At 67.9% G+C, this 57,671-nt stretch carries 49 protein-coding genes and 3 pseudogenes (2 of these 52 running past the window's edge); 43 read left to right on the top strand and 9 right to left on the bottom strand.

Going from position 1 to position 57,671, the window contains the following annotated elements; genetic code table 11:
• From B7G54_RS16260 to B7G54_RS16250, 3 genes are all read left to right on the top strand, one after another.
• A protein-coding gene (locus tag B7G54_RS16260) for a YadA family autotransporter adhesin (protein WP_085039973.1) crosses the window boundary here: on the top strand, positions 1-130 show its 3' end. It extends 3,485 nt beyond the left edge of the window; 130 of the gene's 3,615 nt are visible here — the last part of the coding sequence; the start codon falls outside the window, past its left edge; its stop codon occupies positions 128-130.
• A gap of 433 nt (positions 131-563) precedes the next feature.
• Complete coding sequence (locus tag B7G54_RS16255; RefSeq protein ID WP_175130466.1) at positions 564-971, top strand: VOC family protein; 408 nt, start codon at positions 564-566, stop codon at positions 969-971.
• A gap of 152 nt (positions 972-1,123) precedes the next feature.
• Positions 1,124-1,873, top strand: coding sequence for an SDR family oxidoreductase (locus B7G54_RS16250; protein WP_085039971.1), 750 nt, complete (start codon positions 1,124-1,126; stop codon positions 1,871-1,873).
• A gap of 34 nt (positions 1,874-1,907) precedes the next feature.
• Here B7G54_RS16250 and B7G54_RS16245 read toward each other — a convergent pair whose 3' ends face one another.
• A complete protein-coding gene (locus tag B7G54_RS16245) occupies positions 1,908-2,438 on the bottom strand; it encodes a P-loop NTPase family protein (protein ID WP_085039970.1) in 531 nt (176 codons plus the stop codon).
• A gap of 57 nt (positions 2,439-2,495) precedes the next feature.
• On the opposite strand from B7G54_RS16245, the gene B7G54_RS38605 reads away from it, so the two are divergent.
• Both B7G54_RS38605 and B7G54_RS16240 read left to right on the top strand, forming a co-directional pair.
• A complete protein-coding gene (locus tag B7G54_RS38605) occupies positions 2,496-2,900 on the top strand; it encodes a hypothetical protein (RefSeq protein ID WP_133059171.1) in 405 nt (134 codons plus the stop codon).
• 380 nt (positions 2,901-3,280) lie between these two features.
• Positions 3,281-4,978, top strand: a complete 1,698-nt coding sequence (locus B7G54_RS16240; RefSeq protein WP_085039969.1) for a M4 family metallopeptidase — start codon at positions 3,281-3,283, stop codon at positions 4,976-4,978.
• Between the two features lie 165 nt (positions 4,979-5,143).
• On the opposite strand, the gene B7G54_RS39055 is transcribed toward B7G54_RS16240, so the two are convergent.
• Positions 5,144-5,314: a hypothetical protein gene (locus B7G54_RS39055; RefSeq protein ID WP_165765581.1), complete on the bottom strand. Its 171-nt coding sequence runs from the start codon at positions 5,312-5,314 to the stop codon at positions 5,144-5,146.
• 80 nt (positions 5,315-5,394) lie between these two features.
• Here B7G54_RS39055 and B7G54_RS16235 point away from each other — a divergent pair, with 80 nt between their 5' ends.
• The 3 genes from B7G54_RS16235 (at position 5,395) to B7G54_RS16220 (ending at position 10,462) form a co-directional block, all read left to right on the top strand.
• Positions 5,395-7,455, top strand: coding sequence for a putative bifunctional diguanylate cyclase/phosphodiesterase (locus B7G54_RS16235; RefSeq protein WP_244289346.1), 2,061 nt, complete (start codon positions 5,395-5,397; stop codon positions 7,453-7,455).
• Between the two features lie 53 nt (positions 7,456-7,508).
• Positions 7,509-9,839 (top strand): putative bifunctional diguanylate cyclase/phosphodiesterase, encoded by a 2,331-nt coding sequence (locus B7G54_RS16230; protein ID WP_106408975.1) that lies wholly within the window; start codon positions 7,509-7,511, stop codon positions 9,837-9,839.
• Positions 9,840-10,273: 434 nt separating this feature from the next.
• Entirely contained in the window at positions 10,274-10,462 is a 189-nt protein-coding gene (locus B7G54_RS16220) for a hypothetical protein (protein WP_085039965.1), read from the top strand.
• 460 nt (positions 10,463-10,922) lie between these two features.
• Here the strand turns inward: B7G54_RS16220 and B7G54_RS16215 are convergent, their stop codons facing one another.
• On the bottom strand, positions 10,923-12,515 hold the full coding sequence (locus B7G54_RS16215) for a PAS domain-containing hybrid sensor histidine kinase/response regulator (protein ID WP_085039964.1): 1,593 nt from the start codon (positions 12,513-12,515) through the stop codon (positions 10,923-10,925).
• 276 nt (positions 12,516-12,791) lie between these two features.
• On the opposite strand from B7G54_RS16215, the gene B7G54_RS39050 reads away from it, so the two are divergent.
• The 8 genes and pseudogenes from B7G54_RS39050 to B7G54_RS16175 all read left to right on the top strand — a co-directional run bounded on the left by B7G54_RS39050 (position 12,792) and on the right by B7G54_RS16175 (position 17,386).
• On the top strand, positions 12,792-13,160 hold the full coding sequence (locus B7G54_RS39050; protein WP_085039963.1) for a chemotaxis protein: 369 nt from the start codon (positions 12,792-12,794) through the stop codon (positions 13,158-13,160).
• A gap of 162 nt (positions 13,161-13,322) precedes the next feature.
• Positions 13,323-13,727 carry a BON domain-containing protein gene (locus B7G54_RS16205; RefSeq protein WP_085039962.1) on the top strand — a complete coding sequence of 135 codons (405 nt, stop codon included), beginning with the start codon at positions 13,323-13,325 and terminating at the stop codon, positions 13,725-13,727.
• A 30-nt stretch (positions 13,728-13,757) separates the two neighbouring features.
• On the top strand, positions 13,758-14,786 hold the full coding sequence (locus tag B7G54_RS16200; RefSeq protein ID WP_085039961.1) for an SDR family oxidoreductase: 1,029 nt from the start codon (positions 13,758-13,760) through the stop codon (positions 14,784-14,786).
• A gap of 27 nt (positions 14,787-14,813) precedes the next feature.
• On the top strand, positions 14,814-15,113 hold the full coding sequence (locus B7G54_RS16195) for a DUF2795 domain-containing protein (RefSeq protein ID WP_085039960.1): 300 nt from the start codon (positions 14,814-14,816) through the stop codon (positions 15,111-15,113).
• A gap of 66 nt (positions 15,114-15,179) precedes the next feature.
• Complete coding sequence (locus B7G54_RS16190) at positions 15,180-15,749, top strand: hypothetical protein (RefSeq protein WP_085039959.1); 570 nt, start codon at positions 15,180-15,182, stop codon at positions 15,747-15,749.
• A gap of 102 nt (positions 15,750-15,851) precedes the next feature.
• Positions 15,852-16,071 (top strand): annotated as a pseudogene (locus B7G54_RS39685) (NAD(P)-dependent oxidoreductase); the annotation flags it as partial.
• 43 nt (positions 16,072-16,114) lie between these two features.
• Complete coding sequence (locus B7G54_RS16180; protein WP_085039958.1) at positions 16,115-16,720, top strand: DUF4142 domain-containing protein; 606 nt, start codon at positions 16,115-16,117, stop codon at positions 16,718-16,720.
• Positions 16,721-16,777: 57 nt separating this feature from the next.
• Positions 16,778-17,386 (top strand): DUF892 family protein, encoded by a 609-nt coding sequence (locus tag B7G54_RS16175; RefSeq protein ID WP_085039957.1) that lies wholly within the window; start codon positions 16,778-16,780, stop codon positions 17,384-17,386.
• Between the two features lie 23 nt (positions 17,387-17,409).
• Here B7G54_RS16175 and B7G54_RS16170 read toward each other — a convergent pair whose 3' ends face one another.
• Together B7G54_RS16170 and B7G54_RS16165 are read right to left on the bottom strand one after the other, a co-directional pair.
• Positions 17,410-18,609, bottom strand: a complete 1,200-nt coding sequence (locus tag B7G54_RS16170; RefSeq protein WP_085039956.1) for an MFS transporter — start codon at positions 18,607-18,609, stop codon at positions 17,410-17,412.
• 50 nt (positions 18,610-18,659) lie between these two features.
• Positions 18,660-18,920, bottom strand: a complete 261-nt coding sequence (locus B7G54_RS16165; RefSeq protein ID WP_085039955.1) for a DUF4148 domain-containing protein — start codon at positions 18,918-18,920, stop codon at positions 18,660-18,662.
• Positions 18,921-19,116: 196 nt separating this feature from the next.
• Here B7G54_RS16165 and B7G54_RS16160 point away from each other — a divergent pair, with 196 nt between their 5' ends.
• Entirely contained in the window at positions 19,117-20,010 is an 894-nt protein-coding gene (locus B7G54_RS16160; protein WP_085039954.1) for a LysR family transcriptional regulator, read from the top strand.
• A 111-nt stretch (positions 20,011-20,121) separates the two neighbouring features.
• Here the strand turns inward: B7G54_RS16160 and B7G54_RS16155 are convergent, their stop codons facing one another.
• From B7G54_RS16155 to B7G54_RS16145, 3 genes are all read right to left on the bottom strand, one after another.
• Positions 20,122-20,604, bottom strand: a complete 483-nt coding sequence (locus B7G54_RS16155; RefSeq protein ID WP_085039953.1) for a PRC-barrel domain-containing protein — start codon at positions 20,602-20,604, stop codon at positions 20,122-20,124.
• A 91-nt stretch (positions 20,605-20,695) separates the two neighbouring features.
• Positions 20,696-21,127, bottom strand: a complete 432-nt coding sequence (locus tag B7G54_RS16150) for a CBS domain-containing protein (RefSeq protein ID WP_085039952.1) — start codon at positions 21,125-21,127, stop codon at positions 20,696-20,698.
• An 80-nt stretch (positions 21,128-21,207) separates the two neighbouring features.
• Positions 21,208-21,462: a hypothetical protein gene (locus B7G54_RS16145; RefSeq protein WP_085039951.1), complete on the bottom strand. Its 255-nt coding sequence runs from the start codon at positions 21,460-21,462 to the stop codon at positions 21,208-21,210.
• Between the two features lie 178 nt (positions 21,463-21,640).
• Here B7G54_RS16145 and B7G54_RS16140 point away from each other — a divergent pair, with 178 nt between their 5' ends.
• The 15 genes and pseudogenes from B7G54_RS16140 to B7G54_RS16065 all read left to right on the top strand — a co-directional run bounded on the left by B7G54_RS16140 (position 21,641) and on the right by B7G54_RS16065 (position 31,846).
• Positions 21,641-21,949 carry a hypothetical protein gene (locus B7G54_RS16140; protein ID WP_085039950.1) on the top strand — a complete coding sequence of 103 codons (309 nt, stop codon included), beginning with the start codon at positions 21,641-21,643 and terminating at the stop codon, positions 21,947-21,949.
• A 187-nt stretch (positions 21,950-22,136) separates the two neighbouring features.
• Positions 22,137-22,379 carry a hypothetical protein gene (locus tag B7G54_RS16135; RefSeq protein ID WP_085039949.1) on the top strand — a complete coding sequence of 81 codons (243 nt, stop codon included), beginning with the start codon at positions 22,137-22,139 and terminating at the stop codon, positions 22,377-22,379.
• Entirely contained in the window at positions 22,376-22,687 is a 312-nt protein-coding gene (locus B7G54_RS16130; RefSeq protein WP_085039948.1) for a hypothetical protein, read from the top strand. Before B7G54_RS16135 ends, B7G54_RS16130 begins: the two co-directional genes overlap by 4 nt.
• A 28-nt stretch (positions 22,688-22,715) precedes the next feature.
• Entirely contained in the window at positions 22,716-23,021 is a 306-nt protein-coding gene (locus B7G54_RS16125; RefSeq protein WP_085040086.1) for a hypothetical protein, read from the top strand.
• A gap of 113 nt (positions 23,022-23,134) precedes the next feature.
• Positions 23,135-23,644, top strand: coding sequence for a ferritin-like domain-containing protein (locus tag B7G54_RS16120; RefSeq protein ID WP_085039947.1), 510 nt, complete (start codon positions 23,135-23,137; stop codon positions 23,642-23,644).
• Positions 23,645-23,799: 155 nt separating this feature from the next.
• Positions 23,800-24,054: pseudogene (locus B7G54_RS40225) on the top strand (RNA polymerase factor sigma-54); the annotation flags it as partial.
• A 118-nt stretch (positions 24,055-24,172) separates the two neighbouring features.
• Positions 24,173-24,361 carry a DUF3008 family protein gene (locus B7G54_RS16110; protein ID WP_085039946.1) on the top strand — a complete coding sequence of 63 codons (189 nt, stop codon included), beginning with the start codon at positions 24,173-24,175 and terminating at the stop codon, positions 24,359-24,361.
• 46 nt (positions 24,362-24,407) lie between these two features.
• Entirely contained in the window at positions 24,408-24,569 is a 162-nt protein-coding gene (locus B7G54_RS16105) for a DUF1328 family protein (RefSeq protein ID WP_027792525.1), read from the top strand.
• 59 nt (positions 24,570-24,628) lie between these two features.
• A pseudogene (locus B7G54_RS16100) lies at positions 24,629-24,793 on the top strand (catalase); the annotation flags it as partial.
• A gap of 108 nt (positions 24,794-24,901) precedes the next feature.
• Positions 24,902-25,405: a DUF421 domain-containing protein gene (locus B7G54_RS16095; protein WP_085039945.1), complete on the top strand. Its 504-nt coding sequence runs from the start codon at positions 24,902-24,904 to the stop codon at positions 25,403-25,405.
• Positions 25,406-25,444: 39 nt separating this feature from the next.
• A complete protein-coding gene (ku, locus tag B7G54_RS16090; RefSeq protein WP_085039944.1) occupies positions 25,445-26,437 on the top strand; it encodes a non-homologous end joining protein Ku in 993 nt (330 codons plus the stop codon).
• A gap of 24 nt (positions 26,438-26,461) precedes the next feature.
• Entirely contained in the window at positions 26,462-29,200 is a 2,739-nt protein-coding gene (ligD, locus tag B7G54_RS16085) for a DNA ligase D (RefSeq protein ID WP_085039943.1), read from the top strand.
• Between the two features lie 90 nt (positions 29,201-29,290).
• Positions 29,291-29,839, top strand: a complete 549-nt coding sequence (locus B7G54_RS16080; protein ID WP_085040085.1) for a type 1 glutamine amidotransferase domain-containing protein — start codon at positions 29,291-29,293, stop codon at positions 29,837-29,839.
• A gap of 721 nt (positions 29,840-30,560) precedes the next feature.
• The gene (locus tag B7G54_RS16070; RefSeq protein WP_085039941.1) at positions 30,561-31,073 is read left to right on the top strand and encodes a low affinity iron permease family protein; all 513 of its coding nucleotides are present in this window, start codon (positions 30,561-30,563) and stop codon (positions 31,071-31,073) included.
• A gap of 626 nt (positions 31,074-31,699) precedes the next feature.
• Entirely contained in the window at positions 31,700-31,846 is a 147-nt protein-coding gene (locus B7G54_RS16065) for a DUF3096 domain-containing protein (protein WP_085039940.1), read from the top strand.
• Positions 31,847-31,990: 144 nt separating this feature from the next.
• Here B7G54_RS16065 and B7G54_RS16060 read toward each other — a convergent pair whose 3' ends face one another.
• A complete protein-coding gene (locus B7G54_RS16060; protein WP_085039939.1) occupies positions 31,991-33,793 on the bottom strand; it encodes an alkaline phosphatase D family protein in 1,803 nt (600 codons plus the stop codon).
• A 398-nt stretch (positions 33,794-34,191) separates the two neighbouring features.
• Here B7G54_RS16060 and B7G54_RS16055 point away from each other — a divergent pair, with 398 nt between their 5' ends.
• The 11 genes from B7G54_RS16055 to B7G54_RS16005 all read left to right on the top strand — a co-directional run.
• Positions 34,192-36,678 (top strand): AsmA family protein, encoded by a 2,487-nt coding sequence (locus B7G54_RS16055; protein ID WP_085039938.1) that lies wholly within the window; start codon positions 34,192-34,194, stop codon positions 36,676-36,678.
• Positions 36,679-37,412: 734 nt separating this feature from the next.
• Entirely contained in the window at positions 37,413-37,655 is a 243-nt protein-coding gene (locus B7G54_RS16050; protein WP_034190058.1) for a hypothetical protein, read from the top strand.
• Between the two features lie 164 nt (positions 37,656-37,819).
• Positions 37,820-39,091 carry an HlyD family secretion protein gene (locus tag B7G54_RS16045; RefSeq protein ID WP_085039937.1) on the top strand — a complete coding sequence of 424 codons (1,272 nt, stop codon included), beginning with the start codon at positions 37,820-37,822 and terminating at the stop codon, positions 39,089-39,091.
• Between the two features lie 11 nt (positions 39,092-39,102).
• Positions 39,103-41,325, top strand: a complete 2,223-nt coding sequence (locus B7G54_RS16040) for a peptidase domain-containing ABC transporter (protein ID WP_085039936.1) — start codon at positions 39,103-39,105, stop codon at positions 41,323-41,325.
• A 3-nt stretch (positions 41,326-41,328) separates the two neighbouring features.
• Positions 41,329-42,753 carry a TolC family protein gene (locus B7G54_RS16035; protein WP_425266493.1) on the top strand — a complete coding sequence of 475 codons (1,425 nt, stop codon included), beginning with the start codon at positions 41,329-41,331 and terminating at the stop codon, positions 42,751-42,753.
• On the top strand, positions 42,735-44,342 hold the full coding sequence (locus B7G54_RS16030; RefSeq protein WP_085039934.1) for an acyltransferase domain-containing protein: 1,608 nt from the start codon (positions 42,735-42,737) through the stop codon (positions 44,340-44,342). Before B7G54_RS16035 ends, B7G54_RS16030 begins: the two co-directional genes overlap by 19 nt.
• 74 nt (positions 44,343-44,416) lie before the next feature.
• Positions 44,417-50,368, top strand: a complete 5,952-nt coding sequence (locus B7G54_RS16025) for an SDR family oxidoreductase (RefSeq protein ID WP_085039933.1) — start codon at positions 44,417-44,419, stop codon at positions 50,366-50,368.
• Positions 50,365-54,366 carry a cytochrome P450 gene (locus tag B7G54_RS16020; RefSeq protein ID WP_085039932.1) on the top strand — a complete coding sequence of 1,334 codons (4,002 nt, stop codon included), beginning with the start codon at positions 50,365-50,367 and terminating at the stop codon, positions 54,364-54,366. Before B7G54_RS16025 ends, B7G54_RS16020 begins: the two co-directional genes overlap by 4 nt.
• Positions 54,367-54,386: 20 nt before the next feature.
• Positions 54,387-55,769 (top strand): flavin-containing monooxygenase, encoded by a 1,383-nt coding sequence (locus tag B7G54_RS16015; RefSeq protein ID WP_085039931.1) that lies wholly within the window; start codon positions 54,387-54,389, stop codon positions 55,767-55,769.
• The gene (locus B7G54_RS16010; protein ID WP_085039930.1) at positions 55,766-56,482 is read left to right on the top strand and encodes an ABC transporter ATP-binding protein; all 717 of its coding nucleotides are present in this window, start codon (positions 55,766-55,768) and stop codon (positions 56,480-56,482) included. The genes B7G54_RS16015 and B7G54_RS16010 overlap by 4 nt, the downstream gene beginning before the upstream one ends.
• Positions 56,482-57,671, top strand: the 5' portion of a protein-coding gene (locus tag B7G54_RS16005; RefSeq protein WP_106408980.1) for an ABC transporter permease. It continues 217 nt past the right edge of the window; only the first 1,190 of its 1,407 coding nucleotides appear in the window; its start codon is at positions 56,482-56,484; its stop codon lies beyond the right edge, outside the window. The genes B7G54_RS16010 and B7G54_RS16005 overlap by 1 nt, the downstream gene beginning before the upstream one ends.

Here is a 57,671-nt window from a genome sequence, read left to right as displayed (position 1 = left end):
CGGCCAGCAGGGCTTCGCCGCCGGCTACTCGTACGTGACGGAAAGCAACCGCTGGGTCGTCAAGGCGTCGGTGACGGGCAACACGCGTTCGGACTTCGGCGCGGTGGTGGGCGCGGGTTACCAGTTCTGACGTCGTTCGCGCAGCATCGATGGACCGGTCGTGCCGGGCAGCGGTTGTGATGCCCGGCACCGGCGGGACTTCCGCGGCCCGGGGTGCGCCTGTCGCCCCCGGGCCATCGACGCTTGATGCGTTGCGTTATGAAGATCGACGGGGTTGCGCCGGGCGTAGCCGGCGCGTCGCGTCCCGGGCGCTTCGGGGCACCGGCTCGTTTGCGCATGCATCGGGCGGACGACTGACGTCGGCGGCGCGCGGCCCGAATGCGAGTAGCGCGATCCGCGGCGCTCGGCACCCGCGCGTTGGCCGACGGTTTCATGCGGATTCGCGCGTTTCCGAAACGTGCGTCCAATGCGAGTTGTCGAATGTGAGCCTCGGCTCGTATTCTGAATTCGTCGGGCGGAACGGCATGGGGCCTCCGCCGATCCACGCATGACAGAGACTCGCAATGACTGCCATTACGCAAACCATGAAGCTCAACCACCTGAGCTTCCCCTCGGCCGACACACTGGCGACGGCCCGATTCTTCGAGCGATACCTCGGCTTCACGATCGCCGGCAGCTGGGACAAATCCTGGATCCTCAAGCGCCCGGGCTTCGACGTCGTGATCGATCACGTCGGCGACGACGTGCCGGCATGGCCGACGAGTTTCCACGTCGGGTTCGAACTGCCGAGCCTCGATGCCGTCCGCGCGTTGTTCGAGCGCTTCAGGGAAGAGGGCGTCGAGATGGTGACGGACATCTTCAACAACGGGCGCGGTTCGCGCTTCTTCTGCCGCGCACCGGGCGGGGTGATGTTCGAACTGAACACGCGCGCGGATGCCGCGCCGGAATATCGCGGCACGTTCGACGACTGACGCAGGTACGCGTCGCGCGGCGAACCGCACCAACCTCAACCCTACACGCCGTTTGCCGTTGCGCAAGACTTCAAGAGCAAGAAACGGAGTGTCTGCCTGCGTACGGTCACATACATTGCCGTGACGAACCTAACTCACGGGATGTAAAAAAAATGACCGTACTCGAAGGGAAAGTAGCTATCGTCACCGGCGCCTCGACCGGAATCGGCCGGGCGATCGCATTGATGTTCGCGGCGCAGGGCGCATCGATCGTCCTGGGCGCGCGAAGCGAAGCCACGCTGAATCAGGTTGCCGACGAGATTCGTCGTCAGGGCGGGCAGGCGTGTGCATGCGCCGGCGACGTCTGTCACGTCGATACGCATCGAAGGCTCGTCGCGACGGCCCTGCACGAGTTCGGCGGCCTCGACATCGCGATCAACAACGCGGGGGCGGTCGGGCCGCTCAAGCCACTCGCCGACATCTCGCTCGACGATTGGCAGCAAACGCTGTCGACCAACCTGACGGCGGCCTTCCTGGGAGCAAGCAACCAGATTCCCGTGATGCTCGAACGCGGAGGCGGTTCGATCGTTTTCACGTCCAGCTTCGTCGGAACGAGCGTCGGGCTTCCCGGCATGGCCGCGTATGGCGCGTCCAAGGCCGGCCTGATGGGATTGGTGAAGGGAATCACTGCGGACTATGCGGCACGGGGGATTCGGGCAAACGCCCTATTGCCGGGCGGTGTGGACACTGCGATGGGTGGAGACCGCGAGCAGAAGGAATGGGCGGCCGGGCTCCACGCGATGAAGCGCATCGCCCGCCCCGACGAGATCGCATCGGCAGCGTTGTTCCTGGCGAGCCCGATGGCCAGTTTCGTTACCGGCTCGGCCCTGTTCGCCGACGGAGGCAATGCTGCCGTGAAGTAATCTCCTGTTGGCGCGAAGGCGTGTCGCGCTGCGCTCAACCGCTGGCACGGGCCAGCATGTCGATGACCGCGCGGGTGCGCGAAGGCCGGGTGATTTCCGTCCAGTGCAGATGCGCGTATTTCGGGTCGTCACGCAGGGCGGCAAACTTGACGCGATTCTTTGCGAACGTGGTGTATGACCACAGCAGCACCGACTCGCGGGAGAATGCCATCCGCAGCGACTCGCGGTTGCCGTGCGAAAGCTCGGTGCGCATGAGCCCGCGGCTCAACGTGCGCCAGAGCACCCGGGAGAACACCGTCCGCCTCCCGAAGTTGAGCCAGATCACGTGCGTGGCGCGCGACCAGAGCACGTCGCGCACCGCGCTGTAGTTCCCGTCGGCGACCCATCGGTCGCCGGCCGTCGCGGCCAGCACGGCGTGCTCGAACTGTTCCGGCGGCACAGCTGTCCAGTCGGGGCCCCAGTAGAGTCGATCCAGCTCGACGTACGGGCAGCCTGCCGCGGCCGCCAGCTGGCTGGAAAAGGTGGATTTCCCCGCACCGCTGGTTCCAACGACGACGAAGCGCATGTGTTTGGCCGCGGTTGATTCTTGAAGCCGCCTATTGTGCCTCATGCCCCCGAAACGATGCTGCGATCTTCGATCGGTGTCAGGCAGCCGGCCGTGTTGCGCGCCATCCCCGCTTCATGCATGGCTGGCGCGATAGGCGATCGGCAACGCGTGCAAGCGTTGACCGGGCGTGGGCACGTCTTCGGCGGAGCGAGCGCGCTGTTCGTCGCTGCGGGGATCCCCTCGGATCCAGATCGGTCAACTCCGGCAAACCGCATCGAAATCAACCACGCCCTGTTTGCGCGGATCTTCCGATGCAAGCGCAAGTGTGACGCGCACACGCTATCAGTTGCGCCGCGTCGCCCGAAAGAAAGATTCGTAGAAAGCATTAATCCTGTGCGTCGCTCGCCAGCCGTTTACTACGAATTCAAAGGCGCCGCCATCCAAAGCCTGAATCGCAGCGTCATTGGGAAATTGCAATGACGCGCCGGGAAAGGCAACAATCAAAATCAATATTTAATAAAGCAAATAGTAGCTGCCGCTTTCCCCCGGCTTCACATCGCCGGTCCTGCTCGACCCACGCCACACAATGGCATAGCCGAGCAAAACCGGGCTCGCCACGCACATTCCGCCGACGCAACGTTGCCGATAACGCCATCGCGGCCGACGAGATCATTTCAAATTCCTCACCAAACCATGACTCGATTAACACCGCCGACAGAAAAAATTAACCTGTTAGAAAATATCTTGTAATTATAAAAATGACCTTCTAGCATCCCTCTGCGGTTCGTGACATGTCTTACATCAAAGTCTGTACTTGATGCATTCCTCTAACGTCACCCACACATAACCTGGGGGATTACATGAAGAAACTGTCTCGTCTGCTGTCCATCACTGCGATTACCGTCGCGAGTCTCAGTGCTTTTGCCCAGGCCGCCGACCAGTCGGCCACGGTCGACAAGGCCCTGCAACTGATCCAGCAGAACCCGTCCGCCTTCAGTCTCGCAGCCGGCGGCGCAGCACGCACGTTGAAGTTCGCGGGGCCGCAAGCGAGCGCGCCGACGGATGGCGATCAGTTCCAGGTACGCGACGTGATCGTCGATCCCGACGGCACCGAGCACGTGCGCTTCGACCGCTTCTACGCGGGGCTGCCCGTGATCGGCGGTGACGTTGTCGTTCATTCGAGCAAGGGGCAGTTGAAGCAGGCGAGCGTGACCCAGCTCGCACCGATCAGCCTCGCCGGCACGATCGGCAAGGTCGGAGACCGCTCCGTGGTCCGCAACGCACCCGACATCGGCGCCGCCCGGGTCAAGCGCATCGCAGCCGCGCGTTTCAACTCGGACGTGCGCCGCGTGGACGACGCGGAACTCGTCGTGTTCGCACGCGACGTCGCACCGACGCTGGCCTACGCGGTGCGCGTATACGGCAAGGCGACCGATGCGCATGGCGATGCCGTGCTGTACTACGTCGATGCGCGCAACGGCACCGTGCTCGACGCACAGGACCTGATCAAGACCGCCGCCGCGACCGGCACCGGCCGCTCGTTGTACTACGGCAACCTGACGCTCACCACGGACCAGACCGGCACGAACGCGTACCGGATGCTCGATCCGGGCCGCGGCTCAGGCTCGGTCTACGACGGCCGCGGCCTGACCTCGGACGACGTCGAGCAGGCGACTGACCTGCCGATCTTCACGAGCAGCACGAACGTGTGGGGCAACAATACGACCACCGACCGGCAGACCGTCGCCGCAGACATCGATTATGGTCTCGCGTTAACTTGGGACTACTACAAGACCACGCACAACCGCAATGGCATTTTCAACGACGGTCGCGGCGTGAAGAGCTACGCTCACGTCGTATTCAATACGGGCAGCGGCACGACCGGCGCGAATGCGGCATGGCTCTCGTCGCATGTGATGGTGTACGGTGACGGCCAGCCCGGCACCAGTCTGCCGAAACCGGTCGTTTCGGTCGACGTCGCCGGACACGAGATGAGCCACGGCGTGACCGAGGCCACGGCCAACCTGAACTATTCGGGCGACGCGGGTGGCCTGAACGAATCGACGTCCGACATATTCGGCACGCTCGTGAAGTACTACGCCAACAACCCGAACGATCCCGGCAACTACGTGATCGGTGCGCGCGTGGTGAGCGGCGGCCTGCGCAAGATGTACAAGCAGGATCTCGACGGCCGGTCGTTCAGCTGTTATCCGTCCGGTGGATTCTCGTGGTCGAATCCGCGCCATGATCCGCATTACACGTCGGGCGTCGGCAACCGCCTGTTCTACCTGCTGGCCGAAGGCCCGACGGTGCCGTCGACCGATACCTCGCTGACGAAGGGGCAACTGGTCTGCAACGGCGACACGACATTCAGCGGCCTCGGTCGCGAGAAGGCCGGCAAGATCTGGTACCGGACGCTGACCGTGTACCTGAACGCCAACTCCAGCTACCCGAACGCACGACGTGCATCGATCCAGGCGGCGAACGACCTGTACGGCGCGAATTCGGCCGAAAGCGCCACGGTCGCACGTGCCTGGAGCGCGGTCGGGGTGAATTGATGGCGCCTGTGCCAGTGCGTTGAACGCCCTGAGATCGCGTGGCGGTACCTTCGCTTCGGGGAAGTGCGAACCGATCGAGGCCACGCGACGCTCAGGGGAATGACGCACAGATGTCGATCAGCCGCCTGCGATTGCAGGCGGTTGATCTTTTGGAGCCGGCTTTCATCAGGTTCGCCACGCCTGCCTCGTTCCGGCACTTTTCCCCAAAAAAATTTCTTCCAGGCAATCGTTTGCGCCCAGCCGCGCGGCGTTCAGTTTGTTCATCGCATGCCGATATCTTGAAGGCGCGCCTGATCGAAGCGGCATCGCCCCCGCCGAGTCGATCAGGAACGGCATCAGCCCATGCGACGGATAGGGGAAGAAAGGTTTTGGCGACAGTTTTCGGGTGCATCGTTCATCGGCACAATCACTGGCTGGTGTTGCTTGCCGCACTGTTGTGCGGGGGCGGCTCGTGGGTCACCGCGCGCCTGTTCCAGCGCACGGTCAACACCGCCGGCACGCAGCGGCTCGGCTGGCAGGTGCTGACGGCCATTTCGGCCGGTGTGGCGATCTGGTGCACGCACTTCATCGCGATGCTCGGCTTCGAAGCCGGCGCGCCCGTGCACTTCAACCTGCCGCTCACGCTCGTGTCGCTGCTCATCGCGGTCGGCGGCAGCACGATCGGCTTCGCGCTGACGACCTGCCGCACCGTCAGGGCCGCGCCCGCGCTCGGCGGCGCGACTGTCGGCGTGGCGATCGTGCTGATGCACTACACCGGCATGCTCGCGTGGCGGGTCGAAGGTATCGTGTCGTGGGACGTCGGCTACCTGATCGCGTCGGTGTTCCTGTCGATCACCCTCGCGGCGCTCGCGCTGCACCTCGCGCTGCGGCCGTCGCCGCACGCGGTCAACCAGATGGCCGGCGTGCTGTCGCTCGCGATCCTCGCCCTGCATTTCACCGGGATGTCCGCGCTACGCATCACGCCGCTGACGCTCGACGGCGCGTGGACCGACGCGAGCACGCTGCGCCCGCTGGCGCTGGCGCTGGCGGTCGCGGGTACGTCGCTCGTGATCGTCTGCACAGGGCTCGTGAGCTACCTGATCGACAGCAACGTGCGGGCCGAATCGCTCGAGCACCTGCGCCGGCTGGCGCTGAGCGACATGCTGACCGGCCTGCCGAACCGGGCCAGCTTCAACGAGCGGCTGGACCTCGAAATCGCGCTCGCGCAAGAACGCGGCACGAAGCTCGCGCTGGTCGGCATCGACCTGAACCGCTTCAAGGAAATCAACGACCTGCGCGGCCACCACGCCGGCGACGAGGTGCTGCGCATCCTCGCACGGCGCATGGCGAACCTGCTGCGCGAAGGCGAATTCGTCGCCCGCATCGGCGGCGACGAATTCGCGGCGCTCTGCCGGATGAACGACGACACACGCCTGATGGATCTGCTCGAGCGGCTCGAGTCGGCACTCTACAAGCCGGTCAGGCTGGACGACTACGAGGTCGTGCCGGGCGCGAGCTTCGGTGTCGCCATCTACCCGGACGACGCCACCAACAAGGCTATCCTCATCAACAACGCGGACCTCGCGATGTATCGCGCGAAGGGCAGCCTCTCGCAATCGATCTGCTTCTACGAGCCGGCGATGGACCTGATCGTCCGCGCGCGCCGCAGCCTCGCGGCCGACCTGCGCCGCGCGGTGGCCGACAACCAGCTGAGCATCCACTACCAGGTGCAGACTTCGCTCGCGACCGGCGAGATCCGCGGCTACGAGGCGCTGCTGCGCTGGCAGCATGCGACGCTCGGCACGATTCCGCCCGCCGAGTTCATTCCGCTCGCCGAGGAAAACGGCGTGATCCTGGACATCGGCGCATGGGTGCTGCGCGAGGCATGCGCGCGGGCGGCCACGTGGGAGCCGCCCTATGCCGTCGCGGTGAACGTTTCGGCCGTGCAGTTCATGCACGCGGACTTGACGGCGCTGGTGGCGGACGTGCTCGAAGCAACCCGCCTGCCGGCGTCGCGCCTGCAACTGGAACTGACCGAATCGACGATCTTCGCCGGCCGCGAGCGCGCGCTGGACACGCTGCGGCAGATCAAGGCGCTGGGCGTGAGCATCGCGCTCGACGATTTCGGTACCGGCTATTCGTCGCTCGACACGCTGCGCTCGTTCCCGTTCGATCGCATCAAGCTCGACCAGTCGTTCGTCGCGGACGCGGAAGCGAAACCGCAGGATCGCGCGATCATCCGCGCCGTGCTTGCGCTCGGCAAGAGCCTGGGCATTCCGATCCTGGCCGAAGGCATCGAGACGCGCGACCAGCTTGCGCTGCTGACCGACGAGGGCTGCGACGAAGCGCAGGGCTTCCTGCTCGGCAGGCCCGCACCACTCAACGAGATCGTCGGCAGCGGGCAGATCGCGCTGACCGGCGGCAACCGCGCCGGCGCGCCGGTTCTCGCGTCCGAATCGGCTGTCGAGGCCGACAGGGACGCGGGCCCGCGCGGGTAACCGGCGTCGTCGGACACGGCAACCCGAACCCGGGGTGCAGCATGCAGGCTCACATGAAAACCCACTACGCACGGATGGCAAGACTGGCAAGCCTCGCGGCGCCGGTCCGGAACCCGGACCTGCTCGCGGCGCAGTACCGGGTATTCGCCGGCCAGTTCCCGGTGATGTACCTGATCCTCATCTCGAGCACCTGGAGCCTCGCCGTCACGCACCTGGGCAGCACGCCGTGGTGGCTGTCGGTCGCGATGCCGGCCGCGATGACGCTCGTGTCGCTCGCGCGGCTGCTGCACTGGCGCCGCGCCCGGCTGCTGGAGCCGACGCCGGACGCCATGCTGCGCGCGCTCACGGTCACGAACTGGCTGGTGATCCCGATCGCGGCGACGTTCACCACCTGGGCGCTGCTGCTGTTCCCGTACGGCGATGCGTGGCAAAAGGCCCAGGTGGCGTTCTACATGGCGATCACCGTGATCGGCTGCATCTTCAGCCTGATGTACCTGCGCGCGGCCGCGCTGAGCGTGGCCGCGATCGTCAACGTCGCGTTCATCGGGTTCTTCCTCTCGACGCGCGAGCCGACGCTCGTCGCCACCGCGGTCAACATGGCCTTCGTGTCGGCGGCGCTGATCGCCGTCATCTCGGTCAACTACCGGGGCTTCCAGCGCACCGTCGATGCCCAGGCCGAATCGCGGATACGCGAGCAGGCGCAGACACGGCTGATGCGGATGATCGACGACATGCCGGTGGCCGTGATGACGGTCGACCCGGAGACGTTCCGCATCAACTACCTGAACGCGGCGTCGCGAAACCTGCTGCGCTCGATCGAGCACCTGCTGCCGATCCGCGCGGACGATGCGCTCGGCGCGCCGATCGACTTCTTCCACCCGCACCCGCAGCACCAGCGCCGCCTGCTCGCCGATCCGGCGAACCTGCCGCATCGCGCCCGCATCCGGCTCGGGCCGGAAGTGCTCGACATCCAGGTCTCGGCCGTGCGCGATACCCAGGGGCGCTACCTCGGCCCGATGCTGTCGTGGTCGATCGTCACGCAGCAGGCCGAGGCGGAGGCGCGCATCCACCAGCTCGCGCATCACGATTCGCTCACCGGCCTGCCGAACCGCGCGACCTTCCTTGACGAATTCGACGCGAGCCTGCGACGCTCGGACAAGGTGCTCGGGCTGCTCTTCATCGACCTCGACGGCTTCAAGCTGATCAACGACGCGTGCGGGCATTCGGCGGGCGACGCGGTGCTGCGCCAGGTCGCGGAACGCCTGCGCGGGCAGTGCCCCGAGCCGGCGATGATGCTCGGGCGCATCGGCGGCGACGAATTCGCGGTGCTGCTGCGCGACACCGACGCGGACGGTGCGATGGGCGCAGCCGCGCGGCTCGTCGACACGCTCGCCGCCCCCTATGCGCCGTCGCCCGACCGGCAGTTCCGCATCGGCGCGTCGATCGGCTGCGTGCTGGCGCCGCATCACGGCAACGACGCCGGCGTGCTGCTGTCACGCGCGGACATGGCGCTCTATGCGGCCAAGCAAGCCGGCAAGGGCACCTACCGGATGTTCTCGCCGGACATGGAAACGAGCGCGCAGGAGCGGGTCGCGCTCGAATCGAAGCTGCGCGTGGCGCTGGACGAGAAACAGGGGCTGTACGTGTTCTACCAGCCGATCGTCGACGTCCGGACCCGCCAGATCACGACGCGCGAGGCGCTGCTGCGCTGGCATCACCCGCGCTCCGGCTGGATTTCGCCGGGCCGCTTCATTCCGGTGGCCGAGCGCGGCGGCCTGATCGACCGGCTCGGCCGCTTCGTGCTCGACCAGGCATGCCGGGAGGCGGCGCGCTGGCCGGACGGCGTGCGCGTCGCGGTCAACGTGTCGGCGGGGCAGCTCGGCCACGGCACGATCGTGCCGGCCTTCGCGGCGGCACTGGCCGGCTCGGGCCTCACGCCCGACCGGCTGGAAATCGAGGTGACGGAAACCGCGCTGCTGCACGACGAGGGCAAGGCCATCGCCGACCTGCGCGCGCTGCGTTCGATGGGCGTGCGCGTCGCCCTCGATGACTTCGGCACGGGCTTCTCGTCGCTCGCGCATCTGCGCGCATTCCCGTTCGACAAGATCAAGATCGACGGCAGCTTCGTGCGCGATGCGGTTACGCGCCCGGACTGTGCGGCCGTCGTGTGCGCGGTGGCCGATCTCGGCAAGCGTCTCGGCGTGACGACCGTCGCGGAAGGCGTCGAGACGGAGGAGCAGCTGGCGTGCATCACGGATGCCGGCTGCCGCGAGGTGCAGGGCTTCCTGATCGGCAAGCCCGCGCCGGGCGAGCACGATGCGCCGGCCGTCCGCTGGATCGAGCGGGCCGCGCAGGCGGCTCAGGCCACGACCAGGCGGGCGTAAGCGCCGACGAGACGAGCGATTTCGTCGCCGCATCAGCCGCTGCGGCGAAGCGGTCGATCGACGGCTGCTGCATCGCGGCGCGGTGCGGTGCACTTTCGACGACCCGCCGACGGCAAGCAACGCCAGGAGCAGCACAAGGGCGACGGGGGCAGAAAGCGGTGACTCGCGGGTCTTGACGGACGCTGAGCGCACTGAACTCGACGCGTTGTTTCTTGTCCATGATGAGTGGCTTGCTGCAGTGCCAGTCCATCGCTACCTCGAGGCGCTGGAGCAAGCGGGCCGGCATGGCGCCGAGCGCTGAGCTGCCTGCCGCGCAGCCATGTGATCGCGGGGGATTCGCGTCGCACCCCGCGTCATCGCAGCGACATCTTTCTCACGTACATCTATGGCACTTCGCCAGTCGGCGGAGTCCCGTTTTTCAAGGAATACCGATCATGGCGGCAAAACGCCTTCGCATCAACATGATGACCCGTCGCCAGTCGACGTTCGACGGCCGGCATATCGACACCGAGGCGGTACGCCGCTTCGACGCGCACGCGCAGGACGCGACTCCCGCGTATCTGAAAGGCACGCAGGGCGCCGAGGCCGAATGGCTGCCGCGCGTGAAGGTCAGCGAGCGGTAATCCGGTTACGCGGATCTCGCCGTCCGGCCGCTCTCCCTGATTCGATCCATGTGAAACGCACCCGCCGGACGGCGGGCGCATGACGGCGCGCGACGAGCGCGTCGCTTCGCCGGCGCATGACTTGCCGGTGGCCCGTTCCGTTTCGGGAACCTTCACGACGGGCGGCAAACCGGCGCACGAGCGCGCGCGGCTTGAGAAGTCTCGATTTCATGGTGACGAAAATCACCGCATGCAGCGATTGGACGATCGACGACTACAAAACAAACGAACCTATCGATGCGTCCCACTCGATTCACGATCGCATGCTTCGTCGCGGCGAAGCCGAACGCTCTCCGGCGTCGTCAATACGAACGATGACGCATCGCGGTTGGGTCGGCTGGCGGAACCCGGGGGCGCACGCTGCGCGCTCGCGTGTGACGCATGCGCGGCGATGTGCCGCGCGGTGGCCTGAGCACGGCGGCTACGATGTATGTCGAACCCGGCGCGCAACGCGCTGCAGCAACGCATCGAGCACGGTCATTTCGACGGGTTTCACGAGGTGCTCGTCGAAGCCTGCGCGTTCGGTGCGGGCGAGGTCGGCCGCGCCGGCATGACCGGACAGCGCGACGCAGGTCGCGTCGCGCAGCGCGTCGATCGCGCGCAGTTCGCGCAGCAACATGAAGCCGTCGATGTCGGGCATCGTCAGGTCGAGGATCATCAGCTGCGGTGCGTAGTCGCGAGCGAGCGCCAGTGCGTCGTTCGCGTTGTATGCGACGCGCGGCGCGTGTCCTTTCACCTGCAGCAGCATGGCGAGCGTGTCGGCCGAATCGCGGTTGTCGTCGACGATGACGATACGTAGCGACGTGGTGCCAGTCTGCGCAGACGTGACCGGCCCGCGCACGTCGCCGCGTGCCGCGCGCGCTATCCGGTCGATCGGCAACCGCACCGTAAACGTCGCACCGTGACCGGGCCCGGCGCTTTCGGCTGAAATTCGCCCGCCATGCAGTTCGACGAACGTCCGGCAGATCGCAAGACCCAGCCCGAAGCCCTCGGACGGCCGCCGGCCCGCCCCGCCTTCCTGCTCGAACAGATCGAAGATGGTTTCGAGCGCGCCGCGCACGATGCCGACGCCACGGTCGGTCACGCGGATCGCGACGACTGGCCCCTCGATCCGGGCGCCGACGTCGATTCGTCCGCCAAGCGGCGAAAACTTCGACGCGTTGTCGAGCAGGTTATGCAGCACCTGGACGAGCCGCGCATCGTCGCCTTGCAGCGGCACGGGATCGGATGGCAGATCGACGTGGATGTGCTGCCCGCGCGCGGCAAGCTTCGGCTGGGTGCTTTCGACGCCGCGGCACACGATGTCGCGCACGGTAATGGGCCGGTCGTCCAGCTCGACCTTGCCTGCCGTGATGCGCCCGACGTCGAGCAGGTCGTCGACCAGCCGCGTCAGTTGCGTGACCTGACGATGCACGGCGTCGCGGCACTGCGCGAGCGCGGGCGCCGGATCGGCCAGGCTCTGCAGTACGCCGACCGAATGGCGCAATGGCGCGAGATGGTTGCGCAGCTCGTGCGCGAGCATCGCGATGAACACGCTGAGCCGGTGCGTCGACGCTTCGAGCTCCTCGAGCCGCTTGCGTTCGGTCATGTCGCGCGTGATCTTGATGTAGCCGCAGAGCTGGTTCGTGTGATCGTGCACGGGCGTGATCGTCACGTTCGCCCAAAACTGCGAGCCGTCCTTGCGCACGCGCCAGCCTTCGTCTTCGAAGTGGCCGTTTCGGGCCGCTTCGTCGAGCCCGCGCGACGGCCGGCCGGCCGCGATCGCGTCGGGCGGATAGAAACGCGAGAAGTGGTGGCCGACGATCTCCGCCGCACGATAGCCCTTGATGCGTTCAGCACCCGCGTTCCATGTCGCGACATTGCCGTGCGGATCGAGCATGAACACCGCGTAGTCGGTGATCGATTCGACCACCGTCTGGAACCGGAACTCGGCAAAGCGGTGCAGCAGGTCGCGCGCGTCGGACTGCCCGAGCGAGGGGGGATGCGAGCGAGGATCGGTATCGTCTTTCGTCATCGGAGCGGCGAGTCGAAGGCGGGCGGACAAGGGCCACCCGGCCGCCGTCGGGCGTGCCGGCGGCGGCAATACGAATCGAATTGGCACCCGGGAAGCATAAGCGAACTCAATTCGGCTGATCAATGGGCGCGCATCGGTTGTGCCGATCTTCGTGCGGGCAGCGAGCAACCGGTTCCGGCGCGCGTCGCGGCATGACGATTGCACGGGCCGCCGGTTCGCGTGCCGTGCCGCGGCTGCCCTGCCGCAAGCGGCCGCGAGACTCGCAAGGAGAGCCACATGAACAGCACGCTGAACCCCGACAACGAACCGGCCGACCCGGACGACGGCAACGCCCGTCGCGGCCGAGACGGGCGCGCACTCGGGCCGAGCGACTCGTCCGACAGCGGCAGCGACACGGCAGGCGCGCGGCGTCATCCGTTCGACATCGATTCGCCCCTCGACGATCACGCGCTCGAACGCGGCGATGCATCGCTCGACAGCGATACGGACCGCGCGGGTACGGGCGAGCGCGCGTCGGCGGACGGCGATTCGACACTCGACGAAGGCGCGGACATCACGCCGGATCGCACCGAGCGGCTGAGCGGGCCGGATCGCACGGAGGAACTGAATGACCGGGGCGAATCGGCCGATGACGGCGCGCCGTGACGCCCGACACGCAAAAACTGCAATCGCATTGCAGATTGGCGCATCCGCTAGCTGATCGGCGTCGCGATGCGCGTCTGTCGCGTATCGGCAACGACATCGGCACGCGATTTGCGCTCGGCCGTTCACCCGCTGGCCACGCCGGCTCGACGAAAGGAGGTCACGATGAAGGCATTTCCGTTGCAAGCCCGCTCCCTGCGGTTCCGTCGTCGCATGGCGACGCGCACCGGCATGGCGATCGCGATTGCCGCAACCACCGCGTGCGCGGCGATCGTGCCGAACGCGTTCGCCGCCGGCGACGACAGCGCCGCGTCGATGTCGGCGTCCGCTTCGCATTCGGCGACCGGCATGAAGATCCGCGATGCGACGATCACGACCAAGGCGAAGGCCGAACTCGTCGGTGCGAACGGCCTGTCGTCGGGCGACATCCACGTGAAGACGCGGCACGGCATCGTGACGCTCACCGGCAGCGTGCCCGAGGAGCAGCAGCGCACGCAGGCCGTCAGCGTCGTGAAGCAGATCGACGGCGTACGGGACGTACGCGACCAGTTGACGATCCGGGCCAAGTGACCGCGGCGGCGCCGCACAAGGAGTTCAGCCATGAACTGCATGCTCAAACCGGTCGGCGAGCAGACGATCGTGATTACCGGCGCGACGAGCGGCATCGGCCTCGTCACCGCGCGCAAGGCTGCGCGCCGCGGCGCGAAGCTGGTGCTGTTCGCGCGTAACGAGGCGGCGCTCAACACGTTGTGCGACGAGATTCGCCAGCATGGCGACCTCGCGGTGGCGGTGGCGGGCGACGTGGGCAACCTCGAAGACCTGCAGCGCGCGGCCGCGCAGGCCGTCGAGACCTACGGCGGCTTCGATACGTGGATCAACAACGCAGGGGTGTCGATCTTCGGCCCGGCCGCCGCGGTGCCGCTCGACGACCAGCGCAGGCTGTTCGACACCAACTATTGGGGTGTCGTGCACGGATCGCTCGTCGCGTCCGACCACTTCCGGCGCAAAAGCGACTTCCACGGCGGCGCAATCATCAACATCGGCAGCGAGGCGTCCGACGTGCCCGTGCCGTTGCAGAGCGCGTATGCAGCGTCGAAGCATGCGGTGAAGGGCTTTACCGATTCGCTGCGGCTCGAAATGGAGGGCGACCATCTGCCGGTGTCCGTCACGTTGATCAAGCCGGCTGCGATCGACACGATGTTCGTGATGCACGCAAAAAACTACATGAACGTCGAGGCGAAGCTGCCGCCGCCGATCTACGACCCGGAACTGGTGGCCGACGCGATCCTGTTCGCGGCCGCGCATCCGCGCCGCACGCTGTTCGTGGGCGGTGCGGCGAAGTTCACGTCGGCGAGCGCGTACCACGCGCCGCGGCTGTTCGATCGCGTCGCGGCCCGGCTTTTCTGGCGCAGCCAGCGCACGGATCGCCCCGCCCGCCCGCGCGACGACAACGCACTCTACGCGCCGCGCCATGCGTTGCACGAGCGCGAAGGCATGGACGGGCCCGTGTTGCGCGGTTGCGCATACAACACGGTGGTTCAGCGGCCGAGGGTGGCGGGTGCGGTCGCACTCGGCGCGGCGGCGCTGGTGGTGGCCGCACTTGTGCGATCGCGCCATGCGTCGTCGTGATTTCGTTCGTCTTCCAGGGAGACTGCCATGACGTCCCGGCAACATACGGGCCACGAATACAGCCACGCACGCGCACACGAAGGCGAGCGCGTGCAGCAAGACCATGACAAGGGCGGCCATCAGGGCGGGCACGGCAAGGCGCCGGGCCCGGTCGACGTGCAGAAGGCACTGAAGGGCATCGCCTATCCGGCCAGCAAGTCGGAGGTCATCGAGTGCGCCGAGCGCTCGCAGGCGGGCCGTGACCTGATCGACCTGCTCCGCCGCATTCCCGATCGCGAGTACGGCACGCCGGCGTCGGTGTCGAAGGAACTCGGGCGGTTGATGTAAGCGCCGCCCCCGTTGCGCCGCGGGCGATCCGCGCGCGGTGCAGCCACCGTCACGAGGAGCACGACCATGACGATGATCGTCGCAGGCCGCTTTACGACGTTCGACGCAGCGGAAGGTGGGGCGCGTCACCTTTACGAGCGCGCATTCGGTTCGGATGACGTATCGATCTTCTTCCTGAATCCGGGCGGACAGCACGCGCGCTTTCCGATCGGCGGCGATGTCTATGCCGATACGGCGGCGAAGCCGGGCGGTCGCGGCGCGATGATCGGCGCGATGCGCGGGTTGCTGATCGGCGTCGTCGCGGGGCTGCTCGTCTACGCGATCGGCATGCGCTACTGGTTCGTGCCGGCCGCCGGCGCCCTGGCCGGCGCGTATCTCGGCGCATTCGGCGGCGCGCTCGGCCGGATGCGCGGCGAGCGGGCCGAAGGCAAGGGCGCGCTCGCGCAAAGCGAAACCGGTGTGATCCTCGCCGTGCGCGTGGTGCCCGATACCGCGACTACCGCAGAGGACGTGCTGCGCGCGACCGGCGCGACGTCGATCGAGCGCGTCGAGGGAGACTGGCGGGACGGTGAGTGGAGCGACTTCGATCCGGTGCGCCGGCCCGACGAGGCTGCGTCGGGCGTCGGCAAGCGCTGAATTTTCACGCCGGCTTGCCGCAACGCAAGCATAAGGGCCTTGCCGTGCACGGCACGCCGCTTGCGACGTATCGACGACACCGTTCTGGGAGGAATCGAACCCGTGACTACCGCACAAACCCCGCCGCCTCGGAAACAGGACCATCGGCCGGGCACCGGGCGCGACATGCATCTGCCGCCGCGCGACGATGCGGCCGATTATGTCGGGAGCGGCAAGCTCGCCGGCAAGGTCGCGCACGTGACGGGCGGCGACAGCGGGATCGGCCACGCGGTCGCAACGGGTTTCGGGTGTCGCGAAGGAGGGGGCGGGCGTCGCGAGCGTCGGCGGCGGACGGCCGCCTCACGCCACATGCAAGGAGGAAGCACATGAAACGACCCAACTGGACGATCGCGGCATTCGCCGCGGGCGTGCTCGCCACTGCGGGGCTCGCCCACGCGCAGATGCCGGGCGAGCCGCCCGCATCGAGTGGACATGTGCCGGGCGGCATGATCAATCCGTCGTCGGGCGCGGGCGACGCGCGAATCGCCAAGGCGCCGCAAGGCGGCGACGCGGAATTTGTCGACAAGGCCGCGATTGCCGGCAAGGCCGAGGTGCAGGCAAGCCAGCTCGCGCTGAAGCAGGCGCAGTCGCCGGACGTGCGCGCGTTCGCGCAGCGCATGGTGGCCGATCACGGCAAGGCGAACGCGCAATTGAACGAGATCGCCGCGCGCAAGGGCATGAAGCCGCAGGTCGAACAGATCCTGGATCCCGACGTCGAGGCGCTGCGCGGCAAGAGCGGGCACGACTTCGACGTCGCGTATGTCGCGGCGGTCGGGCCGGACGCGCACCGCAAGGCCGTCGCGCTGTTCGAAGGCGAGGCGCGCGAAGGCAGGGATCCTCAGTTACGCGCGTTTGCGAATGCCGCGCTGCCGACGCTGCGGCATCACCTGAGCCTGGCGCAGGCGCTCGAGCGCAAGGTGGGCGCGCAGTAACGCGTGCCCGTTCAACCCCGGGCCGCGCGTGCGGCCCGTCTTTTTGGAGAGTCAGTCATGGCCCATCGGCAACCGAAGCACGAAGGCATCCGCGAATTGCTTTGCCAGGCGTACGAAACCGAGCTTGGCGGCGCGAAGATCTACGAGGCCGCGCTGCAATGCGCGACCGACGAGGATCTGCATCAGGAATGGGAGAAGTACCATCGCGAGACGTTGCATCACCAGGCGGTGCTGCGCAAGGTGTTCGAGACGTTCGGCATGGACGCCGACGCGCAGACGCCCGGCCGCAGCGCGGTGGCGGCCATCGGGAAGGCGCTCGTCCATGCGATCGAGCAGGCACGGAAGCAGGCCGATCCGGCCGCCGCGCAGATCGTCGCGGCGGAGTGCGTGGTGCTCGCCGAGACCAAGGACCACCTGAACTGGGAACTGATCGGCTATGCGGCCGACCAGTTGTCGGGTGACGCCGCGAAGACGCTGAAGGACGCGCACGACGAGGTCGAGGCCGACGAAGACCATCACCTGTATCACACGCGCGGCTGGGCGCGCGAGATGTGGATCGGGTCGATGGGCTTCAAGGCCGTGCTGCCGCCGCCAGAGGAAGTGAAGAAGGTCGAATCGGCGGCCGACGCAGCGCGCGCCGAACGTTCGCGCGGCAAGATGATGTGAGCCGGGTGAGCCGGGTGCGGGCGTCAACCGCCGGCGCGCCCGGCTGACCGGCCCGCGACGACGGCCAGCCCGCCGGCGAGCGCGAGCAGTGCCGCGCTCATCGCGAAGGTCGCGCGGTAGCCGTGCAGGTCGAACAGCATGCCGCCGATCGTCGCGCCGAGTCCGATCGCGAGTTGCACGACCGCGACCATCAACCCGCCGCCGGCCTCCGCATCGTGCGGCAGTGTGCGCGCGAGCCACGTCCACCAGCCGACCGGGGCCGCGGTGCCGAGCAGGCCCCATGCGCCGAGCAGGCAGGTGGTTGCCGCCGTGGATCCACCGAAGAACATCAGCGCCACCGCGATCGCGGCCATCAGTGCGGGCGTGACCACGAGGGTCCGGTAGAGCCCGCGCTCCAGGACACCGCCGATCAGGACCGTTCCCGCGAAACCCGCGATGCCGATGACGAGCAATATCAGCGACAGCGTGACGGTGGCCGCATGCGTGACGGTTTCGAGGAACGGACGCAGGTAGGTGAACAGCGTGAACTGGCCCATGAAGAACACGCTGACCGCGGCCATGCCGAGCGCGACCGGCGGCCGGGCCAGCAGCCCGAGCGCGTGGGTGGACGTGCCGCGCGGCGTGGACTGCATCGGCGGCAGGCTGACGAGCTTCCAGCCGAACGCGACCGCGGCGACCGGTACGACACTGAAGAACGCCCAGCGCCACCCGACGATCCCGCCCAGAAAGCTGCCGAGCGGGGCCGCGACGACGGTCGCCAGCGCATTGCCGCCATTCACGATCGCCAGCGCGCGCGGCACGTGCTGCGCCGGCACGAGACGCATCGCGGTAGCGGCCGACATCGACCAGAAGCCGCCGATCGCCACGCCGATCAGCGCGCGGCCGGCGATGAACGCGCCGTAGTTCGGCGCGGATGCGACGAGCGCTCCGGACACGATCGTCAGCAGCGTCAGCAACAGCAGCAACGGCTTGCGGTCGCGCCGGCCGGCGAGCGAGGCGATGAACAGGCTGGTGACCAGCGCGAAAGCGCCCGATACGGAGATGGCCTGGCCGGCCTGGCCTTCGCTGACGTGCAGATCGCCCGCGATCGGTGTGAGCAGGCTGACCGGCATGAACTCGGACGCGACCAGCGCGAACGCGCCGAGCGACATCGCGAGGACGGCGCCCCACGCGGCAGCGCCATCCGCTGCCGTGCCGCGATCGGGTGGTGAGACGGATTGCATATCGGGAACGGGAACAAGAACAGGATCGGAAAGGAGGGGCGGTTGCGCGCTCAATCGCAACGTGTCGCCGTGCCGCGCCCGGCCAGATGTGTGCGCGCATCGTCGTCGCGCCCGGCCTGCACCCTGGCCGCGGCGGACTGTGCGTCGTCGACCCAGGTGCGCGGGTTCATGCGTGCGGGATTGAAGCCGGCGGCCTCGTAGCGAAGCATGTCCTGGCGGACCTGCTCGCGCGTCAGGCCCGGTGCGGATTGCGCGAACAGCGGGCCGTAGGCGACAAGTGCGGCGATGGCGGCAAGAAGGCGGATATTCATGAGGTGCGGCTCCGGAAAGCGGGTAGTCGGTGCGTCCGGGCTGTGCCGCGACGCGTCGGTCGATGGCTTCGCAGTCTAGCGAGCCATGCCGGAATGATTAAGTAGCACGGCGCACTTGGACTTATTAGCCAATCCGATGAATCGCCGCCGGCGGTGCTACGATTGGCGTCCGTCCCCGCAGGAGTAGCTTTTCGACATGGCGCGTGAAAATTTGAACGACCTGCTCGTCTTTCTCGCGGTGGCCCGCGAGCGCAGTTTCACGCGCGCGGCCACGCGGCTCGGCGTGTCGCAGTCGGCGCTGAGCCAGACCGTCCGCGACCTCGAAGCGCGGGTTGGCGTGCGGCTGCTGACGCGTACGACGCGCAGCGTGTCGACGACCGACGCCGGCGAAGCGCTGTTCCAGGCGGTAGCGCCGCGCATCGACGAGATCTCGGCACAACTGGCCGCGCTGTCGGATTTCAGGGACAAGCCGGCCGGCGTGGTGCGCATCACGGCCACCGAGCATCCGATCGATACGATCATCTGGCCGAAACTCAGGAAGATCCTGCCCGACTACCCGGATATCCGCGTCGAGCTGTCGGTCGATTACGGGCTGTCGAACATCGTCGAGGAGCGCTACGACATCGGCGTGCGGTACGGCGATCAGGTGGCGAAGGACATGATCGCCGTGCGGATCAGCCCGGATGTCCGGATGGCAATGGTCGCGGCGCCTTCGTATCTCGACGGCCGCAAGCCGCCGAGGAAGCCGCAGGACCTGCTCGATCACGATTGCGTCACGTTGCGGCTCGCGACGGCGAAGGGCATCTATGCGTGGGAGTTGAAGAAGGGCAAGAACGACGTCCTGGCGCGCGTGAACGGCCGGATCACCTGCAACACGCAGCCGCATCTGGTTCAGGCCGCGCTCGACGGGTTCGGCATCGCGTTCGTGACCGAGGACGTCGTGCTGGAGCATGTCCGCAACGGCAACCTGCAGATCGTGATGCCCGACTGGTGTCCGGTCTTTCCCGGCTACCACGCGTACTATCCGAGCCGTCGCCCGGCGTCGCGTGCATTCACCGTCGTGATCGACGCGTTGCGGCATCGCGCGTAGCGCCCCGCGCATCGCGCGTCCCGTCTGCCATCGGGAGGCAAAAAAACGCCCCGCGCGGGCGGGGCGTTCAAAACGGATGCGCCGGCGAACCGGCACCGAGTTGTGGTGCGATCAGTGACGGTCGCGTGCGCGCGGATCGTTCAGTTCCTCGGTCGGGTCGGTCAGCCCGAGTTCGTCTCCGGCGCTCCAGTACGGCGCGCTGCCGTAGAACTCGTGCAGCGGCTCGGCCCATTGCGGATCGGCCATCGCCGGCCAATGGTCCTTGTCGAATCCCGGCGCATTGCGGATCCGCTCCGACGACACCGACAACAGGAAGCACTTGCGTTCGGTGTCGAGCGTCAGCGCGCTCCACGGAATCGCGTGCAGCTTGTCGCCGATGCCGAGGATGCCGCCGCTCGACAGCACCGCATATGCGACGCGGCCGGAGCGCACGTCGAGCATGATCTCCTTGATCTTGCCGACATCGTCGCCGTCGGTCGTATAGACCTTGTCGCCTTCCAGTGTATTGGCCGCCATCACGTCCGGGCCGGGGCCGGCCGCCGTTGCGGCGCCCTTGCCGATGATGCGGGTCTGACCTTGATGGGAAGTCTGCATGGTTTCCTCCAGGCTGCGTAGGGCGCGACGGTGCCCGGGGCGGGCCCTGCGGGTCGCGCGGGGTTGTCGTGACGGGGCGAAGGTCGCACCGTCACGTCTGCTTCGGTTGCGACACGCCTTCGAGCGTGTTCGCGACGTCGTCGCGTTCGGGGCCGGCCGAGCGCGTCGCGATGTCCGCGAGCGACAGCATGCCGACCAGCCGCTTGTCGTGATCGACGACGGGCAGGCGGCGCAACTGCGCGTCGGCCATGTAGTGCTGGATCTCGTCCAGCGAATCGTCGTCGAAGCACCATTCGATCGGGCCCGACGCGACTTCGTGAATTCGCGTTTCCGGCGGCTTGCCGGCCGAGATCGCGCGCACCGCGAGGTCGCGATCCGTCACCATCCCGACCAGCCGGTTGTTCTCGCACACGGGAAGCGCGCCGATGTCGTAGCGCTCCATCAGTTGCGCAGCATGACGGATCGAGTCGGTCGGCGCGATGCGCACGACGTCCTGCGACATGATTTCGTTGACGCGATGCATTGAAATTCTCCTTGCGCGTTGAGTGGGGCAGTGGATAGGCACGTGCGCGTCCGGTTCAGCAAGCCGCGTGCCGTGGGCGGTCATGCGTCGCCGCGTTCGCGCTTGTCCTGCCACGGCCCTTCGTCGTGCGTGCCGGGCGGCGTGTCCGGTTCGATGCGCGTGACGCCGCCGGTCGCTGGCGGGTCGCTCGCGGGAAACGTGTCCTCGAGCTGCTTGTCGATATGACGCTCCGAATGGCGCGTGTGCGCGCGGTCGCGGTGCTTGAGCGGCGGCGACGGATCGGGTTGCCGCTCGTGTGCCGGCGCGTCGTGGCCGGACCGGGTCGAATCCTTCATCGCGAGCCTCCGTGTCGATGGCGATGGCGTGTCCCCTCCGCAACGGCCGTGCCCGGTGCGCGACGGGTTCGCGCCGGACATGGGCGGCACGCGACTTGCCGCAAAGACGATGACCGACGATGACGGCGGCGCGTGGCGCAACAGGGACCCGCCCCGCACACTTCGAGCGGGAGGCACGATGGCGATTCCGAAACGACGGCCCGGCGTGCGCTACGAGGTCAACGTATGCGGCGGCGGATTCGATTCGTTGAAGAGCTATTTCAACGAATGGAAGAAGCATGAACCGCTGATCTACCGGCCCGAGCGCCGGATGTTCGAAGGCAAGGCCGATGTGCGGCCAATCGGCCACGAGACGTTCGGCTCGACCGAGCCCGCGCGGTTCGCGCTGCCGCGTGCGTGCGAGCCAGCCGACCCGTATGCGCTCGCCGCGCATGTGCGCGACGACGGCCGCGAACGGTGGCTCGTGATGGCCGCTTACGACGTGTAGCAACCCGCTTGCAAGATTTGCAGCGGACGGTGTAGCGAAGACACGGCATGTCGCGCAGCGCTGTTCGCATGCGCGTCACGGCGGACAGGCGGGCGACGTGCCCGGGCGGCATGCGCCTTGCGGGCGATCGGTATGCGACCGTCGCGTCCGCTATCGACTCGCCGGCCATCGCAACGATGGAGCACCGATGACACACGACACCACGCAGCGATTGCAGCGCCCCGAACCGCCGTTACCCGACATCGAGCCGGACCCCGAGCCGCCGGCTCCCGACGACGTGCCGCCCGGCACGCCCGAGCCGTACCGGCAGCCCGAGGGCGACCCGCCGGGGCAGGTGCCGCCCGAGCGCGAACCGCCGTCGCACGAGCCGCCCGTGCGTGCGCCGCCGGCAGGCGCGGCCGTGCGAATGCGCAAGGAGGGGCTGCGATGAGCATCCGTGTGAAACCCGGCATGTTGCGCGACATCGCCGAGACGCTCGGCCGTCATTTCGAGGCGCGTGCGATGCCGTTTCATGTCGAGGAAGGGCCGGCCGGCGCGTTGCATATCGGCTTTCGCGTCGACGGTCATCCGGCATCGCTGACCGTGACGTTCGACGCCGGCGCGTTCGCCGCGCTCGAGCAGGCCGCTATCGAATCGCAACGCCGCGCGCTCACGCGCGTCGCCGTGGAATTCGACGAGATGATGGCGCGCCGCGCCCCGACCGCCTACGCAGGCGATTTCCATTTCAACCGGCTATGAGCCTTCGATGGGAGGGAGGAAGATGTCGATGAAGCCGATCCAGACGATACGCGTGGGCATCCATGCGTTCGCCGCCGCGTGCGTGCTGGGCGCCTGCACGCAACCGGCGAACGGTCCCTACGGCACGCGTGCGGCGCCGCCCGACGGCCGCGGGGCCCAGTCGACCACGACGATGCCCGACGCGAATACGCGCTACGGCACGCGTCCGCCGCCGGGCAACATGATGCCGCAGGGTGCCGCCGGCGGCGAACCGGCCGACGGGACGCCACCGGGTTCGAACGATGCGCAGGGCGACCGGCCGCTGCCGGGCACGCCGCCGCTGATGCAATACTGACCTGACGCCGGGCACATCACCCACGGTATGCGCGCGGAATCGCGTGCGCCGTGCAGCGCGCCGCCCATTGCGGCGCATGGCATGCCGCACCGCGATGCGGCCGGAGGAAAGCGATGGCGAATCCGCGCGAACATCTGGAAGACTGGCTGCGCGATGCCTATGCGATGGAGCGGCAGGCCGAGACGCTGCTCGCCGCGCAACTGAAACGGCTCGATCACTATCCGCAGTTGCAGGATCGGCTGCGCCTGCATCTCGACGACACGGTCGGCCAGCAGGCGCTCGTCGAAGCGTGCCTGATGCGGCTTGGCACGACGCCGTCCGCGATCAAGGACCTGGCCGCGCGAATTGCCGCGTACGGCCAGATCGCGAGCGGCATGCTGTCAGCCGACGAAGTGGTGAAGGGGGCGCTGGCCGGATACGGGTTCGCGCAGGTCGAGATCGCCGCGTATACCTCGCTCGTCGCAGCGGCGCAGGCGGCTGGCGAAGCGGAGATTCGCGCGTGCTGCGAACGGATCCTGCAACAGGAGCGCAGCATGGCCGCATGGCTGCTGCGCCATCTGCCGGCGCTGACGACCGCCTTTCTCGACCGTTCGGCCGTCGACCGCATCGATGCGAAGCGATGATGGCTGGCGACCAGGCACGCTGCCCGGCGCGCGGAATGCGTGCCCCAAACTTGCCGCTGCGTTGTAAATAAGCGGCCCCGGCCTGCGGCGACGCCAGGTACACGCTCGCGACAGCCGCGACGCGACGCGCTTCGTCGAGTTGGCACGATAGCTGCATTACTCTGGAGACGATCGGCTGGCAACCGAACGGTCGGGCGGCTTTCGATGCCGTTCTCGCTTGTGCGGCAGATCCGCCAGCATCAGGCGCTTGCGCCGCCGCTTCGGCGGCCGCCGCGCCCGCGAAGGTGCCGGTCCGCAACAGGATGGCGGCCGAGCGGCATGCCGATTCGCTGTCCGATGTCACGTTCGCGGCGGATCTCGCGGGCCGGGGCATCGTTCTTGCGCGTCGCACGGTGACGAAGTGCCGCCAGGCGATGACGATTCGCCGGCTGCCGTGCGGCACCGCGACGACGCGCGACCGCCAGGTGATTCACCCGTGCGCGTGTCACCGCTCGCGTCGATGCGCACGTCAACCAGAGGAGCACAGCCATGCCAGCAAAATCCCAGGCCCAGCAACGCGCCGCGGGGGCGGCATTGTCGGCCAAGCGCGGCGAAACGAAAATGAAGGACCTCAAACCACCTTCGAAGTCGATGGCCAAATCGATGAGCGAGAAGGAGCTCGAGAAAATGGCCTCCACGCCGGCCCGCGGCAAACCGAAACACAAGCACGACGCCTGATCGACGCCGACGTGTGTTGGCGGCCGCTGTCATCCAGGAGGGCCCCATGCTTCGATACGCCATCATCTTCTTCATCATCGCGATCGTCGCGGCCGTGTTCGGTTTCGGCGGGATTGCGGCCGGCGCGGCGGAGATTGCGAAGATCCTGTTCTATATCTTCGTCGTGATCTTCCTCGTCACGCTGCTGCTGGGCGTCGTGCGACGATGAGCCGCGCGCCCGACCGGTCGCAGCGCATCGCGGAACTCGAGCACGCGCGCGCGATCTCGAACGATCCGCTGCTGCAGGGGCGCCTGTTCTTGTACACGGACACGCAGTTGAGCCGGCTCGGCGGGCCGAACTTCCGCGAAGTCCCGATCAACCGGCCGGTGTGCCCGTTCGCGAAAAACCCGCGCGATGCGATGCACCGGCAGGCGATCAACGTCGGGCAGGCCGTCGATCTCGACGCAGTCCTGAATGTGCTGTCCGGCCACATCGGCCGCCATCGCGTAGGGGCACGCGAGCAGCAGGCCGCCGCGTTGCCGGCGTAGCGCCGCGCGATCATGGACATCGTCGTCGCGCTGTTCGGACAAGGCCGGATGCTCGGCCCCGGGCAGATGGTGCTGCGGGCGATCGTCGTGTTCGTGGTCGCGCTGGTGTTGATCCGCATCGCCGGGCGGCGCGCGTTCGGCCAGCGCTCGCCGTTCGACTACGTGGTCGGGATCCTGCTCGGCGCGATCCTGAGCCGCGCGGTGGTCGGTGCGTCGCCGTTCGTGGCGACGGTAGCCGCGTCGCTCGCGATCGCGCTGCTGCATCGCATGATCGGCTGGGCCTGCGTGCGCTCGGGCCGACTCGAGCGGCTGCTGGTCGGCGCGGAGCGCGAGGTGTATCGCAACGGCCGCTTCGACGACGCGCAGATGCGCGCGGCCCTGATCACGCCGACGGACATACGCGAAAGCGTGCGTCAGGCGCTCGGCGCGAACGACCTGTCCGACGTCGACGCGGCGATCCTGGAGCGCAACGGTCACGTCAGCATCGTGCGGCGCAGCCGTTGCCGGAAGCCCTGACGGTCGCATACGGCGACGGACGCCGCAAGGAGGACCTCGATGACACGCATGATCTGGAAAGGCGCGATCAGCTTCGGGCTCGTTCACGTGCCCGTGCAGCTGTTCCCGGCCACGCGCACCGTGAAGCCGTCGTTCCGGCTGCTCGACAAGCGCTCGATGGATCCGGTCGGCTACCGGCAGGTCAACAAGCGCACCGGCAAGGAAGTCACGCGCGAGGACATCGTGCGCGGCTACGAGTACGAAAAGGAGCGCTATGTCGTGCTGACCGACGACGAGATCCGCGCGGCGAACCCCGAATCGACGCAGACCGTCGATATCGTGACGTTCGTCGACGAGGACGCCGTGTCGTTCCTGTATCTCGACACGCCGTACTACCTCGTGCCGGACCGCAAGGGCGAGAAGGTCTATGCGCTGCTGCGCGACGCGCTGAAGGATAGCGGCAAGATCGGCATCGCACACGTCGTGATGCGCGACCGCCAGCATCTCGGCGCGCTGATTCCGGTCGGGCCGCTGCTCGCGCTCGATACGCTGCGCTGGCAGGAGGAGTTGCGCCCGCTCGACGAGCTGTCGGTGCCGGCCGACGACGCGAAGCGCGCGGGCGTCAGTGCGCGCGAACTCGCGATGGCGAAGAAGCTGATCGACGACATGTCGGGATCGTGGACGCCCGACGAGTATCACGACACGTTCCGCGACGACATCCTCGAGCTGGTCGATCGCAAGGTGCGCGCGGGCCGGATCGAGGAAATCGAGGACCGGCCCGCGCAGACAGCGCGCACGGCGACCAACGTGGTCGACCTGACCGAGCTGCTCAAGCGCAGCCTGAAGGGCGGCGGTGCGCGTGCTGCACGCGCGGACGACGACGAGGATGCACGGACGCCTTCGCCTGCCACGGGCGCGCGGCGCAAGCCGGCGGCGAAGACGTCCGCGAAAGGCGCGGCAAAGACACCGGCGAAGCGCGCGGCGGCGAAGCATGGCGCGACCGGCACGCAGGCGGCGAAGAAGACCGCCGCGCGCCGCAAGCACGCCGCGTGACGGCGCGCGATGGAGGGTGACACGATGGCCGGCAAGCTCGAACCTTATCGCAGCAAGCGCCGCTTCGATGCGACGCCGGAACCCGCAGGTACGCACGGGCGCCGCCGCGCGCACGCCGATGCGAACGAGGAGAGGGCACCCAAGGCGCGACCGTCCGCGCGCACGGCCCGGCCGCTGCGCTTCGTGATCCAGGAACATCATGCACGGCGGCTGCACTACGACTTCCGCCTCGAGCTCGACGGCACGCTGAAATCGTGGGCCGTGCCGAAGGGGCCGAGCGTCGATCCGTCGGTGAAACGGCTGGCCGTGCATGTCGAGGATCATCCGCTCGAATATGCGTCGTTCGAAGGCGAGATCCCGGCCGGACATTACGGCGCGGGCTCGGTCACCGTGTGGGACGAGGGCACGTGGACGCCCGACGGTGGCATTGCCCGGGCACGCGACGGCTATCGCGCGGGCAAGCTGACGTTCCGGCTCGACGGCACGAAGCTGCATGGCGGCTGGGCGCTGGTGCGTAGCGGGCGGCGGCAGGAGCGCCAGGAGCAATGGCTGCTGATCAAGGAACGCGACGACAATGCGCGCGATGCGGAAAGCTTCGATGTCGTCGCGCAGCAGCCGGGCAGCGTGCATCGCGATCGAGCGCGCTCCACGCGCGCGAAGCCTGCCCACAGGCCGCAGGACGACCCGGCCGTCGCTGTGCCGGCCGACCCGTCTCGCGTGGAAGGCGCCGTGCGTAGTGCGTTGCCCGACCGCGTTACGCCGCAACTCGCGACACTCGTCGATGCGCCGCCTGCACACGAAGACTGGCGCTACGAAGTGAAATTCGACGGTTACCGGATCCTTGCCCGCATCGCGGGCCGTGGTGCGCGGCGGCACGTCACGCTGATGACGCGGGAAGGTCGCGACTGGACCGCGAAACTGCGCGTGCAGCGCGATGCGCTCGCGGCGCTCGATATCGACAACGCGTGGCTCGACGGCGAGGCCGTCGTCCTGGGCGCGAACGGACTGCCCGATTTCCAGGCACTGCAGATCGCGCTCGGCGCGGGCCGCTCGGACGCGGTGACGCTGTTCGTGTTCGATCTGCCCTTTCTCGACGGATACGACCTGCGCGATGCGCCGCTCGCCGCGCGTCGCGCGCTGCTCGAACCGTTGCTCGCCGGCAGCGATCCCGCACGGCTGCGCTACTCGCCCGATCTCGGCGACGACGTTGCGTCGCTGATCACGCACGCGTGCGACACGGGGCTCGAAGGGTTGATCGGCAAGCGCGCGGATTCACGCTATCGGGGCGGCCGCTCGTCCGCATGGATCAAGCTGAAATGCCGGCGGCGGCAGGAGTTCGTGATCGGCGGCTACACCGAGCCGTCGGGCAGCCGGCATGGCTTCGGCGCGCTGCTGCTCGGTGTGTACGAGCCGGCCACGAGCGCGGGCGGCAAGCGGCCACGCGGCGCGCCGCCGTTGCGCTATGTCGGCCGCGTCGGTACCGGGTTCGATACGCGTCTGCTCGACCGGCTCGCGGCGACGCTGCGCAAGCACGAACGCAGCACGACGCCGTTCGATCCACCGCCGCGCGAACGGTCCCGCACGCGTGTCCACTGGGTCGAGCCGACGCTCGTCGCCGAATGCGAATTCGCGGAATGGACGGGCGGCGGAATCGTGCGGCAGGCGGCATTCGTCGCGTTGCGCGAAGACAAGCCGGCGCGGCGGATCGTCCGCGAGGTGCCGCAGCAAACCGAAACGGAGGCGACGATGAACGAACCCCGCGCAGCGCACGACCAACCCTCGCACGCACCGCATACCGATACGGCGCCTGGCCGCAAGCGCAGCGCGCGGTCGTCCGCGTCCTCCGGCAAGACGCGCGGCGCGGCCGCCGCCGATCATGTCGGCCGCGTGCGCATCACGCATCCCGATCGTGTGCTCGATCCGCAGAGCGGCACGCGCAAGATCGACCTCGCGCATTACTGGCAATGGGTCGCGCCGTGGCTGCTGCCGGACCTGAAGGGGCGACCCGTGTCGCTCGTGCGCGCACCGGGCGACATCGCCGGCGAACTGTTCTTCCAGAAGCACGCAGAGCGCCGCGAGATCCCGTTCGTCACGCAGCACGAAGGGCTCGACCCCGGCCACGGGCCGCTTCTGTCGATCGACAGCGTCGATGCGCTGCTCGGTGCCGCGCAGATGGGCACGATCGAGCTGCACACGTGGAACGCGCACGCGTCGAACATCGAGCGGCCGGACCGCATCGTGTTCGACCTCGATCCGGATCCGTCGCTGCCGTGGCGCGCGATGATCGACGCTGCGCAGCTCGTGCGCGGCCTGCTCGACGAGCTGGGGCTCGTCTCGTTCTGCAAGACGAGCGGCGGCAAGGGGCTGCACGTCGTCGTGCCGCTCACGCGGCATGCGGGCTGGGACGACGTGAAGGATTTCTCGCGCGCGATTGCGCAGCACGTCGCGGGTGCGCTGCCCGACCGTTTCACCGCGACGATGGGGCCGCGTCATCGGCGCGGCAAGATCTTCGTCGACTACCTGCGCAACGGGCGCGGCGCGAGCACGATCGCCGCGTATTCGGTACGCGCGCGGCCCGGCATGGGCGTATCGGTGCCGCTCGACTGGGACGAGGTGCCCGACACGACGGGCGGCGCACAGTGGACGATCGATACGCTCCATGAGCGCCTCGACACGTTGACGCGCGATCCGTGGGACGGCTATGCGCAGGCGCGTCAGCGCATCACCGCGTCGATGCGTGCGCGGCTGGGTGCAGAAACGTGAATGCGCCATCGTCGCCCGCATGCAGCGGCACGCCGCTTGCTGCGACACCGGCGCGGCACGTCCCGTGCCGCGTCACTGACGGAGGGCCTCATGAGCGGAAGGCTGGTTCATTGCAAGGTGGCAATCCTCGCGGTCGACGGCTTCGAGGAAGCGGAGCTCGTCGAACCGCAGCGCGCACTCGCAGCCGAAGGCGCGCAGGTCGACGTGATTTCGCAGAAGCGCGGCGAGATCCAGGGCTTCAGGCACGTCGAGAAGGGCAAGCGCGTGCAGGTCGACCGCACGTTCGACGATGCGCGCGAGGGCGATTACGACGCGGTCGTGCTGCCTGGCGGCGTCGTGAACGGCGACGCGATCCGGATGGTGCCGGCCGCGCGCGAGTTCGTGACGGCGGCCGTCGGTGCGGGCAAGCCGATCGCGGCGATCTGCCACGGTGGCTGGCTGCTCGTGTCCTCCGGTCTCGTGGAAGGCCGCACGATGACGAGCTGGCCGAGCCTTCAGGACGACATCCGTCATGCGGGCGGCAAGTGGGTCGACCAGGAAGTCGTACGTGACGGCCCTTTCATCACCAGTCGCAAGCCGGACGACCTGCCCGCCTTCAACGGCGCGCTGATCGACTCGCTGGCGCAACCGGGGGCGTGAACCGTGCCGGCCGCCATCCGTCATGTCATGCCGCTTGCCCGGGGAAGGCATCGATCTTGCGGATCGACTGCTGTTTCATTCATACCGGAGAAGATCATGAGCGTGGCTTCGACTGGACGGCCGACGACGGAGGCCGAATCGATCGGCGACGGGCGTGGTGGCGCGCAGCACACTGTGACGCCTACGCGGACGCGCAAGGCAAGGGCGACGTCGCGCGGCACACGGCCGGCTCGGGAGCGGGAAACGAGGAGCGGGCCGGTGACCGCAGGCAGCGGCGGCGAGACGGGCCAGCCGTTGTGGGAGGACGACGGTGGGTCGTTGCCGCCTGAAGAGTGGTCGTGAAACGCAAACGCGGCTCGTCTGCGCCATGTGATGGCACGAGCCGGCGCGACGGCGGTGAATGCATCGTGTGTTCGTCATCGGCAGCGCACGTATGCGTCGTGACCCAGGATCCGTGCCGGCGAGCCTGCCTGCCCGCACGGGGCGCGCTCGACGTCGAGCTGGGCGTGCGCTTCGGCTACGGTCGCGCCCGTTCGGCCGCCACGCGCCGCTCGACGTGGGGCGGCGCTGGGCCGACGCGGTCCGCGCGGGCGTGCCGTGCGGCGCGCGTAAGGTCACCGGGCACGCAAGCTGCTCGTTAGTCGGCGGCGCCCGCACGCGGGATCGAACCCCGTGCCATTGCGCGTGCGCCGAAATCGACATCCGTCTCCTGGAGGCGCCCATGCGTGAAGCGAACCATCCATCCCGCGTCCGGTCGGGCGCGCACGACCGACCCCCGGCCGATCCGCGGGCGGTCACGGTACGGCATCCGGTCACGCGCGCGTTCGAACGGTTCGCGTCGCACGTGACCGTGTGGGCCGGTTCGCCAATCGCGTTCGGCAGCGCCGTGGCCGTCACGGCGCTGTGGCTCGTCACGGGGCCGGTTTTCCACTATTCGGATACGTGGCAGCTCGTCATCAATACCGGGACGACGATCATCACGTTCCTGATGGTGTTCCTGCTGCAGCGCAACCAGAATCGCGACAGCGTCGCGATGCACCTGAAGCTCGACGAACTCGTCGCCGTCACGCACGCGGCAAGCGACCGGCTGATCGGGATCGAGGACGCGTCGGAGGAAGAACTGCGCGCGATGGCGCAGACCTACCTCGACTTGGCGAAGCGGGTGGCCGCCCGGGAGGAAAAACAGGGTGCCGATCGCGATCGCAAGCGGGCCGGTCATTCGCCTGAATCCTGACGGGCGGCAGCGCGACTGCGGAACGGCCGGTACGGGATCCGCGGACGATTTTTCAAGTGCTTGTCATTTCTGTCCCGGCGTCGCCGCGTGAACGGGGGGCTGGGCGACACGTTCGTCGGCGCGCTCGGCAAGCCGCCGTGCCGAGCGCGCCGAATCTTGCGGTGTGGCCGATGGCGCTGTTGCGCATTTCGCCGGAGCAGTTCGGCGTTTGCCGGTAGTCCGGCCCGTATTGCGCAGGCCGCCAATTCGAAGAATCGACGCAGCGCGCGTTGAGCCAGGTACGGAAATCGCTCCGATCCGCAATTGAACGCTGCACGACGAATCTCCGTCGTTCACCTCGCCTGTGTCGGCAAACAATCTTCCGTATGGGCGGGGAATCGCGTGCAGCGTTGAAAGCGAGCAGCCAAGAAGCACAAGTTGGTGCAGTACGGTCCGCGGCCGCCGGCGGCGTGTTTGCCCGGTACCCGGAGATCCGTTGTCGGCATGCTCCGGGTCAAGCGCTTGTCTCGGCCAGGTAGCCGGATGTCAATGGACAGCGCATGCACTTCCAGGCGGCATTGTTTCCGGTGTTTAAGGAGAGGCGCTCCACTCGGCGATGTCGCGATCTATTGTCAAGGGGCAATGCCATGCACGTATTCGCGAACTTGAGTCCATTGGTCTCGCTGATCGCCGGAATTCTGATTCTGGTGGTACCGCGCCTGCTGAATTACATCGTCGCAATCTACCTGATCGTCATAGGATTGCTCGGACTTTTCGGAGGACATTTCCACTGACGAGCGGCCTGGAATGGCCCGGTGCACGACCGGACCGGGTCACTCACGCGAATGTGCGGGAAGGCACGATACGCGTCGACAGGCGGGAATGAGGAAAAGCGGCGGCTATACGGTCTTCGGCAACGAGCTCGGGCGCGTCGGCATCTAGATGTGTTCGACCCGTACCTCGACCGAATCCTTGGGCACGGTCAATCGCGTGCGTCCAAGCAGCGCATCCGCGGGCGCGGTTCCGTCCGGGTTCAGCGGCTTCACTTTGTTGAACGTGACGGAAAAACGGTCCGGCGTGACGGTGGCCGATGCGTAACCCTGTGCGTCGTGGTCGGCGTGGCACAGATCGGGGTTGTTCGCCATCAGGAAGCTGTCCAGCCGGGCTGGGGTGGCCACCATCGACGCGAGCGGCGTACCTTTCCATGCGGTTTTCAGGTACGAATAGAAGGATGCGCTGCTGATGCCGGCACAGACGAAATCGACGATCACCGGTATCCCCGTCGCAGGATCGGGATCGTCCCGCACGACGCCGCACTGAAATGCATGCAGATCCCCGGTGATCGCGACGACGTTGTGGATTTCGTGGTCCTTCAAGTAGGCGAGCAGTTCGTGCTTGTGCGCGGGATAGCCGTCCCAGGCGTCGCAATCGGCCACGAGGCGGGCTGCCGGTGTCTTGGGTGCGCCAGGCATCAGCAACCACAGGCGGTTCAACATCACCTCGTTGCCCCACACCTTCCAGGTTGCCGGCGAGCCCTTCATCATGTCTTTCCACCATCGTGTCTGTTCCGGGCCGAGCATCGACGGCGGGCGACCAAGCTGCTCCGTATCGCGCGCCTCGTCACGTTGCAGCACGTCCTGCTTGACGAAGTAGCGCGAGCCGGCTGCGTCGTCTCCATGCACCGGGTCGTGCCCACGCGCGCGCGCGACAGCGGCCTCGCTCACGACGTGGTCGTCGCGATACAGCCGCTCGTCCGTCATCACCAGATGCATCAGCATGCCGAAACGAAAATCACGGTAGATGCGGATGTTCGTGTAAGACGGATGGTCCGGCTCGAAGCGCACATCGCCCCAATCCACCGGCATGTACTCCGCCCACGCGCGACTGGCGCTGCGTCGCCGCCGGGTTTCCTGCCGCTCCTCGTTGGTATAGACCTGATGGTCCTGCCAGCAGTCGTCGGAAAATTCGTGGTCGTCCCAGATCGCGATCATCGGCAGGCGCTGGTGCAGCGTCTGCAGGCGCGGATCGGTACGATAGGTGCGATAGAGCGTCCGGTAGTCTTCGAGCGAATCGGCATACGCGCGACCGTCCGCGAGCAGCTTGCCGTCGGGCAAGCGCAGCGGCGAATGCGCGGGCTCGGCACGGCCGGGGGGAGTGGTTCCGACCGCTTCATAGATGTAATCGCCCACGTGCACGACGAAATCGAGATCGCGTTCATCAGCCAGCAGCGTCATCGCCTGCCAGTGGTTGACGCTCCAGTCCTGGCAGGTGAGCCACGCGAAGCGAACCTGCTCGTTGGCCTCGTTTGCCTCCGGCGCCGTGCGCGCGACGCCCGTCATGCTGACGTCGTCGCCGGCGACGAACCTGTAGTGATAGGTCGTCTTCGGCAAGCACGCCGTCACCTTCGCGCGCACGGTGAAGTCGTAGGTGGCCAGCGCCGTCAGCGGGACGCTGGCGACGAGCGTCGAGAAATCCGGCAGCGTCGACACTTCCAGTCGTAGTGGTACCGCGCGCACGGCGCCTTTTGCATGATGCCGAGCATCCGGCGATACCGGTACGCATCGCGTCCAGAACACGATGGAGCGATCGCGCGGATCACCGCTCGCGACACCTTGCGGGAATCGATAGCGGTTCTCGCGCATGGCGCTGACCGCCAGGCCCGCCCGCGGCGCGCAGTGAGCGGCGGTGGCAGCCGCAATGGTAAAAAAGGCCGACGACTTGAGGAAATGGCGACGATCCATCGATCCTCCCGATCGACATCTCGTGGATGCGGGAAGCACGGCCGCAGGCGTTTGCTTCTCTCGTTCACAAGCGTGCCACTGCCACACTGCGCGGGCAGGTAGAGCAGTCGATCCGGAACATTACTGCGAAGATCGACACCTGAAAAGTCGTGAGAACCCCATTTCGAGTTCACGCACGCAACCCCTGGCGGAGTGCGCCTTTTCTGCAATCCCTCGAAGTCCCTGCTCATGTCGCGGATCGTCCGGCAACCTGGCGTCGCGGCACCCGTTCATGGCTCGCGCAAGCGTTCGACAAGTCGACCGCGATTGCGCGTCGATATCGTCAGACCCGCCCATTCGAAGCGTAATCAGGAACACGAATTGCTCGATACGGTGCAGCAAACTCGGGGGAGTGAGAAATGCACATCGGCCACACCGTCGGCAAGGCGGCCGCGTGGCTTGCCGTTATCGTCACGCTGGCGCTTGCAGCGCTGGTTGTCTTCATGGTGACGTTCGACTGGAATCGAGCCCGGCCTTGGGTAGATGACAAGGTATCCGACGCGATCGGACGGCAGTTCGCCATCAACGGCGACCTCCGTATCGGGTGGCGTCGGCCCGTGAGCGAGCAGGGCTGGCGTGCATGGGTGCCATGGCCGCGATTCAGCGCACGCAATGTCACGATCGCCAACCCGGATTGGGCGCGCACGAAGCATTTCGTCACGCTGGACGAGATCAGCTTCGAAGTCGAGGCGCTGCCGCTGATGGCACGCCGAATCGTGATTCCGGCCATCGATCTGGTCAATCCGTCCGTCGACCTCGAACGCCTCAGGGACGGGCGAGTCAACTGGACGATCAAGCTCAAGGAGCCCGCGCATCGCGGCCGATGGACGCTCGACCTGCATGAGATCGCGTTTGCCCAAGGCAATCTCGGCTACTACGACCAGCAAAAGCAATTCGATCTGAGCGCCGTGATCGACACGCTCGGCCGGCCGATTCCGTTCGGCGCGGTGGTGAAACAGCAGGAGGCGTCGGCGCGCCACGAATCGGCACAGGCCGTCGGGCCGGCAGGTCAAAAAAAGCTCGCGGCCCAGGCGCACGCCGGTTCGACGCAACCGGTGGTGCCTGCGTCGGGTGCCGAAGCGGCGTCCCGCGCATCGGCAGCGGCCTCGCAAGCGGTGGCCGCTGCGTCGCATGCTGCAGCGATGACGTCCGGCACCGCGATCGCTCCGGCTGCATCTGGCCTGCCGGCGGCGTCGAGCGCACCCGCGGCTGCCGCACCGGGCGCAACGGCCTCCGCGGCAGCGAACGCATCGGCGGGCGCGGCGCCCGCAGCATCTGCCGGCGTTGGCACTTACACGATCGGCTGGACCGTCAAGGGGACCTACAAGAAGGGGAAGGTCGTCGGCACCGGCAAGATCGGCAATTTGCTGGAGGTGCAGGGTACGCAACACCCGTTTCCGGTTCAGGCCGATTTGCGCTTTGGCGATACGCACCTGGCGCTCGTCGGCACGCTGACCGATCCGTCTCACCTGGCAGCGGTGGATCTCCGACTGTGGCTCGCGGGCACCAGCATGGCTCACCTGTATGAAGTCACGGGCATCACCCTGCCCGAAACCCCGCCTTATGCGACCGACGGCCGACTGGTCGGCCAGTTCCGGGCGTCCGGCAACGTCTTCAAGTACGAGGACTTCACGGGACGCGTCGGCGGCAGCGATCTCAACGGCACGCTGGTGTACGTTTCGCGCGAGCCGAGGCCGCTCTTGTCCGGTACGCTGGTGTCAAAGCTGCTGCAGTTCTCCGACCTTGCACCGCTCATCGGCGCCGACACGAATGCCAGCAAGGCGCGGCGGGGCGCCGCCGTCGCGCAGCCCGCGAACAAGGCGTTGCCGGTCGAGCCGTTCCGCACGGACCGCTGGAAGAAGGTCGACGCCGATGTTCGATTTACCGGGCGGCGCATCGTCAAGACTTCGAGCTTGCCGATTACCGACTTGTCGACCCACGTCATCATGCATGACGGTGTGCTGACGCTCGACCCGCTGAACTTCGGTGTCGCGGGCGGGACGCTTGCGTCGAACATTCACCTGGACGGCAGCGGCGTGCCGCTCAAAGGGCGATTCTCGCTGCAGGCGCGACATCTGAAACTCAAGCAACTGTTCCCGACATTCACGGTGATGCAAACGGCGCTCGGCGAGGTCAACGGCGATGCCGCGTTGTCGGCCACCGGCAATTCGCCGGCGGCACTCGCAGCGACTTCCAACGGGGAAGTGAAGACGTTGGTGACCGACGGCACGGTGAGTCTCTTGTTGATGGAAGCCGCCGGGCTGAACGTTGCAAACGTGGTGTACGAGAAATTGTTCGGCACACGCGACGTCAGGATCAATTGCGGCGTGGCCGACTTCGTGGTCACCAATGGCGTGCTCGATTCGCGCGTGTTCGCGCTCGACACCGATGATGCGGTGATCGGAATGGACGGTAACGTGAACCTGCGAGACGAGACCATGAATCTCACGATCCATCCCCATACCAAGGGATTCCGCGTGATATCGCTACGCTCGCCACTGTACGTCACCGGCTCCTTCAAGCAGCCGCACGTCGGGGTCAAGGCCGGCGCGCTGATCGCGCGTGGCGGGGCAGCGATCGGGCTGGGCTTGCTGAATCCGCTCGCGAGTCTGCTCGCGTTGCTGCAGCCGGGCCGCAACCGCCCGTTGCCGTGCCAGCAGATGCTGGCCAGCATGGAGCAGCGCCCGACGGCGCCACCGCCGGGAATCCGGCAGAAGGCGAAGCCTGCACCGGCGTATATGAACGCGCTGTCGGCTGCTTCGTCGGCCTCGGCGGCTTCCGCGCCGGCCAGCGCCGAACCCGGGCAGGCGGAGCGGTCGAACCGGGCGTCCTCTCACGGCCGGTAACGCTGCCTTGCCTCGAGCGGTTTTTCCGCATGCCCATGCGGCTGCGGGGCGGCGTCAAGCTTAAATTGGTACGCAATTTTCGTTGACTTCGGTCTTAATGCAATTCTTCCATTGCTGTTCCACTCGGATCAGGGCGGCCAGTATGTGAGCCGGAAATTCCGTCAATCCTCAAAATATCTGGTTTGCCAGATGGTGCGGTATCGTACAAAGAGCGCCGGAAAAGTGACGGATCATTGGCCCGTCGGATTCAGTGCTGTAAGAATCTCCGAGGTGAAATCTGATGTCGACCAGCCATCCAATGACGTTTCGTTGATTAGGTGAGCGGCATTTGGCACACGATTATTCTCGGTCGGGCAGTCTTTTTCGTTGAAACTTCGTACTCCATGACGTGCGGGTGCCGCGGCATCCATGCGCGGGGCATCTACGCGTCCGTTACTCGGCGTACTCGGCGTCTTTCAGCCGGACGCCGGGCGGGACGGAGAATGCACGCATATTGCCGCTGAATTGCCGTCCGGTTGTCGATTGCTGAGAAAGAGCGACCGATTCATCTCGGCCGACGGGATTTTATACGCCATTTGAGCAGGGCTGATGCATTTATTTAATTCCGCCTGGTCGATATGTCACGTCGTTCGAAAGTTTAAATCTATTTAACGTGTTGATCTGCGTCGCAATTGCGGCGTTGTTCGATGCCCCGCTAGATGGATTATCTAGCATTTTGAAACTGGAGAAATGCAATGCAAGAACTGAATCAACAGGAAATCGCACAAGTTTCCGGCGGCTACTACAGCGGCCCGGGCATCCCGTCGGCACTGGGCAACATCATCGAATGGGGCGGCAGCACCGCGGAGAGCATCGGCAATGCGCTGACGTTCGGCATCTTCGCCGCACCGGTCAAGCAGGCATACAACATCGGCGAGACGATCACGACCGCCGCGGTGAACCTGCTGGACGGCCTTTTCGGCGGCCCGCAGTACTGAGTTGCCCGCGTTGAGGCGACGCGGTAGCCGCCGCGTCTCCCAATGATGGAACTGACGATCCGGTATGCACGGGTCTTCTTTGTATACCGGATCGCTTTCGCCTGTTCCGACGCGTGGAAGCGGAATGGACGTCGATACCGATATTTGGCGACACGTTGGTGAAAATGGAGTTCGGTCTCTTTCGTTCTGAAGCGGCACAGGCTCGGCGTATGCGGGTGCTGGGCGACATCGTGCTGGTGCACCCCCTGCCCATGACGCTGCTGACGGTCGTCGCGATGGTCATGGCCACCTGCGTGGTGCTGTTCTTCACGTTTGGTACGTATACGCGGCGCACGACGGTCTCCGGCGTGGTGATGCCGGATGCGGGGCTGGTCAAGGTCTATGCATTGCAGCCGGGCATCGTTGTCGAGCGCGACGTGAAGGAAGGGCAGCGCGTGACGCGCGGGCAGACGCTCTATACGGTGTCGACCGACTTGCTGAGCGCGGCGCAAGGCGCGACGCAGGCCGCATTGATCGCGCAGGCGCGGCAGCGCAAGGCGTCGCTGCTCGCGGAAATGGACAAGACCCGCAGCCTGCAGCAGGACGAACGCGACACGCTGCGCGCGAAGATCGTGAACCTGAAAGGCACGCTCGCGCAAATCGACGACCAGCTCGCGGCCCAGCGGCTGCGCACGTCGATCGCGGCCGACGGCGCGACGCGCTATCGCGGCCTGCTCGCGCAGGATTACATCTCGAAGGACCAGGCGCAGCAGCGCGAGGCCGACTTGCTCGACCAGCAATCGAAGCTGAACGGGCTGCTGCGCGACCGTGCATCGACGCTCCAGTCGATCACCGAGGCGAGCAACGAACTGTCGGGGCTCGGCTTCAAGCAGCAGAACCAGCTCGCGCAGATCGACCGCAACGTGATCGACGTCGACCAGAACCTGATCGAAAGCGAGGCGAAGCGCCGGATCGTCGTCACGGCGCCGGAGGCGGGCGTCGTCACGGCCGCGATCGCCGACGTCGGCCAGTCGGTCGATACGTCGCGGCCGCTCGCGAGTGTCGTGCCGGGCGGCGCGCGCTGGCAGGCACACCTGTTCGTGCCGAGCACGGCGATCGGCTTCGTGCGGGTCGGCGAACCGGTGCTGGTCCGCTATCAGGCGTTCCCTTATCAGAAATTCGGTCAGTACGGGGCCACGGTCATGTCGATCGCTCGCACGGCGCTGTCGGCGACTGAACTCGCGAACGACGGCGGCCCGGGGGCGACGCCGGGAGAGGGGCGCGACGCGACTTTCTACCGCGTAATCGTCGCGCTCGACGCGCAGCACGTCACCGCTTACGGCGCGCAGCAACCGCTGCAGGCCGGCATGACGTTGCAGGCGGACATCCTGCAGGAACGCAGGCGCCTGTACGAATGGGTGCTCGAGCCGCTTTACAGCCTGACCGGCAAACTCTGACGGGCGCACGCATGCGATTACTCGATCGACTCTCGTTCGGCCTCGGCCGCAAGCTGCCGATGGTCCTGCAGACCGAAGCGGCCGAATGCGGCATCGCGTGTCTCGCGATGGTGGCCGGCTATCACGGCCATCACATGGATCTCGCGACGCTGCGCGCGCAGTTTCCCGTCTCGCTGAAGGGGGCGGGCCTGGGGCGCGTGATCGAGATCGCGCAGCTACTGTCGCTCGGCACGCGTGCGGTGAAGCTCGACATGGCGCAGCTCGGCCAGTTGCGCCTGCCGTGCCTGCTGCACTGGAATTTCAACCACTTCGTCGTGCTGAAGGAAGTGAACGGCAAGACCGCGACGATCCACGATCCGTCGCACGGTATTCGCAAGGTGCCGCTCGCCGATGTCTCGAGCGGGTTTACTGGCGTCGCGCTGGAGCTGTGGCCGAGCGCCGGCTTCGCGCCGCGCGCGGCGCGGCCGGCGGTCAGGCTGCGCGAACTGCTGGGCCCGGTGTCGGGGTTGTCGCGTTCGCTCGCGCAGATTCTGGTGCTGGCGATTGCGCTCGAAGTCTTCATGCTCGTGCAGCCGTTCTTCCTGCAATGGGTGATCGACGAAGTGATCGTCAGCGCCGATCGCGACCTGCTGACGGTGCTCGCGCTCGGCTTCGGCCTGCTGCTGCTGATGCAGCAGGCGACCGGCGCGATTCGCGCGTGGGCGCTGATGTATGTCGGGGTCACGCTCAACATCCAGTGGCGGGCGAACGTGTTCACGCATCTGCTGAGCCTGCCGGTGCGCTATTACGAACGCCGCCATCTCGGCGACGTCGTGTCGCGCTTCGGCTCGATCGACACGATCCAGCAGACGCTGACCACGTCGTTTCTCGGTGCGGTGATCGACGGGCTGATGACGCTCGTCACGCTGGCGATGATGTTCGTATACAGCCGCACGCTCGGCCTCGTCGCGATGGCGACGATGGCGCTGTACGCGCTCGCCCGCTGGATGTGGTACGGCCCGTTGCGGCGTGCGACGGAGGACCAGATCGTGCACGCGGCCAGGCAGCAGAGCCATTTCCTCGAAACGGTGCGCGGCGTAAAGACGATCAAGCTGTTCAACCGCCAGACGGCGCGTCGCGCGAGCTGGATCACGCTGCTGGTCGAGCAAGTCAACGCGAGCCTGCACGTGCAGAAGCTGCAGATCTTCTACCAGCAGCTCAACGGGCTGCTGTTCGGCATCGAGAACGTGCTGGTCATCTGGCTCGGCGCGCGGATGGTGATGGACGGCCAGTTCACGGTCGGCGTGCTGATGGCGTTCAACGCGTACAAGAATCAGTTCGACAGCCGGGTTGGCAGCCTGATCGACAAGTATTTCGAGGTCAAGATGCTGCAGTTGCAGGGCGAGCGGCTGGCCGACATCGTGTTCACCGAAGCGGAACCCGACGCGAGCCTGCGCAGCGTGCCGGGCGAGGCGGTCACGCTCGACGCGAGCATCGAGATCGACGGGCTGTCGTTCCGCTATGCGGACGGCGAGCCGCTTGTGCTGGACGGTGTCAATGCGACGATCGCGGCCGGCGAATCGGTCGCGATCGTCGGGCAGTCCGGTTGCGGGAAGACGACGCTGATCGGCGTGCTGCTCGGGATTCACGAGCCGACGGGCGGCGCCGTGCGCATCGGCGGGCTCGACGTGGCCAGGCTCGGCATCGAGCGGTTGCGCGCGCTGGTCGGCACGGTGCTGCAGGACGACGTGCTGTTCGCGGGGTCGATCGCCGAGAACATCAGCTTCTTCGATCCGGAAGCGGACCCGGACTGGGTCGCCGAATGCGCGCGCATCGCGGCCGTGCACGACGACATCGCGGCGATGCCGATGGGTTACAACACGCTCGTCGGCGACATGGGCACCGTACTGTCCGGCGGCCAGAAGCAGCGCGTGCTGCTGGCGCGCGCGCTGTACAAGCGGCCGCGCATCCTGGTGCTCGACGAAGCGACGAGCCATCTCGACATTCAGCGCGAGATGCAGGTCAATGCGGCCGTCACGCAGCTCGCGATGACGCGGCTCATCGTCGCGCACCGGCCGGAGACCATCGCGTCCGCGCAGCGCGTCATCATGCTGCAGGGCGGGAAGGTCGTGCTCGATCAGTCGACCGCGGCGATGCGCGCGGCGGCCGCGGCGAAGTCGCACGCGGGCGTACCGGCCGCGACTCGGCCGGCGCCGCACGATGCCGATCCGGTACAGCCGGTGGCGGGGCGCTAGATGATGAAGCGATCGTTCGCCCTCGTGCTGGCCACCGTTGCGCTTGCCGCCGCACTGCCCGCGGGCGCGCAGATGCTCGACGTCTATCGCACGCGCGACGACGTCGCGGCGACGCAGGCCGGGTCGATGGCATCGGCCACCGCGTGCGGCGCACGGCGCCTCGACGACCGGCCGATCGCACTCGAGGACGCCATCCTGCTGGCGATCTGCTCCCATCCGCAACTGAGCCGCACGTGGGCGGACGCACGCGCGGCGACGGCCGAGGTCGGCGTGTCGAAGGCCGCGTACCTGCCGACGCTGAACGCGACGGCCGGGATCGAGCGCGACAACGTGAACACGACCTATACAGGCGGTTTTTCCGGCGATCAGCGCAGCACCAGCCGCTACGGCATGCTCAACCTGAGCTGGGTGCTGTTCGATTTCGGCAAGCGCGGCGCGAACCTCGACCGTGCGCGTGCGTTGCTGCGCGCGGCCAATGCGGCACACGACGACGCGTTGCAGAGCGTCTTCTACGACGCAGCGCAGGCGTTCTATGCGCTGCGCGATGCGCAGGCGGCGCTCGAGGCGGCACAGGCGGTTGAACATGCCGCACAGGAGAGCCTGGCCGAAGCAAGCGCGCGGCACGACGGTGGCGCGGGCACGCTCGGCGACGCGTTGCAGGCGCAGACGACCTATCGCAAGGCGCTGCTCGATCGCGTAAGCGCGGAGGGCGACCTGCAGAACGCGATCGGCACGCTCGCGACGACGCTCGGCGCAGACGCCGATACGCCGCTGCGCATCGCCGATGCGGAGCCGTCGCCCGATCGCGACGACTTCACGCGCGGCGTCGCAAACCTGATCGCCGAAGCGAAGCGCGATCACCCAAAGCTGATCGCCGCACGCGAGCGGCTCGAAGCGGCGCGCGACCAGATCCGCGCGGTGCGCGCCCAGTCGCTGCCGACGATTTCGCTGATGGGCAGCCTCGCGCGCAACAACCCGTCATACCAGCAGCAGCCGTCGCTGTTCCAGTTGCAGAGCAGTCACAGCAATTCGGTCGGCATCCAGATTTCGATTCCGCTGTTCGAGGGATTCGCGTCCGGGTATCGCATCGCGGAGGCGAAGGCGCAGGCCGATGCGCAGGAAGCCGACGTGCGCAATACCGAACTCAAGGTGTCGCTCGACGTGTGGAAGAGCTACCAGAGCCTGCAGACCGACACGACGAACCTCGACAACTCGCAGCATCTGCTCGACACCGCGCTGCATTCGCTCGACATCGCGCGCGGCCGCTACAAGGCCGGGGTTGGCACGTTCACGGAACTGCTGAATGCGCAGTCGGCGCTCGCGGATGCGCGCCGGCAGCGGGTGCTCGCGGTGTCGAGGTGGCGCACCGCGAGACTGAAACTGGCCGAGAGCCTTGGGAGATTGGGATTATGGAACGACGCGGGTTGAACGCGGGCGACGCGCAAGCGCGCGGCTGCGCGTTCCTGTTCCCGGGACAAGGGGCGTTCTATGCGGGCGCGTTGCGGCAACTCGGGCGCGAACACCGCAGTGTGCGGCAGACGCTCGACGCGATCGACGCGGTTGCGAGCGAGCGGCTCGGCCATCCGCTGACCGGTGCGCTGTGGCGCGACGATGCGGGGCTCGATACGTGGCTGCGCGAGGCGCCCGACTTGTTGCAGCTCGGGATCTTCGGGGCATCGGTCGGGATGTTCGGCGTGCTGCGCGAACGCGGCGTCGTCCCCGACCTGCTGATCGGACACAGCTTCGGCGAGATCGCGGCGCTGGTGTGCGGCGGCATGTATTCGATCGAGCAGGGCACGCGGATCGTATGCGACAGGATTGCATCGTTGCAGGCCGCAGCGCCGGCCGACGGCATGATGGCCGCGATTTCGGCCGGCGCCGACGCGACACTCGCGCTGATCGACGCGAGCGCGATCACGTACGGGGTGCGCAACGTCTGCATCGCGGTCGAGAACCACGCGTCGCAGACCGTCGTGTCCGGCCCGCGCGACGCGCTGGAAAGTTTCGTCGCGATCTGCGCGGCGCAAGGCGTGACCGCGCAGACGCTCAGGTCTCCATATGGCTTTCATCACCCCGATCTGGCCGGCGCGCGCGCGCAGTTCGCCGCGCGGCTTGCCGAATATCGGCCCGGCGCACTCGAGATTCCGGTGTATTCGCCGATCCTCGGCCGCCGCTATAGCGGCGCCGACGATCCCGGCATGCGGCTCGCGTCGCATTTCGTGATGCCGGTGCGCTTCGCGGACGCGATTCGCGCCGCGCGCGCAGACGGCATCGCCCGCTACGTCGAGTGCGGCGCGCTCAATGCGCTGGCGCGCATCGTCGTGCGCATCGCGGGGCCGGGCGCGGTCAGGACGTTCGGCGGCCCGTCGAACGTGGCAGAGGAATCGAGCGTCGTCACGACGATCATCCGTTATTTCCAGGAGGACAGCATCATGAAAGACGATATCCGCACCGGCAACGCAAGCTTCGGCTTCGACGCGTTCTGGCGCGCGCGCGGACCGCACCTCGTCGACTGGCTCAAGGGCGAACTGCGTCACGCGTTCGACGCGGCGGCCGCGGTGCAGCCAGGCGCCGCACCGGCGGCGACGCCATTCGCGCCGCAGCCGGACCCGATCCTCGCACCCGCACCGCGCCTCGCGGCAGTGGGCGGGGCGGCGCTGACGCCGGTTCCGGTGCCGGCGGCACCGCATGCGCCGGGTGAGCCGATGACGGCGGCTGCGCCGCCCGCGGCGGTTGCAGCGGCGCGGCCCGCGCACGTGCCGCGCGAGCGGCTGTTCTCGGAGCTCGTCGATATCTACGCGCAGGCGATGGAATATCCGGCCGAGGTGTTCTCCGAATCGATCGAGCTCGAAGCCGAACTCGGTATCGACTCGGTCAAGCAGACGGAGATCATCCAGCGGATCACGGCGCGCTATGCGTTGCCGCCGCTGCCCGCGAATTTCCGCAGCGGCGACTTCAAGGCGATGGGACAGATCGTCGATTTCGTCTACGAGAACCAGGGAAAGGCGCTCGCCTGACGGCCGTGGGCCGAAACATCGGTTGGCAGGGGGGCCCTGCCCGTAATGACAAGTTCTCGATAGGCAGGCGATCCATGTCGAATACCAGCATGCGCGGCAAGCTCGTTCTCGTGACGGGCGGTGCGAAAAACGTGGGAAAGGCGATCTGCAGGCGTTTCGCCGAGCAGGGCGCGCACGTGATCCTGAATTTCTTCCATTCGCTCGACGCGTCGAAGGAGACGGCCGAGGAACTGCGCGCGCTCGGCGCGACCGTCGACGTGATCCGTGCGTCGGTCGCGCAGCAGACGCAGGTCGACCGGATGTTCGACGAGATCGAACGGCGCTACGGCCGCCTCGACGTGCTCGTCAACAATGCGGCGTCCGGCGCGCTGCTCGGCGTCGACGAGATCGGCGCAGAGCATTTCGATCGCGCGCTCGACACCAACCTGAAAGGCGCATTCTGGTGCGCACGCCGCGCCGCGGCGCTGATGGCGCGCTCGGGCGGCGGCGCGATCGTCAACGTGTCGTCGGTGGGCGCGACGCTCGTGCCCGCGAACTATCTCGTCGTCGGCACCGCGAAGGCGGCGCTCGAATCGCTGACGCGCTATCTCGCGGTCGAGTACGCGGGTCGCGAGATCCGGGTGAACGGCGCATCGTCGACGCTGATCGACGGCGACGTCGCCGCGCAGTTTCCGGACCCGGAGAACACGAAGCGCTCGAGCATCGCGGCGACGCCGCTGAAGCGGCTCGCGCGCGCGGAGGATCTTGCCGATCTCGTCGTGTTTCTCGCGTCGGATGCCGCGCGCTGGATTACCGGGCAGGTGGTCGTCGCGGATGGCGGGTTGTCGCTGTGCAGCGAAGGGTTGTCGCCGCGAGCGGAATGGGCGAGCGCCGGGCAGGATGCGGGCGCTGCCGCTGCCGTCGCGCAACCGGCCGCCCGTACGGCCGCGCCTGCCGAAGACGCACCGGACAGCGACGACGTCGCCGTGGTCGGCATGGGTCTCGCATTGCCCGGCGCGAGCGATCCGGACGCATTCTGGCGCGCGTTGCTGGACGGCCCCGAGCTGTTCGGCAACGTGCCGCGGGATCGTTGGGATTACCGGTCGTTCTATTCGCCGGATACGTCGGCGGAAGACAAGAGCTACCAGTCGCGCTCGGTCTTCATCGAACAGTTCGAACCGTGCTCGACGGTGCGCGCCGAGCTCGACGCCGGCACCGCGCCGCGCGAACTCACGACGCTGTGGTTGCGCCACGCACTGTGCCAGGCGCTCGACGGCGTGACGCTGTGCGAGGCCGACCGCGTCGCGTTTCTGGTCGGCTACACGGCGGACGGCAGCCAGCATCTCGAGGAAGGAATGGTGCTGGCCGCCGCGCGCGAGCGCCTGAACGCAGTGCTGGCCGACGCGGGCGTCGACGCGGCCGAGCGCGCGCGCCGCGTGGCCGCGATCGATGCGGTGCTGAGCGCGCGCTATGCGCGCGGCGCGGGCGATCTTGCGTCGTTCTTTCCGCACCGTGTTGGCCTGAACGCGATGAAAGGCGTGCTGCCGGAAGATGCGGAGTACATGATGGTCGACACCGCGTGTTCGTCGTCACTGTATTCGATCGATCTCGGGATCAAGGCGCTGCTGCTCGGCAAGCACGACGTGGTTGCGTGCGGCGGCGCGTTCGCGCTCGCACCGCGCGGCTCGATCCTGTTTTCGAAACTGCACGGGCTGTCGCGCAGCGGCGAGGTGCGGCCGCTCGATCGCAACTGCGACGGCGTGCTGTTCGCGGATGGCGCGGGCGTCGTGATCCTGAAGCGCCTGACGCGGGCGCGCGCGGACGGCGACCGCATTCTCGGCGTGCTGAAGTCGTTCGGCTCATCGTCGGACGGGAAGGGCAAGGCGATCTATGCGCCGAATTCGGCCGGCCAGCGCATCGCGATCGACCGCGCGTATGCGCGCACCGCGACGATGCCCGCCGACGTCGACTGGGTCGTGGCGCATGCCACCGGCACGCCGGCCGGCGATCTCGCCGAATTCCAGAGCCTGCGCGACGCGATCCGGCGCGATCGCCCGGTACAGGTGACCTCCAACAAGTCGCTGGTGGGGCATACGGGCTGGGCGGCCGGCGTCGTATCGGTGATCCAGGTGCTGCTCGGTTTGCGTCATCAGGTGATTCCGCCCCAGCATCGCTTCAGCGAACCGCCGCCGGAATTCGACCTCGGCGGCACGAACCTGCGGATCCCGGTGGCGCCCGTGGCGTGGCCGGTTCGGCGCGATTCGCCGCGCGTCGCGGCGGTGTCCGGGTTCGGCTTCGGCGGCACGAACGGCCACCTGATCGTGTCGGAGTACCGCGCCGATCTGCCCGCCGACGCCGCGAGTGGCCGCTTCAAGCGCGAACCGCTCGCGATCGTCGGGTGGTCGGCGAAGTTTCCCGGCCTCGACGGCGACGCGCAGGTCGAAGCCTGGCTGCGCGGCGAAGGCCGTGCGCCCGATGCGAGCTTCGGGATCGGCTATCCGCTGCCGAGCTTCGCGCGGGTGAAGATGCCGCCGGCCGTGTTGCGCGCGCTCGACCGCTGCCAGCTGATGGCGCTCGACGCCGCGCACGATCTGCGCGAACGCCTCGGCACGTTCTGGCGCGAGCACGCGGACACGATCGGGCTCGTGATGGGACATATGGGCCCCACGCGCAACGCGGCGCTCTATGCGAGCCGCTGCTATCTCGACGATATCGCGACGGCCGTGCTCGACGCGACGCGGCCGGACGAGCGCGCGGCGACCGAACGTCTGCTGAACGGCCTGCGCGAGACGACGCAGCAGCTCGTCGCGCCGACTACCGAAAACTCGTTCCCCGGCATGATGCCGAACGTGATCCCGGCACGCGTCGCGAACTACCACGATCTGCACGGGATGAACATGACGGTCGATGCGGGTCACGCGTCGACGCTGGCCGCGTTCGAGGCGGCCGAGCGGTTCCTGTGCAGCGGCGAGCTCGACATGGCGATCGTCGGCGGGATCAACGGCAACGTCGCGGAGGAGGTGAGCCCGGCATTCGGGCTGCCGCTCGCGGAGGGCATCGTGCTGTTCGCGGTGACGACCGTGCGGCGCGCGCAGGCCGAAGGGCTGCAGGTGCTCGCGGTCGTCGGCAACGGCGACGCGCGGGCCGCGAGCCAGCCGGCCGCGCCGTGCGACGCGATGGGGCGGGCGGTCACGTATGCGGGCGCCGATTCGGCGATCGACGTGCTGCGCGCGCTCGTTGCGCGGACATCCGGCACGACGCTGGCACGCGACAGCGGTGGCGACCGGCTGCGCTACGCACTGCACGTCGCGTGCGAACCGGCTACCGCGCAAGCGGCCGCGCCGCGCGAGCCGCAATCCTCGGCCGTGCCAGTGCCGCCGACGCCAACGGCCGCGCCCGTTGCGCCCGGCACGTTGCTGCCCGGTGCGCTGCGCCGGACCGGCGTCGCGGCCGACGGCGAACCGCTCGGCGTCGCGCGATACCGGATCGAATGGCGCGATGCGCCGTGGCGGCCGGCGGGCCGGTCGACGCCGTTCATCGCGCCGCATTGCGTGATCGTCACCGACATGCCGGAAGCGCTCGCCGCGCAGGCCGATCCGGGCCCCGGCTGCTTGGTGCTGTCGACGCGTCCGTTCGCGGGGAGCCGGCCGGGCTGGCACTGGATCGAGCGAATCGACGAAGCCGTGCTCGACGGGCTGCCCGACGACATCGGCCACGTGCGCGTGCTGACGTCGCTCGATGCGGGCGCGCTCGCGCCGGGCGCCGCGGCGCCGGCCACGCCCGCGCGGCTCGCGCTGCACGATCTCGCATTCCTCGCGATCAAGCGTTGCCATGCCGCGCTCGAGCGTGACGGCACGTTCGTCGCGCTGCTGCTCGACGCGCTCGCGGGCGAGGTTCCGCATCCGGATGCAGGGCTGTTCACCGGCCTCGTGAAAGCGCTGGCGATCGAGATGCCGAAAGCGCGTCCGGTGGCGGTGCTGACCGACGCGCGCGCGCTGCCCGATGCGCTGCGCGAAGCCGAGCGCGAAAGCGGCGCAGGCCACTGGCTGCCGGTCGTCGCGCTGGGCGGTGGACGCCGCCGCACGCCGCGCGTGGTCGAGGACGTGGGCGAACTGCGCGCGGACGAGCGCCTGTCGCTCGGCCCGGACGCGGTCGTCGTCGCGGTTGGCGGCGCGCGCGGGATCACCGGCGAGTTGATGAAGACGCTGGCCGCATATGTGCGGCCGACGCTGTACCTGATCGGCAGCAGCGCGCTCGACGACGTCGATGCGGACCTGCTCACGATGGACGACGAGGCGTTCGCGAAGAGCCGCCCCGATTACATCCGCCAGCAAAAGGCACTGCATCCGGAGCGGCCGCTGCCGGCAATCATTCGCGCGTTCGAGCGGCGCGCCGACGCACGCACGGCATGCATGAACATCGAGGCGATGCGCGCGTTCAGCGGCGCGCATCGCGTGACGTACCTGCGCGCCGACGTGCTGGATCCCGGCAGCGTGCGCACGGCCATCGACACGATTCTCGCGCGCGAGTCGCGCGTCGACCTGCTGGTCAACGCGGCCGGGCTGAACCGTTCCGCGTCGGTCCTCGTGAAGTCGCTCGACGATTTCGTCGCGGTGCGCGACATCAAGGTGCGCGGCTACTGGAACCTGCGCAACGCATTCGGCGCACGGCAGCCGCGCCTGTGGTGCAACTTCGGGTCGTTCATCGGCCTGACGGGCCAGGCGGGCGAAACCGACTACGCGTCGGGCAACGACTTCCTGAACACGCAGGCGTCGTATCACCGTGCGGCGCTCGGCCACGACGAATTCACGATCGGCTGGACACTGTGGCGCTCGGTGGGGCTCGGCTCGAATCCGGTCACGCGCGCGTTTCTCGAGAAGAGCGGCCTGTTCACGAGCATGCGCACCGCGGAAGGGCAGCATCACTTCATGCGCGAGCTCGGTCTCGGCGAGCGCGCGGCGATGTCCGTGCATCTGGGCGATGCCGAGCGGCGTGCGATCGAAACGCATCTGCCCGGCTACTTCGATCTCGATGAAGCGGCGCCGGCCGTCGCCACATCGCGCGATCCGGATTTCTATCTCGGCGGCGAACTGGCGCGCACCGACGACAGCGTGACCTTCGAGCGCGTGTTCGATCTCGAGCGCGACGCATACCTGCAGCATCACGTCGTCAACGGCTTTCCGACGCTGCCGGGCACGTTCGTGCCCGAAGTGGCCGCGGAGGCTGCGCTGCGGCTCGTGCCCGGGCTCAAGGTCGTGGGGTTCGCGGACGCGAAGTTCCTGCACTTCCTGCGCGTCTACGACGCGCAGCGGCCGAGCGTTAAGCGCATTCACGCGCGGATCGCGTCGCACGACGGCGATGCCGTGCTCGTGCACGTGCGGATTGCCGGCGACGTACTGGCGCCGGGCGGCCAGGTGCTCGTGCGCGACAAGCCGCACTTCGAGATCACCGTGCGCTTGGCCGGCGCCTACGCGCCGGCGCCGGCGTGGAGCGAACCGTCGGGCGGCGCGTTCACGCCCGTCGCCGATCCGTATCACTTCGACGCGGCGCCCGTGCGGCTGACCGGCATGTTCGTGTCGACGACCGACACCGGCATGAGCGACACGGGCAAGCAGGCGCGTTTCCGGTTGAACGTGCCGGACGGCGATCCGGTGTTCTCGCGCTTCGTGGTGCCGAGCATCCTGCTCGACGGGCTCGCGCGTGTGGCGGCGCTCGATCATGTCGCCGGCGACTACATACCGCTCGCGGCGCCGATGTCGATCGGCCGCATCGACCTGTACGAAGCCGGCAACGACTGCGAGCTGGCGGGCCGCCACGCGTCGATCGCGCTGCGCGTGACGCCACGCGATTTCGCGCTCGAAGGGCCGGCGAGCAGCGGCAACAGGTTCGTCGCGGTGCGCCCGGACGGCCGTATCCTGATGCAGATGCGCGACGTGACCGGCATCGTGACCGGCTACGTGCACCGCGTGACCGGCGCGTTCGCCACGCGCGGCGAGATCGATGCGCGGCTTGCCGCGCACGCGGCTTCCGAACAGGTGTCGGCATGAGCACGAAGCGTCTCGCACCCGGCCCGCGCGGCAGCGTCGTGATGGGCAACCTCGCGGACTACAAGCGCAATCCCGTCACGATGCTGCTGAAGCTGCAGCAGCAGTACGGCGACATCGCCCGCAACCGGCTGGGCCCGTTCCTCACGCATGCGCTCGCGCATCCGGACGGCGTCCAGCACGTGCTGCAGGACAATCACCGCAACTACGTGCGCGGCCGCTTCTACGACAACTTCAAGATGTTCTTCGGCGACGGACTGCTGACGACGGACGGCGAGTTCTGGCGGCGTCACCGGCGCGTCGTGCAGCCGCTCTTTCACCGCAAGCAGGTGGAATCGCATACGGCCGCCGTCGGCGACGCGGCGCTTGCGCTCGTCGAGCGCTGGCTGAAGCAGCCCGCGCATGTGCCGTTCGACGTTGTCGAGGAGATGATGCGCACGAGCCTGCGCATGCTCGGGCTGATGCTGTTCAACGCGGACATCTCGCGGCACGCGGACGAGGTCGGGCCGGCCGTGCGCTTCGGCATCGAGGCGATGATGCCGCAGGGCAACATGAACGATTTCGTGCCGCGCTGGATGCCGACGCCGTTCAACCGCCGGATCGCACGCGCGCGCCGCGGGATCGACACGATCGTCGATGCGATCGTCGCGGAGCATCGGGCGGGACGCTGCGAAACGAGCGACGTGATCGCGCTGCTGCTTGCCGCGCGCGACCCCGACACGGGCGCGCCGCTGACCGAGCGCGAAGTGCACGACGAGGTGATGACGGTGTTCCTCGCCGGCCACGAAACGACCGGCAGCGGGATGGCGTGGGGGCTCTATGCGCTCGCGCAGCATCCGGACGTGCTGCGCCGGCTGCGCGAGGAGCTCGATGCGGTGCTCGGCGGTCGCGCGCCTGCTGCCGACGACATCGAGCGCCTGCCGTATCTGGTACAGACCGTCGACGAGATCCTGCGGCTCTATCCGCCGATCTGGGGCTTCACGCGCGACCTGGTCGACGACGACGAGATCGGCGGCTATCACGTGCCGGCCGGCTCGTCGGTATTCATGTCGCCGTACGTCACGCATCGTCATCCGGCGCTGTGGGCCAACCCGGACGCATTCGATCCGGAAAACTTCGGATCGCACGCGCCGATACGGCACAAGTACGCGTATTTCCCGTTCGGCGGCGGGATGCGCAAGTGCATCGGCTATCAGACCGCGCTGCTGCAGATCCGCGTGCTGGTCGCGGTGGTCGCACAACACGTCGACCTGAGCGCGGTGCCCGGTCGTTCGCTCGATACGGGCGCGACGATTTCGCTGCGCCCGCGTGACGGGATTCAACTGGTCGCCCGGCCGAGATCGCGCGAGCGCGTGAGCGCCGCGCATGCGGGGCGTGACGCGCCCGTGCCGGCTTCGCGCGGCGCGGCGTGTCCGTTCACGGGCGCGCCGGCAGCGGCGGCCGGCGGCGAGCGGGCGGCAAGCGTGGCGGCGCCGGCCGCGCCCGGGCCTGCTGCCGGGCCGACGCTCGCGCCCGACGTGCTGGCGTTTCTGCAACGCGACGCGACGGCATCCGAAGCACGGCGCGACACCGACGTGGACGACGCACCGACCCACCGCTTCATGTGGCGGCCGGTCGAGATCGAACCTCTGCCCGAACGGCCGGCGGCCGAACTGAGCGGCAAGCGGATCGCGATCGTCAACGGCCTCGGCCGCACGGTCGAGCGCGTGGTGGCGGCGCTCGCGCGCGCCTGCGCGAAGCCGGCGGTGTTCGCCGCGGCCGACGGCGTCGATCCGGCGGCGGCCGCGAACGCATTCGTTGCACAGTCGGGCCCGTTCGACGGGATCGTCGATCTCGGCGTCGAAGCGCCGTTTTCGCTCGACGCGCGCGATCAGTGGGAAGCGCCGCTGCGCCGCACGGTCGCGTTGCTGCAGGCGTGCTACGGCGACTGGGTGCAGGAGGAGGCGACGTCGCGGCTGTTCTATCTCGCGCTCACCTGGCAGGACGGGCTGATGGGATATGGCGACGATGCGCTCGTGCAGCCGCTCGGCGGATTGTGGGCGGGGCTCGCAAAGACGCTGCCGCAGGAATTGCCGAACTGCAACGTGCGCGTGCTCGACATCGCGCCGGACGAAACCGGCCGCGTCGACGGGTTGATCGCACGCGAGCTGTATCGCTGGGGGCGCTTCGAGGTCGGCCATCGCAGCGGGCGCCGCCACACGCTCGTCGCGGCCCGCGCCGACCTGCCGGCGCAAGCAGCGCCCGACTGGGGGCCCGACGACGTCGTGCTGTTCTCGGGCGGCGCACGCGGCATCGGGTTCCTGGCCGCCTGCGAGATCGCGAAGCGGCATCACTGCACGGTGATCGTCACCGGCCGCGACGCGCCGCCGGCCGGCGACGAGCCCTGGCTCGTGCTGGACGACGCGGGCTTCAGGCGCTACGGCCTGGACCTGCTGCGCCAAGCGACGCCGGAACGGCCGCCCAAGGCGATCCGGCACACGCTGCAGCAACTCGAACGGCGCCGCGAGCTGAAGGCGTCGCTCGACGCCGCGGCTGCGCTCGGCCTGCCGGTGCGCTACCGGGTATGCGACGTGACCGATGCGAACGCCGTGCGCGCGCTGTGCGACGCATTCGGCGCGCGGCTGCGCGGCGTGATCCACAACGCCGGCATCGACCAGCCGGTGCGATTGCCGCGCAAGTCCGCTGACGAATTCGTCGGCACCGCGCGCGTGAAGGTGCTCGGCTTCATGAATCTGTACGCGGCGGTGCGCGAGCGGCCGCGCGTCGACTGCTTCGTCAACGTCGGCTCGCTGACCGGCCGTTGGGGCGGCATGACAGGCGAGACCGACTACGCGGCCGCGAACGAGGCACTCGCTCGGCTCGGCTGGTGGGCGCGCCGCGACGCGCCCGGGCGAGCCGTGAAGACGCTCGTGTGGCCGACGTGGGACGGCGTCGGCATGATCACGAACCTCGCCGTCACGCGGCGCTATGTGACGCCGATGCGCATCGCCGACGGCGTCCGGCACTGGCTTGCGGAACTCGCGCCGCCCACGGCGCCCGGCGGCGGCGAACCGATGTACATGGGCGCCGTCGGCCGTGCGCTGACGCCGATCCAGCTCCGCGGCTTCGATGCGGTCGACGGCTTGCCGAATCTCGGCGAACTCGCGACACGCCGGCACCACGCGGGCGAGCCGCGGCGATTCCGGCCGTTCGCGTTTTTCTCGACGCGCTATCGCGCGGCCGGCGCGCCCTATACGCGCGCATTCCGCTTCGGCGGTCGCGCAGCGGCGCCCGCGTCGCTTCTGCTCGAGCATGCGCGCGTCGTGGCCGACTGGGTTGCGCCGCCCGATGGCGAGCGCGCCTACCTGCATGAAGCGGTCGACGTGACGATCGCACTCGACGCGCTCGCCGACGCGCTCGACGTCCACGGCGATCTCGCGCTCGACACCGACGTGACCGGCCGCACGGCCGGCGACGGCTGGCGCGTGACGGTGCGTTGCGCGTCGCTCGCCGGCCGCGTGCTGCTCGATGCGACGTTCGTGTACCGGAGTCATCCGCCCGCGGGTGCGACGGTGCCGCTGCCGCACGACGGACAGGACGATGCGGTCCGGCCGGCTGCGTGCGCGATCTGGCGCGGCGACCTGCTGCCCGACGCCGAATGGCATGGCGGCATCGCGCAGGTCAGGGCCGCCGACGCCGATGCGTTGTGGCGCGCGCCGGGCGAGGGCGACGCGCGCGGCGCGGCGCCGTGCCCGCAGTTGTGGCTGCCGGTCAATCATCTGGAGAACGTGTTGCGCGTGCTGCTCGGTGCGTGGCCCGTAGACGACGAGCCGCCGCGCACGTGGCGCATCGGCAGCATCGCATTCGGCGCCGCGTGCGCCGCCGATGCCGAATTGCTGCTGCGCTATCCGGATGGCCGCTTCGCGATCGCCGATCGAGACTGCGCATCGATCGGCGATCTGCGCGACGCGCGGCTGGCCGGCGCGACCGGCACGCAGGCCGCGGCCGCGCCGGTTCTTTAAACGGAAAGGGGAGATCCACCATGACGGAGCGCAACGACGGCGCGCGGTACTGCATCATCGGCGCGGGCGCGGCGGGGATCACCGCTGCGAAGAACCTGCTCGCGGCCGGGATCGGCTTCGACGTGATCGAGCGCGAGGACGACGTCGGCGGCAACTGGTACTACGGCGTGCCGAGCGGCGCGGTGTATCGCTCGATTCACATGATCAGCTCGAAGCGGTTTTCGGCGTACACCGACTTTCCGATTCCCGACGACTACCCGACGTATGCGCGCGGCGACCAGGCGCTCGCGTACCTGCGTGCGTACGCGCGGCGCTTCGGCGTATACGACCGGATCGAGTTCGGCCGCTCGGTGCTCGAGATCGCGCCGGTCGACGGCGGCTCGGGGTGGCGCGTCGAGCTGGATCGCGGCGAAGTGCGCACCTATCGCGGCGTGATCGTCTGCAACGGGCATCTGTCGCATCCGCAACTGCCGGAGTATCCGGGCCGCTTCGACGGGCTGCAGCTGCATTCGTCGCAATACCGGACGCCAGAGATCTTTCGCGACCGGCGCGTGCTCGTGGTCGGCGCAGGCAATTCGGGCTGCGACATCGCGGTCGAAGCGTCCCACCATGCGCGCGCGGTGTTCCACAGCACGCGGCGCGGCTACTACTACTGGCCGAAATTCCTGTTCGGGATGCCGGCCGACCAGTGGGCCGAATGGCCGCTGCGGCTGCGCATGCCGCTGTGGGCGCGCCGCTTCTTCGGCGAGCGGCTGCTGCGGCTGACGACGGCCGGGCAGCCGGAGGACTACGGGCTGCGCAAGCCGGACCACAAGCTGTTCGAATCGCATTTCATCATCAACTCGACGCTGTTCTACCACCTCGGCCACGGCGATCTCGATGCGCGGCCCGACGTGCGCGAACTGAAGGGGGATCGCGTCGTGTTCGCCGACGGCCGCGAGGAGCCGGTCGACGTGATCGTCTACGCGACCGGCTATCGACCGAGCTTTCCGTTCATCGACCAGGCGCATCTGCAATGGCGCAAGCAGCAGCCGTCGCTGTACCTCAACATGTTCGACGCGCAGCATCGCGACCTGTTCTTCGTCGGGCTGTTCCAGACGTCGACCGGCAACTGGCCGCTGATGGACTATCAGGCACAACTGCTCGCGCGCTATCTGCATGCCCGCGACGCGGCGCCGCGCAAGGCCGCGCATATCGACCGGCTGATCCGGCGCGGAAGGTCGGACTGGAGCGGCGGCATCGCGTTCCATCGCACGCCGCGGCACGTGATCGAGGTCGAGCATTTCGCGTACCGGCTGCAGTTGCGGCGGCTGATACGCGGTCTGCCGGCCGTGCCGGGCGCGGCAAGCACGGATGCACGCGCCGCGCCGGCGGCTCCCGTGCGTGCGGGAGGTGCGTCATGAGCCTCGTGAGCGTCGAACACCTGTCGAAGACCTACCTGCTCGACAGCGTGCGCGTGACCGGGCTCGCCGACGTGTCGGCGACGCTCGAGGCAGGGCGCTTCACCGTGTTGAGCGGCCCGTCCGGCAGCGGCAAGACGACGCTGCTGAACATGATCGGCTGCATCGATCGCCCCGACAGCGGACGCGTGACGATCGCGGGCCACGATACCGCGTCGCTGTCCGACGATGCGCTGTCCGATTTTCGCGCGCGCCATGTCGGCTACGTGTTCCAGACCTTCAACCTGCTGCCGGTGCTGTCCGCGTACGAGAACGTCGAGTATCCGCTGCTGATGGCGGGCTGGGCGCCGGCGCGGCGCGCGGCGCGGGTGCGCGACCTGCTCGACGCGGTCGGGCTGGCCGACAAGGCGCGGCACCGGCCGAGCCAGCTGTCGGGCGGCCAGCGCCAGCGGGTCGCGATCGCGCGGGCGCTCGCGGCCGAGCCCGCGATGGTGCTGGCGGACGAACCCACCGCGAACCTCGACAGCGCGACCGGCCGCGCGATCATCGCGCTGATGCGCACGATCCAGCGCGAGCGCGACGTGTCGTTCATCGTGTCGTCGCATGATCCGCAGGTGGTGAGCGTCGCCGACGAGGTGATCCGGATTCTCGACGGCCGCATCGTCGGCCGGGAACGGGCCGGCGACGGCACGGCGGCTCAGGAGGTGTGCCGATGATCCATACACTGATGCTCGCGCTGCGCAACCTGCAGCGTAACCGCCGGCGCTCGCTGACCACGCTGCTCGCGATGATCGTCGGCGTCAGTGCGATCCTGCTGTTCGGCGGCTTCAGCCGCGACATCACGCTCGGGCTGCAAACCGACTTTGTGCAGCGCAGCGGCCACTTGCAGATCCAGCGGCAGGGCTACTTCCTGTACGGCACCGGCGATCCGGCCGCGTACGGGATCCGCAACTATCCGGCGCTGATCGACACGCTGCGGCGCGACCCGCAGCTCGCGCCGCTGCTGCAGGTCGTCACGCCGACGCTGCAGTTCGGCGGCATCGCGGGCAATTTCGCGGCCGGCGTGTCGCGCACCGTGATGGGATTCGGCGCGATTCCCGACGACCAGTACCGGATGCAGCAGTGGAACGCATACGGTTTTCCGCTGCGCCCGCGCGCGTTCGCGCTGCGCGGCAGCGCCGACGATGCGGCGGTGGTCGGTCTCGGCGTCGCGCGCGTGCTGCATCTGTGCGGGCCGCTGCACGTGCCGGATTGCCGCGATGCGCCGCCGGGGCCGGCCGCGCCCGTCGCCGCCGGCCCGGACGCGACTGCGCCGGCCGACGTGCTCGCGCTCGCGGAGGGCGAGGCCGGCACGCAGCCGGCCGGCGACGGCGCGACCCATATCGAAGTACTGACCGCGAGCGCGGGCGGCGCGCCGAACGTCGGCCGCTTCTCGGTCGTGAAGGGCGAGCAGCAGGGCGTGAAGGAACTCGACGACGTGTATCTCGCGGTGCGCCTGCCGCAGGCGCAGCGGCTCGTGTACGGCGGCGCTGCGCCGCGCGCGACCGCGATCGAGATCCAGCTCGCGCGCACCGCCGATCTGCCGGCGGCCCGCGCGCGCATCGAGCAGTTGCTGCGCGGCGGCTTCGACGGCCAACCGCTCGACGTCGTCGATTTCGCGACGCTGAACCCGTTCTACGACCAGACCAACCGGATGTTCTCGGTGATCTTCGGCTTCGTGTTCGTGCTGATCAGCGCGATCGTGCTGTTCGTGATCAGCAACACGATGAGCACCGCGATCATCGAACGCACGGTCGAGATCGGCACACTGCGCGCGATGGGCATGCGGCGCGGCGGCATTCAGGCGCTGTTCGTCTGCGAGGGCGCACTGCTCGGCGTGGCCGGCGCCTCGCTCGGCGTGCTGGT

Source organism: Burkholderia puraquae (genome assembly GCF_002099195.1).
Taxonomy (GTDB): domain Bacteria; phylum Pseudomonadota; class Gammaproteobacteria; order Burkholderiales; family Burkholderiaceae; genus Burkholderia; species Burkholderia puraquae.
Note: the sequence above shows the minus strand (reverse complement) of the source record. Positions and strands in the feature narration are given on the sequence as shown.

Excerpts from the sequence above, each read along its gene's own strand:
- B7G54_RS16255 (WP_175130466.1), top strand. The coding sequence starts at position 564 with ATGACTGCCATTACGCAAACCATGAAGCTCAACCACCTGAGCTTCCCC.
- B7G54_RS16250 (WP_085039971.1), top strand. The coding sequence starts at position 1,124 with ATGACCGTACTCGAAGGGAAAGTAGCTATCGTCACCGGCGCCTCGACC.
- B7G54_RS16245 (WP_085039970.1), bottom strand. The coding sequence starts at position 2,438 with ATGCGCTTCGTCGTCGTTGGAACCAGCGGTGCGGGGAAATCCACCTTT.
- B7G54_RS38605 (WP_133059171.1), top strand. The coding sequence starts at position 2,496 with ATGCTGCGATCTTCGATCGGTGTCAGGCAGCCGGCCGTGTTGCGCGCC.
- B7G54_RS16240 (WP_085039969.1), top strand. The coding sequence starts at position 3,281 with ATGAAGAAACTGTCTCGTCTGCTGTCCATCACTGCGATTACCGTCGCG.
- B7G54_RS39055 (WP_165765581.1), bottom strand. The coding sequence starts at position 5,314 with ATGCCGTTCCTGATCGACTCGGCGGGGGCGATGCCGCTTCGATCAGGC.
- B7G54_RS16230 (WP_106408975.1), top strand. The coding sequence starts at position 7,509 with ATGAAAACCCACTACGCACGGATGGCAAGACTGGCAAGCCTCGCGGCG.
- B7G54_RS16220 (WP_085039965.1), top strand. The coding sequence starts at position 10,274 with ATGGCGGCAAAACGCCTTCGCATCAACATGATGACCCGTCGCCAGTCG.
- B7G54_RS16215 (WP_085039964.1), bottom strand. The coding sequence starts at position 12,515 with ATGACGAAAGACGATACCGATCCTCGCTCGCATCCCCCCTCGCTCGGG.
- B7G54_RS39050 (WP_085039963.1), top strand. The coding sequence starts at position 12,792 with ATGAACAGCACGCTGAACCCCGACAACGAACCGGCCGACCCGGACGAC.
- B7G54_RS16205 (WP_085039962.1), top strand. The coding sequence starts at position 13,323 with ATGAAGGCATTTCCGTTGCAAGCCCGCTCCCTGCGGTTCCGTCGTCGC.
- B7G54_RS16200 (WP_085039961.1), top strand. The coding sequence starts at position 13,758 with ATGAACTGCATGCTCAAACCGGTCGGCGAGCAGACGATCGTGATTACC.
- B7G54_RS16195 (WP_085039960.1), top strand. The coding sequence starts at position 14,814 with ATGACGTCCCGGCAACATACGGGCCACGAATACAGCCACGCACGCGCA.
- B7G54_RS16190 (WP_085039959.1), top strand. The coding sequence starts at position 15,180 with ATGACGATGATCGTCGCAGGCCGCTTTACGACGTTCGACGCAGCGGAA.
- B7G54_RS16180 (WP_085039958.1), top strand. The coding sequence starts at position 16,115 with ATGAAACGACCCAACTGGACGATCGCGGCATTCGCCGCGGGCGTGCTC.
- B7G54_RS16175 (WP_085039957.1), top strand. The coding sequence starts at position 16,778 with ATGGCCCATCGGCAACCGAAGCACGAAGGCATCCGCGAATTGCTTTGC.
- B7G54_RS16170 (WP_085039956.1), bottom strand. The coding sequence starts at position 18,609 with ATGCAATCCGTCTCACCACCCGATCGCGGCACGGCAGCGGATGGCGCT.
- B7G54_RS16165 (WP_085039955.1), bottom strand. The coding sequence starts at position 18,920 with ATGAATATCCGCCTTCTTGCCGCCATCGCCGCACTTGTCGCCTACGGC.
- B7G54_RS16160 (WP_085039954.1), top strand. The coding sequence starts at position 19,117 with ATGGCGCGTGAAAATTTGAACGACCTGCTCGTCTTTCTCGCGGTGGCC.
- B7G54_RS16155 (WP_085039953.1), bottom strand. The coding sequence starts at position 20,604 with ATGCAGACTTCCCATCAAGGTCAGACCCGCATCATCGGCAAGGGCGCC.
- B7G54_RS16150 (WP_085039952.1), bottom strand. The coding sequence starts at position 21,127 with ATGCATCGCGTCAACGAAATCATGTCGCAGGACGTCGTGCGCATCGCG.
- B7G54_RS16145 (WP_085039951.1), bottom strand. The coding sequence starts at position 21,462 with ATGAAGGATTCGACCCGGTCCGGCCACGACGCGCCGGCACACGAGCGG.
- B7G54_RS16140 (WP_085039950.1), top strand. The coding sequence starts at position 21,641 with ATGGCGATTCCGAAACGACGGCCCGGCGTGCGCTACGAGGTCAACGTA.
- B7G54_RS16135 (WP_085039949.1), top strand. The coding sequence starts at position 22,137 with ATGACACACGACACCACGCAGCGATTGCAGCGCCCCGAACCGCCGTTA.
- B7G54_RS16130 (WP_085039948.1), top strand. The coding sequence starts at position 22,376 with ATGAGCATCCGTGTGAAACCCGGCATGTTGCGCGACATCGCCGAGACG.
- B7G54_RS16125 (WP_085040086.1), top strand. The coding sequence starts at position 22,716 with ATGAAGCCGATCCAGACGATACGCGTGGGCATCCATGCGTTCGCCGCC.
- B7G54_RS16120 (WP_085039947.1), top strand. The coding sequence starts at position 23,135 with ATGGCGAATCCGCGCGAACATCTGGAAGACTGGCTGCGCGATGCCTAT.
- B7G54_RS16110 (WP_085039946.1), top strand. The coding sequence starts at position 24,173 with ATGCCAGCAAAATCCCAGGCCCAGCAACGCGCCGCGGGGGCGGCATTG.
- B7G54_RS16105 (WP_027792525.1), top strand. The coding sequence starts at position 24,408 with ATGCTTCGATACGCCATCATCTTCTTCATCATCGCGATCGTCGCGGCC.
- B7G54_RS16095 (WP_085039945.1), top strand. The coding sequence starts at position 24,902 with ATGGACATCGTCGTCGCGCTGTTCGGACAAGGCCGGATGCTCGGCCCC.
- ku (WP_085039944.1), top strand. The coding sequence starts at position 25,445 with ATGACACGCATGATCTGGAAAGGCGCGATCAGCTTCGGGCTCGTTCAC.
- ligD (WP_085039943.1), top strand. The coding sequence starts at position 26,462 with ATGGCCGGCAAGCTCGAACCTTATCGCAGCAAGCGCCGCTTCGATGCG.
- B7G54_RS16080 (WP_085040085.1), top strand. The coding sequence starts at position 29,291 with ATGAGCGGAAGGCTGGTTCATTGCAAGGTGGCAATCCTCGCGGTCGAC.
- B7G54_RS16070 (WP_085039941.1), top strand. The coding sequence starts at position 30,561 with ATGCGTGAAGCGAACCATCCATCCCGCGTCCGGTCGGGCGCGCACGAC.
- B7G54_RS16065 (WP_085039940.1), top strand. The coding sequence starts at position 31,700 with ATGCACGTATTCGCGAACTTGAGTCCATTGGTCTCGCTGATCGCCGGA.
- B7G54_RS16060 (WP_085039939.1), bottom strand. The coding sequence starts at position 33,793 with ATGGATCGTCGCCATTTCCTCAAGTCGTCGGCCTTTTTTACCATTGCG.
- B7G54_RS16055 (WP_085039938.1), top strand. The coding sequence starts at position 34,192 with ATGCACATCGGCCACACCGTCGGCAAGGCGGCCGCGTGGCTTGCCGTT.
- B7G54_RS16050 (WP_034190058.1), top strand. The coding sequence starts at position 37,413 with ATGCAAGAACTGAATCAACAGGAAATCGCACAAGTTTCCGGCGGCTAC.
- B7G54_RS16045 (WP_085039937.1), top strand. The coding sequence starts at position 37,820 with ATGGAGTTCGGTCTCTTTCGTTCTGAAGCGGCACAGGCTCGGCGTATG.
- B7G54_RS16040 (WP_085039936.1), top strand. The coding sequence starts at position 39,103 with ATGCGATTACTCGATCGACTCTCGTTCGGCCTCGGCCGCAAGCTGCCG.
- B7G54_RS16035 (WP_425266493.1), top strand. The coding sequence starts at position 41,329 with ATGAAGCGATCGTTCGCCCTCGTGCTGGCCACCGTTGCGCTTGCCGCC.
- B7G54_RS16030 (WP_085039934.1), top strand. The coding sequence starts at position 42,735 with ATGGAACGACGCGGGTTGAACGCGGGCGACGCGCAAGCGCGCGGCTGC.
- B7G54_RS16025 (WP_085039933.1), top strand. The coding sequence starts at position 44,417 with ATGTCGAATACCAGCATGCGCGGCAAGCTCGTTCTCGTGACGGGCGGT.
- B7G54_RS16020 (WP_085039932.1), top strand. The coding sequence starts at position 50,365 with ATGAGCACGAAGCGTCTCGCACCCGGCCCGCGCGGCAGCGTCGTGATG.
- B7G54_RS16015 (WP_085039931.1), top strand. The coding sequence starts at position 54,387 with ATGACGGAGCGCAACGACGGCGCGCGGTACTGCATCATCGGCGCGGGC.
- B7G54_RS16010 (WP_085039930.1), top strand. The coding sequence starts at position 55,766 with ATGAGCCTCGTGAGCGTCGAACACCTGTCGAAGACCTACCTGCTCGAC.